Source organism: Thioclava kandeliae (assembly GCF_040297545.1).
Classification (GTDB): Bacteria; Pseudomonadota; Alphaproteobacteria; order Rhodobacterales; family Rhodobacteraceae; genus Thioclava; species Thioclava kandeliae.
Genome location: NZ_JAYWLC010000009.1, coordinates 1 through 57,369, shown reverse-complemented (window position 1 = coordinate 57,369; position 57,369 = coordinate 1). Strand labels below are relative to the sequence as shown.

51 protein-coding genes, 3 tRNA genes, 2 pseudogenes and 1 other annotated feature (1 of these 57 only partly in view) are annotated in these 57,369 nt (G+C 62.3%); of the genes and pseudogenes, 35 read left to right on the top strand and 21 right to left on the bottom strand.

Features of this window, described 5'->3' with window-relative positions; genetic code table 11:
- The 5 genes from xylB to rocF form a co-directional block, all read left to right on the top strand.
- Positions 1–877, top strand: the 3' portion of a protein-coding gene (gene xylB / locus VSX56_RS12300) for a xylulokinase (protein ID WP_350937453.1). Its footprint begins 581 nt before the window's first position; only the last 877 of its 1,458 coding nucleotides appear in the window; its start codon lies beyond the left edge, outside the window; it ends in the stop codon at positions 875–877.
- 10 nt (positions 878–887) lie between these two features.
- On the top strand, positions 888–1,817 hold the full coding sequence (locus tag VSX56_RS12295; RefSeq protein ID WP_339113010.1) for a carbohydrate kinase family protein: 930 nt from the start codon (positions 888–890) through the stop codon (positions 1,815–1,817).
- Positions 1,818–1,982: 165 nt separating this feature from the next.
- A complete protein-coding gene (locus VSX56_RS12290; protein ID WP_350937451.1) occupies positions 1,983–5,189 on the top strand; it encodes a chemotaxis protein CheB in 3,207 nt (1,068 codons plus the stop codon).
- A gap of 245 nt (positions 5,190–5,434) precedes the next feature.
- Positions 5,435–6,013 (top strand): hypothetical protein, encoded by a 579-nt coding sequence (locus VSX56_RS12285; protein WP_350937448.1) that lies wholly within the window; start codon positions 5,435–5,437, stop codon positions 6,011–6,013.
- 214 nt (positions 6,014–6,227) lie between these two features.
- Positions 6,228–7,166, top strand: a complete 939-nt coding sequence (gene rocF, locus VSX56_RS12280) for an arginase (RefSeq protein ID WP_350937446.1) — start codon at positions 6,228–6,230, stop codon at positions 7,164–7,166.
- 54 nt (positions 7,167–7,220) lie between these two features.
- Here rocF and VSX56_RS12275 read toward each other — a convergent pair whose 3' ends face one another.
- A complete protein-coding gene (locus VSX56_RS12275; protein ID WP_350937444.1) occupies positions 7,221–8,183 on the bottom strand; it encodes a bile acid:sodium symporter family protein in 963 nt (320 codons plus the stop codon).
- 164 nt (positions 8,184–8,347) lie between these two features.
- On the opposite strand from VSX56_RS12275, the gene VSX56_RS12270 reads away from it, so the two are divergent.
- Positions 8,348–9,337, top strand: a complete 990-nt coding sequence (locus tag VSX56_RS12270) for a class 1 fructose-bisphosphatase (protein ID WP_350937442.1) — start codon at positions 8,348–8,350, stop codon at positions 9,335–9,337.
- Positions 9,338–9,412: 75 nt separating this feature from the next.
- Complete coding sequence (locus VSX56_RS12265) at positions 9,413–10,306, top strand: LysR family transcriptional regulator (RefSeq protein ID WP_350937440.1); 894 nt, start codon at positions 9,413–9,415, stop codon at positions 10,304–10,306.
- Positions 10,307–10,337: 31 nt separating this feature from the next.
- Here the strand turns inward: VSX56_RS12265 and VSX56_RS12260 are convergent, their stop codons facing one another.
- Together VSX56_RS12260 and VSX56_RS12255 are read right to left on the bottom strand one after the other, a co-directional pair.
- Positions 10,338–11,306, bottom strand: a complete 969-nt coding sequence (locus VSX56_RS12260) for an aldo/keto reductase (RefSeq protein WP_350937438.1) — start codon at positions 11,304–11,306, stop codon at positions 10,338–10,340.
- 134 nt (positions 11,307–11,440) lie between these two features.
- Complete coding sequence (locus tag VSX56_RS12255; protein ID WP_350937435.1) at positions 11,441–12,343, bottom strand: LysR family transcriptional regulator; 903 nt, start codon at positions 12,341–12,343, stop codon at positions 11,441–11,443.
- 108 nt (positions 12,344–12,451) lie between these two features.
- Here VSX56_RS12255 and VSX56_RS12250 point away from each other — a divergent pair, with 108 nt between their 5' ends.
- From VSX56_RS12250 to VSX56_RS12240, 3 genes are read left to right on the top strand one after another with little or no spacing between them, the layout of a single operon-like run.
- Positions 12,452–13,435, top strand: coding sequence for an aldo/keto reductase (locus VSX56_RS12250; protein WP_350937433.1), 984 nt, complete (start codon positions 12,452–12,454; stop codon positions 13,433–13,435).
- A gap of 39 nt (positions 13,436–13,474) precedes the next feature.
- Positions 13,475–14,128, top strand: coding sequence for a response regulator transcription factor (locus VSX56_RS12245; protein WP_339113020.1), 654 nt, complete (start codon positions 13,475–13,477; stop codon positions 14,126–14,128).
- Positions 14,125–15,405 carry a sensor histidine kinase gene (locus VSX56_RS12240; protein ID WP_350937431.1) on the top strand — a complete coding sequence of 427 codons (1,281 nt, stop codon included), beginning with the start codon at positions 14,125–14,127 and terminating at the stop codon, positions 15,403–15,405. The genes VSX56_RS12245 and VSX56_RS12240 overlap by 4 nt, the downstream gene beginning before the upstream one ends.
- Positions 15,406–15,601: 196 nt before the next feature.
- Here the strand turns inward: VSX56_RS12240 and VSX56_RS12235 are convergent, their stop codons facing one another.
- From VSX56_RS12235 to pdxH, 6 genes are all read right to left on the bottom strand, one after another.
- Entirely contained in the window at positions 15,602–15,853 is a 252-nt protein-coding gene (locus VSX56_RS12235; RefSeq protein WP_339113022.1) for a hypothetical protein, read from the bottom strand.
- Between the two features lie 61 nt (positions 15,854–15,914).
- Positions 15,915–19,547, bottom strand: coding sequence for a vitamin B12-dependent ribonucleotide reductase (locus tag VSX56_RS12230; protein WP_350937429.1), 3,633 nt, complete (start codon positions 19,545–19,547; stop codon positions 15,915–15,917).
- 531 nt (positions 19,548–20,078) lie between these two features.
- Positions 20,079–20,155 (bottom strand) — tRNA-Pro (locus VSX56_RS12225).
- Between the two features lie 84 nt (positions 20,156–20,239).
- Entirely contained in the window at positions 20,240–20,644 is a 405-nt protein-coding gene (locus VSX56_RS12220; protein WP_350937426.1) for a DUF192 domain-containing protein, read from the bottom strand.
- A gap of 89 nt (positions 20,645–20,733) precedes the next feature.
- A complete protein-coding gene (locus VSX56_RS12215) occupies positions 20,734–21,270 on the bottom strand; it encodes a cold-shock protein (protein ID WP_339113025.1) in 537 nt (178 codons plus the stop codon).
- A 141-nt stretch (positions 21,271–21,411) separates the two neighbouring features.
- Complete coding sequence (gene pdxH / locus VSX56_RS12210) at positions 21,412–22,035, bottom strand: pyridoxamine 5'-phosphate oxidase (protein ID WP_339113026.1); 624 nt, start codon at positions 22,033–22,035, stop codon at positions 21,412–21,414.
- Between the two features lie 176 nt (positions 22,036–22,211).
- Between pdxH and fabI the strand changes: the two genes are divergently transcribed.
- Genes fabI through gpt form a run of 3 tightly spaced genes read left to right on the top strand, consistent with a single transcriptional unit; the run spans position 22,212 to position 24,168 of the window.
- Entirely contained in the window at positions 22,212–23,033 is an 822-nt protein-coding gene (gene fabI, locus VSX56_RS12205; protein WP_339113027.1) for an enoyl-ACP reductase FabI, read from the top strand.
- Positions 23,034–23,037: 4 nt separating this feature from the next.
- Complete coding sequence (locus VSX56_RS12200) at positions 23,038–23,649, top strand: LysE family translocator (protein WP_350937423.1); 612 nt, start codon at positions 23,038–23,040, stop codon at positions 23,647–23,649.
- A 12-nt stretch (positions 23,650–23,661) separates the two neighbouring features.
- Positions 23,662–24,168, top strand: a complete 507-nt coding sequence (gene gpt, locus VSX56_RS12195; RefSeq protein ID WP_339113029.1) for a xanthine phosphoribosyltransferase — start codon at positions 23,662–23,664, stop codon at positions 24,166–24,168.
- 40 nt (positions 24,169–24,208) lie between these two features.
- On the opposite strand, the gene VSX56_RS12190 is transcribed toward gpt, so the two are convergent.
- On the bottom strand, positions 24,209–24,670 hold the full coding sequence (locus VSX56_RS12190; protein ID WP_350937420.1) for a DUF4174 domain-containing protein: 462 nt from the start codon (positions 24,668–24,670) through the stop codon (positions 24,209–24,211).
- A gap of 265 nt (positions 24,671–24,935) precedes the next feature.
- Between VSX56_RS12190 and VSX56_RS12185 the strand changes: the two genes are divergently transcribed.
- The 3 genes from VSX56_RS12185 to trpE all read left to right on the top strand — a co-directional run bounded on the left by VSX56_RS12185 (position 24,936) and on the right by trpE (position 29,638).
- Positions 24,936–26,117: an aminotransferase gene (locus VSX56_RS12185; protein WP_350937417.1), complete on the top strand. Its 1,182-nt coding sequence runs from the start codon at positions 24,936–24,938 to the stop codon at positions 26,115–26,117.
- A gap of 123 nt (positions 26,118–26,240) precedes the next feature.
- Positions 26,241–28,097, top strand: a complete 1,857-nt coding sequence (locus VSX56_RS12180; protein WP_350937415.1) for a SurA N-terminal domain-containing protein — start codon at positions 26,241–26,243, stop codon at positions 28,095–28,097.
- A gap of 35 nt (positions 28,098–28,132) precedes the next feature.
- Entirely contained in the window at positions 28,133–29,638 is a 1,506-nt protein-coding gene (gene trpE, locus VSX56_RS12175; RefSeq protein ID WP_350937413.1) for an anthranilate synthase component I, read from the top strand.
- A 43-nt stretch (positions 29,639–29,681) separates the two neighbouring features.
- Here the strand turns inward: trpE and VSX56_RS12170 are convergent, their stop codons facing one another.
- Positions 29,682–31,301: a divergent polysaccharide deacetylase family protein gene (locus tag VSX56_RS12170; protein ID WP_350937411.1), complete on the bottom strand. Its 1,620-nt coding sequence runs from the start codon at positions 31,299–31,301 to the stop codon at positions 29,682–29,684.
- Positions 31,302–31,402: 101 nt separating this feature from the next.
- Here VSX56_RS12170 and VSX56_RS12165 point away from each other — a divergent pair, with 101 nt between their 5' ends.
- The 6 genes from VSX56_RS12165 to lexA all read left to right on the top strand — a co-directional run bounded on the left by VSX56_RS12165 (position 31,403) and on the right by lexA (position 36,273).
- Positions 31,403–32,002: an anthranilate synthase component II gene (locus VSX56_RS12165; RefSeq protein ID WP_339113035.1), complete on the top strand. Its 600-nt coding sequence runs from the start codon at positions 31,403–31,405 to the stop codon at positions 32,000–32,002.
- Between the two features lie 3 nt (positions 32,003–32,005).
- Positions 32,006–33,028: an anthranilate phosphoribosyltransferase gene (gene trpD / locus VSX56_RS12160; protein WP_339113036.1), complete on the top strand. Its 1,023-nt coding sequence runs from the start codon at positions 32,006–32,008 to the stop codon at positions 33,026–33,028.
- Positions 33,025–33,819 (top strand): indole-3-glycerol phosphate synthase TrpC, encoded by a 795-nt coding sequence (gene trpC / locus VSX56_RS12155; protein ID WP_350937407.1) that lies wholly within the window; start codon positions 33,025–33,027, stop codon positions 33,817–33,819. The genes trpD and trpC overlap by 4 nt, the downstream gene beginning before the upstream one ends.
- Positions 33,816–34,292, top strand: coding sequence for a cyclic pyranopterin monophosphate synthase MoaC (gene moaC, locus VSX56_RS12150; protein WP_350937405.1), 477 nt, complete (start codon positions 33,816–33,818; stop codon positions 34,290–34,292). The genes trpC and moaC overlap by 4 nt, the downstream gene beginning before the upstream one ends.
- Positions 34,293–34,294: 2 nt before the next feature.
- A complete protein-coding gene (locus tag VSX56_RS12145; RefSeq protein ID WP_350937655.1) occupies positions 34,295–35,479 on the top strand; it encodes a molybdopterin molybdotransferase MoeA in 1,185 nt (394 codons plus the stop codon).
- A gap of 98 nt (positions 35,480–35,577) precedes the next feature.
- The gene (gene lexA / locus VSX56_RS12140) at positions 35,578–36,273 is read left to right on the top strand and encodes a transcriptional repressor LexA (protein WP_339113039.1); all 696 of its coding nucleotides are present in this window, start codon (positions 35,578–35,580) and stop codon (positions 36,271–36,273) included.
- Here lexA and VSX56_RS12135 read toward each other — a convergent pair.
- On the bottom strand, positions 36,267–38,369 hold the full coding sequence (locus VSX56_RS12135) for a ComEC/Rec2 family competence protein (RefSeq protein ID WP_350937402.1): 2,103 nt from the start codon (positions 38,367–38,369) through the stop codon (positions 36,267–36,269). The genes lexA and VSX56_RS12135 overlap by 7 nt on opposite strands.
- A gap of 198 nt (positions 38,370–38,567) precedes the next feature.
- Between VSX56_RS12135 and gltX the strand changes: the two genes are divergently transcribed.
- The 6 genes from gltX (at position 38,568) to VSX56_RS12105 (ending at position 45,112) form a co-directional block, all read left to right on the top strand.
- A complete protein-coding gene (gene gltX / locus VSX56_RS12130; RefSeq protein WP_350937399.1) occupies positions 38,568–39,968 on the top strand; it encodes a glutamate--tRNA ligase in 1,401 nt (466 codons plus the stop codon).
- Between the two features lie 75 nt (positions 39,969–40,043).
- Positions 40,044–41,333, top strand: coding sequence for a citrate synthase (locus tag VSX56_RS12125; protein ID WP_339113042.1), 1,290 nt, complete (start codon positions 40,044–40,046; stop codon positions 41,331–41,333).
- A gap of 172 nt (positions 41,334–41,505) precedes the next feature.
- Entirely contained in the window at positions 41,506–42,168 is a 663-nt protein-coding gene (locus VSX56_RS12120; protein ID WP_350937396.1) for an SDR family NAD(P)-dependent oxidoreductase, read from the top strand.
- A 222-nt stretch (positions 42,169–42,390) separates the two neighbouring features.
- Positions 42,391–43,176 carry a 5'/3'-nucleotidase SurE gene (gene surE / locus VSX56_RS12115; RefSeq protein ID WP_350937394.1) on the top strand — a complete coding sequence of 262 codons (786 nt, stop codon included), beginning with the start codon at positions 42,391–42,393 and terminating at the stop codon, positions 43,174–43,176.
- A complete protein-coding gene (locus VSX56_RS12110; RefSeq protein ID WP_339113045.1) occupies positions 43,173–43,823 on the top strand; it encodes a protein-L-isoaspartate(D-aspartate) O-methyltransferase in 651 nt (216 codons plus the stop codon). Before surE ends, VSX56_RS12110 begins: the two co-directional genes overlap by 4 nt.
- 89 nt (positions 43,824–43,912) lie before the next feature.
- A complete protein-coding gene (locus tag VSX56_RS12105; RefSeq protein ID WP_434096030.1) occupies positions 43,913–45,112 on the top strand; it encodes a peptidoglycan DD-metalloendopeptidase family protein in 1,200 nt (399 codons plus the stop codon).
- Between the two features lie 38 nt (positions 45,113–45,150).
- On the opposite strand, the gene VSX56_RS12100 is transcribed toward VSX56_RS12105, so the two are convergent.
- A complete protein-coding gene (locus VSX56_RS12100; protein WP_350937391.1) occupies positions 45,151–45,990 on the bottom strand; it encodes an AAA family ATPase in 840 nt (279 codons plus the stop codon).
- A gap of 230 nt (positions 45,991–46,220) precedes the next feature.
- Between VSX56_RS12100 and dksA the strand changes: the two genes are divergently transcribed.
- The 3 genes from dksA to rnd all read left to right on the top strand — a co-directional run bounded on the left by dksA (position 46,221) and on the right by rnd (position 49,267).
- Positions 46,221–46,643, top strand: coding sequence for an RNA polymerase-binding protein DksA (gene dksA, locus VSX56_RS12095; RefSeq protein ID WP_339113047.1), 423 nt, complete (start codon positions 46,221–46,223; stop codon positions 46,641–46,643).
- A 158-nt stretch (positions 46,644–46,801) separates the two neighbouring features.
- Positions 46,802–47,980: an FAD-dependent monooxygenase gene (locus VSX56_RS12090; protein WP_350937389.1), complete on the top strand. Its 1,179-nt coding sequence runs from the start codon at positions 46,802–46,804 to the stop codon at positions 47,978–47,980.
- A gap of 123 nt (positions 47,981–48,103) precedes the next feature.
- Positions 48,104–49,267, top strand: a complete 1,164-nt coding sequence (rnd, locus tag VSX56_RS12085; protein ID WP_350937387.1) for a ribonuclease D — start codon at positions 48,104–48,106, stop codon at positions 49,265–49,267.
- Between the two features lie 56 nt (positions 49,268–49,323).
- Here the strand turns inward: rnd and VSX56_RS12080 are convergent, their stop codons facing one another.
- Both VSX56_RS12080 and VSX56_RS12075 read right to left on the bottom strand, forming a co-directional pair.
- The gene (locus VSX56_RS12080; RefSeq protein ID WP_339113050.1) at positions 49,324–49,929 is read right to left on the bottom strand and encodes a LysE family translocator; all 606 of its coding nucleotides are present in this window, start codon (positions 49,927–49,929) and stop codon (positions 49,324–49,326) included.
- 57 nt (positions 49,930–49,986) lie between these two features.
- Positions 49,987–50,481: a hypothetical protein gene (locus VSX56_RS12075; protein WP_339113051.1), complete on the bottom strand. Its 495-nt coding sequence runs from the start codon at positions 50,479–50,481 to the stop codon at positions 49,987–49,989.
- Positions 50,482–50,604: 123 nt separating this feature from the next.
- On the opposite strand from VSX56_RS12075, the gene VSX56_RS12070 reads away from it, so the two are divergent.
- Positions 50,605–51,033: a SufE family protein gene (locus VSX56_RS12070; protein WP_339113052.1), complete on the top strand. Its 429-nt coding sequence runs from the start codon at positions 50,605–50,607 to the stop codon at positions 51,031–51,033.
- Positions 51,034–51,055: 22 nt separating this feature from the next.
- Here the strand turns inward: VSX56_RS12070 and VSX56_RS12065 are convergent, their stop codons facing one another.
- From VSX56_RS12065 to purM, 6 genes are all read right to left on the bottom strand, one after another.
- On the bottom strand, positions 51,056–51,403 hold the full coding sequence (locus tag VSX56_RS12065; protein ID WP_339113053.1) for a RidA family protein: 348 nt from the start codon (positions 51,401–51,403) through the stop codon (positions 51,056–51,058).
- An 82-nt stretch (positions 51,404–51,485) separates the two neighbouring features.
- Positions 51,486–52,202 carry an O-methyltransferase gene (locus VSX56_RS12060; RefSeq protein WP_339113054.1) on the bottom strand — a complete coding sequence of 239 codons (717 nt, stop codon included), beginning with the start codon at positions 52,200–52,202 and terminating at the stop codon, positions 51,486–51,488.
- 207 nt (positions 52,203–52,409) lie between these two features.
- Positions 52,410–52,483: transfer RNA gene (locus VSX56_RS12055), tRNA-Gly, on the bottom strand.
- A 75-nt stretch (positions 52,484–52,558) separates the two neighbouring features.
- Complete coding sequence (locus VSX56_RS12050) at positions 52,559–53,668, bottom strand: NADH:flavin oxidoreductase (protein ID WP_350937383.1); 1,110 nt, start codon at positions 53,666–53,668, stop codon at positions 52,559–52,561.
- A 197-nt stretch (positions 53,669–53,865) separates the two neighbouring features.
- Entirely contained in the window at positions 53,866–54,453 is a 588-nt protein-coding gene (purN, locus tag VSX56_RS12045) for a phosphoribosylglycinamide formyltransferase (protein ID WP_350937380.1), read from the bottom strand.
- Complete coding sequence (purM, locus tag VSX56_RS12040) at positions 54,450–55,508, bottom strand: phosphoribosylformylglycinamidine cyclo-ligase (RefSeq protein WP_350937378.1); 1,059 nt, start codon at positions 55,506–55,508, stop codon at positions 54,450–54,452. Before purM ends, purN begins: the two co-directional genes overlap by 4 nt.
- 137 nt (positions 55,509–55,645) lie before the next feature.
- On the opposite strand from purM, the gene VSX56_RS12035 reads away from it, so the two are divergent.
- The 3 genes and pseudogenes from VSX56_RS12035 to VSX56_RS20830 form a co-directional block, all read left to right on the top strand.
- Positions 55,646–55,721: transfer RNA gene (locus VSX56_RS12035), tRNA-Ile, on the top strand.
- 78 nt (positions 55,722–55,799) lie between these two features.
- Positions 55,800–56,735: pseudogene (locus VSX56_RS12030) on the top strand (IS3 family transposase); the annotation flags it as partial.
- Positions 56,108–56,224, top strand: a sequence feature (AL1L pseudoknot). Its footprint overlaps the pseudogene before it by 117 nt.
- Positions 56,736–57,236: pseudogene (locus tag VSX56_RS20830) on the top strand (tetraacyldisaccharide 4'-kinase); the annotation flags it as partial.
- Positions 57,237–57,369: the final 133 nt, after the last annotated feature.

Below are 57,369 nucleotides of genomic sequence, written 5' to 3'. Positions count from 1 at the left end.
GCGGGCCGGTCAGATGCCGCGGCTCGTCGAAGGCTCGGCCCCCGCAGGGCATTTGCGCGCCGATCTCGCGCAGGCTTGGGGTGTGGGCGATGTCACCGTGGCAGGTGGCGCGGGCGACAATGCCGCAAGCGCTTGTGGCATCGGCGCACTTTCCGAGGGTCAGGGCTTTGTCTCGCTCGGCACATCGGGCGTGCTTCTGGCGGCGCGGGACGGGTTTGCCCCCGCCCCCGAGACCGCATTGCATACTTTCTGTCATGCCGTGCCAGACCGCTGGTACCAGATGGGCGTGATGCTCTCGGCGACCGACAGCCTCAACTGGCTCTCGACCATCACGGGCAAATCCCCGCGCGCGCTGGTCGAGCCGCTCGAGGCGACTTGGCACGAAACCCTGCCGCCGCCCGGACGGGTGCGCTTCCTGCCCTATCTCTCGGGCGAGCGCACGCCGCATAATGATGCTGCTATCCGTGGCAGTTTTACCGGGCTTGGCACCGACACCACCGTCGATGACATGGTGCTGGCAGTGCTGACCGGCGTGGCCTTCGGGCTGCGTGACAGCGCCGAGGCCCTGCGGGCCACCGGCGCCGAGCTGGGCCAGTTGTTTGCTATCGGTGGCGGATCGGCCTCGACCCTCTGGCTGAAACTGATCGCGACCGTGCTGGGGGTGCCGCTGGCGAAGCCGCAGGGCGGCGAGTTCGGCGCGGCTCTGGGCGCAGCCCGTCTGGGGCTCTGTGCGGCCACGGGCGCGGACCCCGCGCAAGTTATGACGCCCCCCGCGATCGGCGCGCTGATCGCGCCCGACCCAGCGCTTGCGGGCGCCTACGAGAGCGCCTATCAGGCGTTCCGTGCGGCCTATCCCGCGATCCGATCCATTCAATGAGGACCACGCCATGATCCTATGTGCCGGTGAAGCCCTGATCGATATGATCCCCAAGCCCACCACCCAAGGGCCCGACGGATTTGTGCCCCATAATGGTGGAGCGGTGTTCAACACGGCCATCGCGCTGGGGCGGCTCGGGCAGCCGACCGCGATGCTGACAGGGCTGTCGACTGACCTTTTCGGCACGCAGCTGGAAGCCGGACTGGCCGAGAGCCATGTCGACACCGCGCTCTGCATCCGCAGCCCGCGCCCGACCACGATGGCCTTCGTGAAACTGACCGATGGCCATGCAAGCTATGTCTTCTATGACGAGAACTCCGCCGGACGGATGCTGACCGAGGCCGATCTGCCGCCCCTGCCCGACACGGTGCGCGCGCTCTATTTCGGGGGCATTTCTCTGGCCTGCGAGCCGGGCGCCGAGGCCTATGCCGCCCTTCTGGCACGCGACCATGCGGATCGGGCGGTGATGATCGACCCCAATATCCGCCCCGGATTCATCCGCGACGAGGCGCGCTACCGTGCGCGTCTGGGGGCGATGATTGCCCGCGCCGATATCGTGAAAGTCTCCGACGAGGATCTGCACTGGCTCATTCCCGAGGGCTCCGATCTGGCCCAAAAGGCCCATGCACTACAGGCGCAGGGGCCGTCCATCGTCATCGTGACGCGCGGCGCCGCAGGGGCCACCGCCTGGTTTACAGAAGGTCAGGAGGTGTCCGTGCCCGCCCAGCGAGCGGAGGTGGTCGATACAGTCGGCGCGGGAGACTGCTTCAACGCGGGTGTGCTGTCCCGGCTTGCGGAGTTGGGGCTTCTCGACAAGGCCAGCCTGCGCGCCATCACGCCCGAGGCGCTTGGCGAGGCGCTCGGTTTCGGGGCGAAAGTAGCGGCGATCGTCGTCGGGCGTGCGGGGGCAAATCCGCCTTGGGCCGCTGAGATAAGTTAAAGTCCTGACAACCGCAGAAAACGGGCGCGTATTCCTTTCCGGATACGCGCCCATTCCATTTGGACAGATCGAATTTTTCCGACTATAACCTTAGGATAAAGAATTAATCCGAAAGCCATTTTGCCTCGGGACCGATTGGCGCAGTCCGCGCAAGGAGAGACACACGTGACAAGCGATGCGAAAACCCCGTCTTTCATCGTCGGGATCGCAGCCTCCGCAGGCGGTCTGGAGGCCACATCCCTGCTGGCGCAGAACCTCCCCCGCACGCTTGATTTGGCCTATGTGCTGGCCCAGCATATGTCGCCCAGCCATAAATCCATGTTGGTTCAATTGCTTGGCCGTGAAACCACGCTGGCCGTAGTAGAAATCGAGGAACGGGCCGTGCCTGCGGCGAACACGATCCATATCCCGCCGCCCGGCCATGATGTGGTGCTGGAGAATGGCGAATTTGTGCTGCGCAGCCCCGAAGGCCATCCTGCAGCCCCCAAACCCTCTGCCGACCGTCTGTTCAAGTCGATTGCCTCGGAAGTGGGCGAGCGTTCCGTCGGGATCGTTCTCTCGGGCACGGGGTCCGATGGCAGCTACGGGGTGCAGGCCATCCGCGAGGCCGGCGGTATCACCCTCGCGCAGGAGCCCTCCAGCTCGAAATATGATTCCATGCCGGTCTCGGCGATCCGCACCGGCTGTGTCGACCTCACTCTGACGCCGCAGCAGATGGGCCAGCATCTGGCCATGATCCTTGCCCAGCCGCGCGATCTGCAGAGCCTCAAGGACATCAACGAGCATACCGGCAAGAATGCCGATCTGTTCCAGATCCTGCTGGGCCATACGCTGGTCGATTTCCGCCAGTATAAGGAAAACACGATCAACCGACGCATCCAGCGCCGGATGATTGCCAAGGGGATCGAGAATTATAACGACTATGTCGAGCTGTGCCGCCGCTCGGTCGACGAGGTGGAGGCGCTCTATCGCGACCTGCTGATCTCGGTCACCAATTTCTTCCGCGACCCCGAGCAGTTCATCGCGCTGCGGGATGCGCTCAACAAGAAGATCAATGACGGGGTCGAAGAGCCCCTGCGCGTCTGGATCGCAGGTTGTGCCACGGGCGAGGAAGCCTATTCCATCGCGATCCTGATTGTCGAGGCCATGGGCGGGCTCAGCAAGGTCGAGAAGGATCGGCTACAGATCTTTGCCACCGATATCGACGACCGCGCGCTGGCGATCGGGCGGCGCGGACAATATCCGGCCTCTGCCGTCACCGATATCCCGCAGGAATATCTCGCGCGCTATTTCGAGCTGGCCGAGGACCATGTGGTGGTAAAATCGAAGCTGCGCAGCTTCGTCATGTTCTCGCGGCATAATGTCTTCCAGGACGCGCCCTTCATGTCGATCGATCTCGTGTCGATCCGCAATGTGCTGATCTATTTCGAACCCAAACTGCAGGAACGGGTCCTGACCCGCATCCAATATGCGCTCAAACAGAATGGCTATCTGTTCCTTGGCACCTCCGAGACGACAGGGGCGCTCGAGAGCTTCTTCGTGCCGCTGAGCCAGCATGGCAAGATCCTGCGCAAACGCTCGACACGGCTCAATTCGGCAAGCACCGCGCTCAATGGCTCGCTGCCGCCCACCAATCGCTTGCGCGCCACCTCTCCGGGTGGCTATCGCAGTGCCCCGCCCCCGCCCAATGACTGGTGGCGCTTTGATGCGCTGGCCAAGTCTGTGGTCAAGAACGGTTTCCTGACCAATCGCGACCGTTCGGTGGTGAAGATCTATGGCGACATCGCTCCCTTCGTGGAGATGCGCACGCCGATCCATGGCGGCATGACGCTGGATGTGCTGCAAAAAGCGCTGGCCTATGAGGCCAATTCAATGGTGCTGGTGGCGCTCAAGCAGCGCGAGGCGCGCTCGGGGCAATGGCATCAGCTCGAAGGCCGTGATTTCAACACCGTGCGGATGACCGCATGGCCGATCATCGATGACAAGGTCGACGAACCGGTGGTCCTGATCGGGTTCGAGACCGAAATGCGCTCGGCCCCCGATCCGGAAAATGTCGAACGCACCGACTATCTGGATTATCTCGAAACCGAGCTGTCGCGCACCCGTGACACGCTACAGATCACCATAGAGCAGCTGCAGACCTCCAATGAGGAACTCCAATCGCTCAACGAGGAGCTGCAATCCTCGAACGAGGAGTTGCAATCCACCAATGAGGAACTCGAGACCTCCAACGAAGAGCTGCAATCGACCAATGAGGAGCTGATCACCGTCAATGAGGAGCTTCTGGTCAATACCGGGCAGCTGGAACGCACCTCGGCCGAGTTGAACGGACTGATCAAGGGCCTGCCTACGGTGATGATGATGCTCGATCAGGGGCTCCTGATCCGTCATGCCAGCCAGTCGGCCGTCCGCACCTTCGAGGTGCGCGAGCGTGGCCATTCTCTGGGGCATCTTTCGCAATGCTATATGCCGATGGGGTATCCGCCGCTTGTGGATATCTGCTCGCAGGCGCTTCTGGACCGGCGTCCGCATTACCGGCAGTTCGAGATCGACGATCATTGCCATTCGATGACCGTATCGCCTCTGGTCACCGATAACGAGGGGCTGATCGGGTTGATCGTGCTGATCACATCGGTCGATATGACAGTGGATTCCCTTCTCAACCAGACGCTGCGCAAATTCTCCAATATCGGGACATGGCGCGTCAATCTGGCGACCGAGGAGGTGAGCTGGTCGAGCGAGACCTTCGCCATCCACGGCCTCCCCCCCGACAAGACCAAACGCAAGATGTCGGAGGCGGTGAACTTCTACCATCCGGACGATCGCGACATTGTCAAATCGGCGATCGAGACCGCACTGACCCGCAACGAGCCCTTCCATTTCTTCGCCCGCCTCAGGCGCGGCGATGGCACGACAGTGGTCGTGGAAAGCTCCGGCTCGACCGTGCGCAACGAGCTGGGCGAACCCATCGCCCTGATCGGCGTCTGCCGCGATTTCTCGCGCATCCAGAACGAGAACTTGTTGGTGCGCCATTACGACGAGATCACCACCGAACAGCATGTGGGCTTCTTCTCCATCGATATCATCAACAACCTGCATTACTGGAACCCGGTTCTGACAGAGATGCTGAACGGGAAAGATGCGGGAGCGCCCTCGCTCGACGGGCTGATCTCGCATCTGCCCACCGAGCGGCAGACGAGCCTGCGCAAGACCTTGCAGGATGCGATCCAGCAGAAAAAACCGTTCACCATCGAGGAGGTTCTGAATTTGCGTCACGGCGCCCCGCACAGATGCCAGATCCGCGGCAACATCGATTGCAACCAAAGTGGCCAGGTGACCCATGTTTACGGCTCGATACGGGCTATCGATTAGGCGTTTCTTCGACGGATCGGCTAATTTCAGCCATTTGAAAGCGGCGTGATCAAAAGCCCGCTCAGAATTAATCTCTTATTAACAATTACAACCAGATGATGAGTGAAAGAAACAAAATCCATTAGACCGAAAGGATACCCGAGATGGGTGCTGACGGGCAGAAAAGCCATCATGAGTTTGGGGTAGTTACTTTACACCTTCTACGCGACGATGTGACAGGCGCATGGTTTGCAGAACGGGTGGAAATGAACTTGGAGAACATGCGCAACCAGATCACGTTCCGGCAGCCGGAGCCTCTGGAAAGTGCTTTTATCGCCAGTTTCGCGCAGGCACTTGCCACACATCTCCCCACGGGTGGCGAGTTCTCGGTTTCGACCAATTCGCATAACGTGATCGAAGTGCCCGGCGCGATGCTGGGTGGGATGCGGATCATTGCCCAGCGCAGCGTGAACGGCATGCAGCGGGTTGCCGTGCGCTTCCGCAACATGGTGGGACAACTGCAGGCGATCCTGTCGATCCGCCACCGCAGCGAGGGCCAGACGCTGACCACTCTCGAAAAGGGCGCAACGGATGCGCTTTTGTCGCTTCTGATGCCCTGCCTCGATCTGGCCCATGTGGAGATCGACACCTTCTCCGATAGCGACCTTCCCTTCAAGGTCGCGCTCCGGCTTCAGGCGCTGACCCAGAAGAAAGAGGATCTCGCCTTCTTCGCCCATATGCTGCGCCGCTATGTCGAGAACACACCACAGATGATGGCGGTCGAACAGACCCAACCGGTGCTCGCGCAAGAGACCCAGACCATCCGGCTCGTCGCCAATAACTGACCTCCCCCCACATTCCCGATCCGGGCCTGTTGTCCAGTTTTTTGTTTCCCAGTATCCGGCCCGTGATCGTTGATCACAGGGCTTTTTTGTTTTCTCACTGCGAGAGCGACCTAGATTTCCCCCCATAAATCGCATGTCCGCGGGGTTTCCTTTCCGACCTCAAGGCGTGAGACTTGGTCAAAGACGAGTTGGTTGACTACGGGCGGAGGAAGCAATGTCTGATACCAATACCATCCTGATCGGTGCGCCGGTCGATTGCGGCAAGCGCGGCAAGGGCTGCCTGATGGGTCCGGATGCCTATCGTGTCGCCGGTCTCCGCGAGATCCTGACCGAACTGGGGCGCGATGTCCGGGATCTCGGCAATCTCGGCCCCGGCCCTCTGCCCGAAGTCACCCCCGACAACGACCGTATCTACAAGATGGCCGAAACGGTCGCGTGGACGCGGACCCTGATGGAGACCGGACGCGAGGCGGCCAAGCTGGGCTTTCCCATCTTCATGGGCGGGGACCACGCACTGGCGATGGGCTCGGTTGCAGGAATGATCCAGCATGCCGCGGATCTGGGGCGGCCCTTCTATCTCCTGTGGCTCGATGCGCATTCCGATTTCCACAGCCCGCAAAGCTCGGGCTCGGGCAACCTGCATGGCACCCCAGTAGCCTATCTGACGGGGCGCGAGGGCTTCGAGGGGTTCCCCGTGCTCGAGCACCATCTCGAGCCCTCGCATACCTGTATGATCGGGCTGCGCTCGGTGGACCCCGCCGAGAAACACGCGCTGAAAAAGAGCCCGATCCGCCGCTATGATATGCGCGCCATCGACGAGACCGGCATCGCGAAGCCTCTGGGTGACTTTCTGGCCGAGGTCGAGGCCGCGAACGGCATGCTGCATGTCTCGCTCGATGTGGATTTCCTCGACCCTTCGATCGCACCCGCCGTGGGCACCACCGTTCCGGGGGGCGCGACCTTCCGCGAGGCGCATCTGGTGATGGAGATGCTCCATGATAGCGGGTTGGTGACTTCGCTCGATCTGGTCGAGCTGAACCCGTTCATGGACGAGCGCGGCAAGACGGCGCAGCTGATGGTGGATCTGACCGCCTCGCTTTTCGGCCGCTCGGTCTTCGACCGCCCCACCCTCAACCATTCCCGCCGCTACTGACGCAAAACGCCCCGACCGTGCAGTCGGGGCGTTTTCCGGTTCTACCAAAAGGGCTTAACGCAGTGCGGCTTCCGGCTCCGCCTCGGCGCGATCATCTGTCATCCGCGACATGATATTGGCGACCAGCGCGCCCGAGATATTGTGCCAGACCGAGAACATGGCCGACGGCACTGCCGCCAAGGGGGAGAAATAGGCGGTCGCAAGTGCCGCCCCCAGACCCGAATTCTGCATCCCCACCTCGATGGCGATCGCTTTGCGGCGTGCAAGGCTCATGCCGGTCATACGCCCTGCCAGATAGCCGATCAGATATCCCAGCAGGTTATGCAGCACAACGACGCCAAAGATCATCACCCCCGATTGGACGATGGCGCCTTTGGAGGCGGCAACGACAGCCGCCACGATCAGCACGATCCCCGTGACCGAGACCAGCGGCAGTGCGGGCACAGCCGCGGTTACCAGCTTGGGCAGGAATCTCTGCGCAAGGATGCCCAGCACGAGCGGGAAAATCACCATTTTCAGGATCGACAGGAACATTGCCATCCCGTCTACCGGCAGGTGGGTCGAGGCGAAGGTGAAGACGAGGAAGGGCGTGACCACCGGTGCCAGAATCGTGGTCACGGAGGTGCAAGCCACCGACAGCGCCAGATCACCCTTGGCAAGATAGGTCATCACGTTCGACGAGGTCCCCCCCGGGCAGCAACCGACAAGGATCACACCGGCCGCCACTTCCGGCGACATCGGCACCACCAGCGTCAGCACCACTGCAATAAGCGGCATGATGACGAATTGCGACACCACACCGACCGCCACCTGCACCGGACGTTTGGCCACTTCCGCAAAATCCTGTGCCGAGATGGTCAGCCCCATGCCGAACATGATGATCCCCAGAAGCGGCACAATAAGCCCTTTGAGCTGCACGAAAACCTCGGGGAAGGCAAAGCCCAGAACGGCAAAGAGCACAGTCCAGAACGCGAAGGTTCGCCCCACGAACTGCGAGAAGGCGGCGATTGATTTCATTTTCTTCCTCGGAATCGTAACAAGATTTCTCATTTCTGATCCTGCGGATAATCACCTTGCTTTTGAAATTCAACCCGTCGTGGGAAAAAATGACAATTTGCCAATCATGCTTGGGAAATCCTCGGTGACATCGCCTGCGATCAGGGGCAGAAAGGGGCAACACGATGAAGGAGATTGCCATGCTCGTCCTCCCCGATGATGCGCAACATGATTACCCCCTGCTGGAGGCTCTGGTCGAAGACGATGATCTGGGCCAGATCGTCCTGACCCTTGCGCGTGCGATGGTGCCGCTTTCGGCACGGCTGGCGGCCGGAAAACTCCCCGGTGACCTGGCGGCTCTTGTGGGCGAGAATGACAGCGGGGATGCGCAGAAAGCGCTGGATGTAGGCGCGCATGACCATGTGATGGCGGCGCTCAAGGGCGCCAATATCCGCCATGTGCTGTCCGAGGAAGCCGCCCTGCCCAGCTGTCTCGATCCGGAAGGCGATTGGGATCTGGTCATCGATCCGATCGACGGTTCGGGCTCCATCGGGATCGGTGCGCCTTTGGGGATGCTGTTTGCGATCTATCCGGCGGGCTCGGGGGATTTCCTGCGTGCGGGCCGCGAGGCGGTGGCGGCGGGCTATGCCTCTTTCGGCCATTCGCTCGATTTCGGCTATAGTCTTGGCGATGGCGTGCATATCGCCACCTATGACGCGCAAAGCAATGCGTTCCATGTGACGCTGGCCAAGGTCATGCTGCCCGATCAGGCCAAGGTGATCGCCTATAACGCCTCGAACGAGCGCCACTGGCCTGCGGGCCTTCAGGCCTATGTCAATGACCTGCGACTGGGCAAGACCGGCCCGCGCGGGCGCGATTTCAATATGCGCTGGCTGGCGGCCGCCGTGGGCGAACTTCACCGTATCATCCTGAAAGGCGGAGCATTTCTCTATCCGCAGGATGCGCGCAAGGGCTACGAGAATGGCCGTCTGCGCCTGACCTATGAGGCGGTGCCGATTGCCTTCCTGATGGAGCAGGCCGGTGGACGGGCGAGCAATGGCGCGAGAGATATCCTCGATCTGGTGCCGAAAGAGGTGCATGAATTTGTGCCGCTGATCTTCGGTGCCTCCGAGGAGGTCGCGCTGATCGAGGACTATCTCGCGAAAAATAACTGACTAAAGTCAGGCACATCTCAGCTTGCGAGTTATGGATAATCACCCCATGATCTCCCATGAAATATGGGGGATCATATGGATCTGGTCGATGAATTACGCGCTTTTGTCGCCACCGCGCAGACCCGTTCATTCACAGCCGCAGCCGATCAGTTGGGTCTGTCGAACCGGCTGACCTCGAAATATGTGGCCGCGCTCGAAACACGTCTGGGCACGCGGCTTTTCCAGCGCACTACCCGCAAGGTGGGGCTGACACCCGCGGGCGAGGATCTGATGGCGCGCGCGCCCGCCCTTCTCGACGATCTGGATCTGATGATCAGCGACATCGCCGACGGCGCGCGTGGGCTGTCGGGGCTGATCCGCATTTCGGCCCCCGTGACCTTTGGCGAGGCCTATCTGGCCGAGATGCTGGCGCGGTTCGGCGAGGCGCATCCGGATCTGAGCATCGATCTGCGGCTGAGCGACCAATTCGCGGATCTGGCGGGGGACGGGATCGACCTTGCCTTCCGGATCGGCCAGTTGGACGCGATGGCGCTGAAATCGCGCAAGATCGGTGTGTTCGGGGTCAAGCTCGCGGCAAGCCCCGCCTATCTGGCCCGCAATGGGCCCCCCGCGCGCCTTGCCGATCTGGAGAACCACAACTGCATTATCGACAATAACCGCCGCACCCCGCGCCGCTGGAGGTTTGCGAACGGGACGATCGTCACGGTGAACGGGCGGTTTCAGGTAAACTCGGCGCGCGTGTCCTGCCGCTATGCGGAGATGGGCCTCGGCATCACCTATTGTCCGGATTTCGCGCTGCGTGACGCGCTGGATGCGGGCAGTCTGGTGGAGATTCTTCCCGAAGAGACCGGCGAGAGTTTTCCGGTCAATATCGTCTATCTCGAGGGCCAGCGCCTGCCGACCAAACTGCGCGCGCTGGTCGATTTCGCCCGCGAAGATATGAAACGCTCGGGTCTTCTGACGGTATGAAACGGGGCCGCAACCGGCCCCGTTCCCGCGTTTAATGGGCGGCTTCGACCGCACCGGCCTCGGTCAGCGCCGTCATCTCGTCTGCGGCCAGACGCAGTTCGGCCGCTTTCACGAAACTTGCCAGCTGGCCCTCGCTGGTGGCCGAGGCGATGGGCGCTGTCACGCCATCACGCGCGATCAGCCATGCCAGCGCCACTTCGGCGGGTTTGGCCCCGTGCGCATCGGCCACCTCGGTCAGCGCCTTCACGATCGCCATGCCACGGTCGTTCATATATTTCTCGACCATGCCACCGCGTTTGGACCCTTTAAGATCCTCGGGGCTGCGATATTTGCCGCTCAGGAAGCCCGCTGCGAGGCTGAAATAGGTTACCACACCAATATTTTCGGCAATGCAGAGATCGCGCAGCTCGCCCTCGAAACCGTCACGGTCATAGAGATTATATTCGGGCTGGAGCACCTGATAGGCCGGAAGCCCCTTCTCCTTGGCCGCTTTCTGTGCCGAAGACAGCAGCGCATAATCATAGTTCGACGCGCCGATGGCGCGGATCTTGCCCGCCTTCAGGAGATCCTGATAGGCGCCCAGCGTCTCTTCATGGGTCACGCTGTCATCGGGCCAGTGCGAGAAATAGAGATCGACATGATCGGTTTTCAACCGGCCCAGCGACAGATCGATTGCCTTGGAAATCCAGTCCTTTGACAGCCCCTTCTCGCCCGGGCCGCCCATATCGGAGCCGACCTTGGTAAAGAGCGTTACCTTCTCGCGCATCCCCGGACGGGCCGCAAACCATTTGCCGAGGATCGTCTCGGATTCGCCGCCTTTATTTCCCTCGACCCATGCGGAATACACATCGGCCGTATCGATGGTGGTGAAACCATGATCGATGAGTGCATCAAGCATGCGGAAACTTGCGGCCTCATCCAGCGTCCAGCCGAATACATTGCCGCCGAACACGATGGGAGAGATCTCGAAACCAGTGGTGCCAAGGGATTTGGTCTTCATGAAAGGCCTCCTTTTTCAAATTCTCCGGCGCATCCTGCGCGCCTTCGACCCATGACAGTAGGACGGCTGCAGTGTGGGAAAATGCCCGAAGCCCTGCAAACAGTATTCTCCCTCATGAAATAATGGTGAGGCCGTCATGCGCCCCCTGCCATAGTTCCGGCCAGATAACTGTGATTTTCCATGACCAGATCGCGCAGGAAACCGGCAACCGCCCGCACCCGCGGCGATTGCACCAGATCGGTCTGCGTCACCAGCCAGACCGGCTGATCGATCCCCAGATCGGCGCGCAGGCAGACCAGCCCGCGCGGGCGGGCCAGAAAATGTGGCAGCACGGCCAGCCCCAGCCCCGCGACACAGCCCGCCACCTGCGTGGCAAGCGAGGTGGTCGACAGGACGGGCGGGCGGCCCTGCAGCACCTGTTCCACCCAGATCGCGGCGGCCAGATGCGCGTGCCCCTCGCCCCACATGATGAAACGGTCCCGATCGAAGGCCGCTCCATCCGCCGGCGCCGCGCGCCGCGCCAGATATGTCGGCGCGCCATAAAGACCGTAGCCCAGTCGCCCCAGCCGTTGCAGCGTGACATGACCTCGCTCGGGCTTGACCATGCGCAACGCCAGATCGGCATCGCGCCGATGCAGGTTAACGGTGCGCACATCTGTCACCAGATCGAGGCATAGTTTGGGATGGCGCTCTTGTAACCGACCCAAGGCAGGCAGGATGAGATCGGTGGCGAAATTCTCGGCCGTGGCCAGCCGGACCGTGCCCGTTACCTCGCGCGAGGGCTGCACATGACCTGCAAGGCTGTTGGCGGCAGCCTCCATATCCTCGGCCCGTTCCACCAGCGCCGCGCCATCCTCGGTCACGCGATACCCCGTCTGGGTGCGCAAGAACAAAGGCGCGCCCATCGCCGCTTCCAGCCGCTCGATCCGGCGCGAGACCGTGGCAAGCCCCAGATGCAACTGGGCCGCCGCTCCCGAGAGCGTGCCCGCCCTCACCACCGCCAGAAATACTTTCAGATCATCCCAGACCACTGCCATCGCGCCACCTTTACCGATTATGGAAAACAATTCACCATATGAGTTAATACCCTCCAACTTCGGAAAATGACAAACAGGGGGCTCCAGGACAAGACGAAAGGACGGATCATGCAAAAGCGCCACCTGACAAAGGATCTCGAGGTATCGGCCCTGGGCCTTGGCTGCATGGGGATGAGCGAGTTTTATGGACCCCGCGATGACGCACAATCGCTGGAGGTGCTGCATCGCGCGGTGGAGTCGGGGCTCGATTTCCTCGACACCTCGGATATGTATGGCCCCTTCCATAACGAGGAACTGATCGGGCGCTTCCTGAAGGAGACCGTTCAGCCCGTCAAAATCGCTACCAAATTCGGTATCGTCCGGCAGCCCGGCGCCTATGAGCGCCATCTCGACAACAGCCCTGCCTATGCACGCCGCGCGGTAGAAGGCTCCCTCAAGCGCCTCGGCATCGAACGGATCGACCTCTATTATGTGCATCGCGTCAATCCCGACGAGCCGGTCGAGGAGACGATGGCGGGGCTGGCGGGGCTGGTGAAGGAGGGCAAGATCGGCCATATCGGGCTCTGCGAGGTCAGCGCCGCAACACTGCGCCGCGCCCATGCGGTCCATCCGGTGAGCGCGCTGCAGACCGAATACTCGCTCTGGACCCGTGGGGTCGAGGACGAGATCCTGCCCGCCTGCCGCGAGCTGGGCGTGGGATTTGTGCCTTATTCACCGCTGGGGCGCGGCTTCCTGACCGGCGCCTATAGCGACCCGGGCAAACTGGCCGAAGGCGATTTCCGCGCCATGCTGCCGCGGTTCCGTGACGCCGCACTGGCCAGCAATCTGCGCATCGCCGATCTGGTGCGCGAGCGCGCGGCAGCCAAGGGCTGCACCCCCGCGCAGCTCGCACTGGCATGGCTTTTGGCGCAGGGCGAGGATATTGTTCCGATCCCCGGCACGAAGCGACTGCGCTATCTGGAGGATAATCTGGGCGCGCTCGATATCGCGTTCAGCGCCTCCGAGCTGGCCGCTCTGGACTGCGATCTGGCCGCCCTGCCGGTCGCAGGCGCGCGCTACACGGCAGAAGGCATGAAAGGGGTGGAGGTCTGAGGCTTCCCCTGCCCGCGCGGGCGCGCTATTGCTGAGCCTATGAGAGTTCTGCTTGTCGAAGATACCCCCGATCTGGCCCGCAATATCGCCGCCTTCCTGCGGCTACAGGGGCATGCGGTAGATGTGGCCGGGTCGCTTGACGAGGCCGAGGCGGCATGGGCCGTCACCGATTATGCGGGGGTTGTGCTGGATCTGGGGCTGCCCGATGGCTCGGGGCTCGCGCTTTTGCGCAACCGCAGACGCGCGGGAGACCGCACACCGGTGATCATCGCCACGGCGCTCGACCAGATCTCCGACCGGATCGCAGGACTGGATGCGGGAGCCGATGACTATGTGACCAAGCCCTTCGATCTGGGCGAACTGGCGGCGCGGCTGCGCGCCCATGCCCGCCGCTCGGAGGGCCAGCCCGCCGCCGAAACCGTGCTCGGCGATCTGCGTATCGACCGTGCCGCCGCCCGCCTGTGGCGCGATGACGAGGAGCTGCACCTGACCTCGCGCGAATATTCGCTTTTTGATGCGCTTCTGGCCGCGCGCGGACGCATCCTCTCGCGTATAGCGCTGGAAGAGACCCTGTTCGCCTATGGCGATAGCGTCGAGAGCAATGCCGTCGAGGTCTACATCTCGCGGCTCAGGGCGAAGCTGGGCGCGGGCGTCATCGTGACGCGGCGGGGCTTGGGATATCTGATCCCGTGAAGGCATGGTCGCTCAAGCGGCGCCTGTTGCGCAATGTGCTGGTGGCGGTGGGCATTGGCTGGGGAGCCACGCTCTGTGTCGGGATTTTCGCGCTCAATCACGAGATGGGCGAAATCCTCGATGACGCGCTGAAGGATGATGCGACCTTGATCGCGCGGCTTCTGGCGCAGGACAAGACCCGCACCATCGCCGAATGGGCCGATGCCCATCCTGATGGCGATGACTGGCGGCTGCGCATCCTTCACGGAACCGCCGCCGCCCCCGCCGCGCCTTGGCCGGACCTCACCCGCGACGGCGTCCACACCACCGAGGGCTGGCAGGTGATACGGCGCAGCACCGATGATGGCGTAATCGAGATCGGACAGAGCCTTGCCATGCGCCGGCACGAGCTGATGGAGGCCGCCCGCGCTTTCCTTTTCCTGATCCTGCCGCTCCTGTTACTGGTGACGGCGGCGATCATGCTGACGCTCCGCCAGAGCCTGTCCTCGACAGTGCGCTTTTCCGAAGGGATGCGCCGGCGCAGCGCCGAGGATCTGTCGCCGCTGGTCTCCGAGACCCTGCCACAGGAGATGACGCGCGTGGCCGAGGCCTTCAACATCTATCTCGCCCGCATCCAGAACCTGCGGGAAGCCGAGCGCCATTTCATCGCCAATGCCGCGCATGAGCTGCGCACGCCACTGGCCGTGCTGCGAAGCCGGATCGAGGTGATGGCCGCCGCCCCCGAGCGCCTGCCCGAGGCACAGGCCGATCTGATGGGCACGATCGACCGGCTGTCGCTCAGAGTCGAGCGGCTCTTGCAGCTCGAACGGGCCGAGGCAGGCTTGGGGCTGGCACGCGAAACCATCGATGTGATCGCGCTGATCCGCCTCGTCTGTCATGACATGCGCCCCGTCAATACGGGTCAGATGCCGATCCTTTTTGACGATAGCGATATAGAGGCCCTGCAGATCGAGAGCGATCGCGACGCGCTGGCGATCATCCTGCGCAACCTGCTGGGCAATGCGCGCGAGCACGGCACGGGCGAGATCCGGCTCCGGCTGGCGCCCGATGGCACGCTGACGGTCACCAACCAGACCAGTGGTCAGGCAGGGTTCCAGTTGGACCGCGGCGACAGATCGGCCAGTTCCAAAGGCGCAGGGCTCGGGCTCGATATCACCCGCCGTCTGGCGCAGGATCTGGGGATCGCGGTCACATTTGCCATGCAAGCCGGCCCGCCGCCGCAGGCCCGTGTGACCCTGCATCTGCCGTTGGCCCCCGCCGCGCCCGTGCGGGACTGATCAGCTCCGTGCCCCATTGCCCAACGAAAAGCCCCCCGCAGCCGCAAGGCAACGGGGGGAGGTTCGTCAGTCGGGCTCGTTCTCGTTCACTGCCCTCGTAGCGTCTTTTTTGCCTGGGCCCTCTCGACGTCTAGGGCAAGCGCACCTGCCCCCGAACTCCTTAACCACCACCCTGAAACGGGTCGAATGGGAAATCTCAGTGCAGACCGTAGACGCTGCCCGCCTGCATCAGCGTCACGGTCGAGGATGCACCATGCATCTCGATCTCGGCCACACTCATGGGACGGGCCCCAAGCCCCTCGCCCCAGACCTCGACCGAGGCCTGTCCGCCGAATGTGGCATTCAGCACCGATTTGAGCGCATCGCCAGAAAGCTTGGCGACCATGCCGCCCTCGATCAGCTCCAGCTCTGCCGCGAGCACGCGCGTATTTCCGATAATCAGTTCCAACGTCTTCTCCGCGAAACAGGTGAGAGGTGGTCAGGTCCGGCAGGGTGCCGGACCGCTAGGATCAGCTGCAGCCGGAGGTCCCGCCGCAGGTATTGCATTTCATGCAGGTGCCATTGCGCACGAGCGTGTAGTTGCCGCATTCGCCGCACGCCTCGCCCTCATAGCCCTGCATCTTGGCCTTGGTGCGCGCATCCATCGACACGGTCCCCGAAGTGACTGCCGTGGAGGCTTTGGGCGTAAACCCCGCCTGCCCTTCGGCAAACCCGCGGGCGGCCTGCGGGGCCGATTGGAACATCATCAGCTCCTGCGGCAGACGTTTGCGCAGATAGCCCGAAGACGAGATCTGGCGCAGCACCTCGAGCGATTTGGACGCGCCGTCCTCCTCGAGCGGAGCCGCCTCGCCGCCGATATCGAGATCGTCGAATGTGTGCCCCTTGGGCTTCACATGCGCGAGATCCGTGCGGTCGAGATAGGAGATCGCCAGCTCGCGGAACACATAATCGAGGATCGAGGTCGCATTCTTGACCGAGTCATTGCCCTGCACCATGCCCGCGGGCTCGAATTTGGTGAAGGTAAAGGCATCGACAAACTCTTCCAGCGGCACGCCATATTGCAGGCCCACCGACACGGCGATGGCGAAGTTATTCATCATCGCACGGAAGCCCGCGCCCTCTTTGTGCATGTCGATGAAGATCTCGCCCAAGGCGCCATCATCATATTCGCCGGTGCGCAGATAGACCTTATGGCCACCGACAATCGCCTTCTGGGTATAGCCCTTGCGCCGCGAGGGCAGTTTCTCGCGATGCGAGCGCACCAGTTCCTTGACGATGACCTTCTCGACGATCTTCTCGGCCAGCACCTGCGCCTTTTCCTGCGGGGTGCCGGAGGTCAGGATCTCCTCGGCCTCCTCGTCATCCTCGATCAGGGCCGAGGCCAAGGGCTGGCTGAGCTTGGAGCCGTCACGGTAGAGCGCATTGGCCTTGATGCCCAGCGACCAAGACAGTTCATAAGCCGCCTTCACATCCTCGATCGAGGCCGAATTGGGCATATTGATCGTTTTCGAAATCGCGCCCGAGATGAAGCTCTGCGCCGCCGCCATCATGGTGATATGGCTCTCGACCGACAGATAGCGCTTGCCCTTCTTGCCGCAGGCATTGGCGCAATCGAAGACGTTCAGATGCGCAGGGTCCAGATGCGGCGCGCCCTCAAGGGTCATGGTGCCGCAGACATGGTCATTGGCGGCCTCGATCTGCGCTTTGGTAAAGCCCAGATGACGGAGCATGTCGAAGCTCGGATCATTCAGCTTGGCCGCCGGAATACCCAGCGTCTTGGTGCAGAACTCCTCGCCCAGCGTCCATTGGTTGAACACGAAACGGATATCGAACGCGGTCGGTAGTGCTGCGTTGATCTTCTTGATCTCCGCATCGCCAAAACCGTGGCCGATCAGCGAGGTCGTGTTGATGGCGGGGCAATTGCCAAGGCTGGCATGGCCCACCGCATAGGACACGATCTCTTCGGCCTGCGCGGAGCTATAGCCGAGCTTGGCGAGCGCTGCAGGCACCGAGCGGTTGATGATCTTGAAATAGCCGCCGCCTGCGAGTTTCTTGAATTTCACAAGCGCGAAATCGGGCTCGATACCGGTGGTGTCGCAATCCATCACAAGGCCGATCGTGCCCGTGGGCGCGATCACCGAGACCTGCGCATTACGGAAGCCATGCGCCTCGCCCAAGGCCAATGCCTGATCCCATGCGACCGTGGCCAGCTCGACCAGCTTGGGGTCGGGGCAATTGGCATGATCCAGCGCCACCGGCTTGACCTCGAGGCCCTCGAACGCGTCGAGCCCATGGGCGGCGGCGCGGTGGTTGCGGATGACCCGCAGCATGTGTTGGGTATTCTTCGCATAGCCCGGGAAGGCACCAAGCTCGGCGGCCATCTGCGCCGAGGTGGCATAGGAGACGCCCGTCATGATCGCGGTCAGCGCACCGGTCAGCGCACGGCCCTCGTCCGAGTCGTAGCCCAGCCCCATATTCATCAGGAGGCCGCCGATATTGGCATAGCCAAGCCCCAGCGTGCGGAAATCATAGGAGCGCTGCGCGATTTCCGCCGAGGGGAATTGCGCCATCATCACCGAAATTTCCAGCGTAACAGTCCAGATCCGGCAGGCATGGATATAGCCTTCCGCGTCGAAGCGGCCGTCCTTGTAGAAGGTCAGCAGGTTCATCGAGGCGAGGTTACAGGCCGTATCATCGAGGAACATATATTCCGAGCACGGGTTCGAGCCGCGGATCGGGCCATCCTCGGGGCAGGTATGCCACTCGTTGACCGTATCATGGAATTGGATGCCCGGATCGGCGCAGGCCCATGCGGCATGGCCCACCTGCTCCCACAGGTCACGCGCCTTGATGGTCTTTGCAACCTTGCCATCGGTGCGGCGCAGAAGTTCCCAATCGGCATCGTCCTTCACCGCCTGCAGGAAGGTATTGGTCACCCGCACCGAATTATTGGAATTCTGACCCGAAACAGAGGCATAGGCATCGCTATCCCAATCGGTGTCGTAGGTCGGGAACTCGATGCTCGAGTAGCCCTGACGCGCATATTGCAGCACGCGGTTGATATAGGTCTCGGGGATCATCACGCCCTTGGCGGATCTGATCGCCGCCTTCAGAGCGGGGTTCCTAGCCGGATCGACCGCGCCTTCATCCGAGCCGTCAAAGGCGCGGATCGCCTCGAAAATCCTGTTCAGCTCGCGCTCGTGCAGCTTGGAGCCGGCCACCAGTGAGGCAACCTTCTGCTCCTCGATGACCTTCCAGTTGATGAAATCCTCGATATCGGGATGGTCCATATCGATGATGACCATCTTGGCAGCCCGGCGCGTGGTGCCGCCCGATTTGATGGCCCCCGCCGCACGGTCCCCGATTTTCAGGAACCCCATCAGACCCGAGGATTTGCCACCGCCCGAGAGCGGCTCGTTCTCGCCGCGAAGGCTCGAGAAATTGGTGCCGGTGCCGGAACCGTATTTGAACAGACGCGCCTCACGGACCCACAGGTCCATGATCCCGCCTTCATTGACCAGATCATCCGAGACCGACTGGATGAAACAGGCATGGGGCTGCGGATGCTCGTAGGCCGAGGCCGATTTCACCAGCTTGCCCGATTTCGGGTCAACATAATGGTGCCCCTGGCTCGGCCCGTCGATGCCGTAAGCCCAATGCAGGCCCGTGTTGAACCATTGCGGGGAGTTCGGTGCACCCATCTGGCATGCCAGAGTGTAGCGCATCTCGTCATAATAGGCCCGCGCATCCTCCTCGGTGGTGAAATAGCCGCCCTTCCAGCCCCAATAGGCCCAGGCGCCGGCCAGACGGTCGAAGACCTGCTTGGCCGAGGTCTCGCCACCGAAACGCTGGTCCTCGGGAAGATCCTTCAGCGCGGCCTCATCGGGCACGGAACGCCAGAGAAACTCGGGCACGTCCTTCTCGCGCACGCGCTTGAGCGCGGCAGGCACACCCGCACGGCGGAAATATTTCTGGGCCAGCACATCCGAGGCCACTTGGCTCCAGCCTTCGGGCACCTCAACGCTATCGTTACGGAAGACGATTTTCCCGTCCGGATTACGGATCTCGGACTGCGTGGTGGTGAAGGCGATAGCTCCGTAAGCGCCGCTCTCAGAGGTCGTGAATTTCCGCTCGATCTTCATCTGCTCAATTCCCTGAACAAAGCCAACTCTTACCCACCGACATTTCCGGCATACCAGACCGGAGCCTTGCACCCCCGTACAAGACTGATTCTAAAAGGAATCTGTATATTTGCCTGCGCGGCCTCCGCACCACTACATATGGTGGCTTCACCGGAAGCTCTGCACAAGTTGGCGCAGCTCCGGTGGCGCGTCAACTTATCTTTAACCAGCAAAATCGGCATTTTAGGATTGACGGCGGGACTCCTCGAAAGGCCGACCGATTCCTCCACAGAGGCATGCGGCAGCCCCACTACCATGCGGCCGCAAGTTTTCCTTGAGTCACGAAGGCTTGGCCCGACAACAGCCCGACTGGCTGAAGCTATCCACAGCCTATCGGTGAGCGGACGCAAAATCGGGCATATCGAAAAAATAACGCCATGCCTGCTCTCCCTCCGCCCGAAAGCGCCGGAGCGCACGGACAAAGCCGATTCCTAACGCTGCGGCATGTAACGCGGCGCCAAGCGAGTGGATCTCATGGTGAAGGAGAGGAAGTGGTCGGGGCGGCGAGATTCGAACTCACGGCCTTCTGTACCCAAAACAGACGCGCTACCAGGCTGCGCTACGCCCCGACTGCTGCCCTGATAACCGCTCGGTTCGAAAAGGGGAAGAGGTAAGATGCGAATAAACATCCTCTCCCGCGCCGAACGGGGAAATTAGTCGCTACAGGGGCGCAGCGCCACCTGACGCGCAATCATCGGATGCGACAAAACGGTACCGCGCGATATCCCGTCCGCCCGCGCCCTGCCCCCATTCAGCTCCAGCACGAAACGCGCATCGGCCCCCGAGGAGATCGGAGTCAGATCTCCGGGAATAGCGTTTTCATGCACGGAGACCACCATGCCGGCGGCATCGATAAAGATCATATCCAGAGGAATCAGCGTGTTGCGCATCCAGAACGACCGCGGGCCTTCGTCAGGATAGACGAAAAGCATTCCCGCATCTTCCGGCATGGATTCGCGATACATCAGACCGCGCTCCCGCTCCTTGACCGTTGTCGCCAGCTCGATATCAAAGCTATCGAGCTGCTTACCGTTCTCGCTGAAAACGGCACGGTCCAACGCGCAGGAAATCCCAGCGGCCTCAGCCGGCCCGCTATGATAGCAGGCCAGAGCAACCAGCGCGGCGCACAGAGAACCGGGCCGGAAAATCATGCTTGTGCCCGCACACCGTTTTCCCATGCGAGAACCTGCGCCGCCATCCGGCCACGCCGCCCCTCGATCACCTTGAGGCAGACCGCCTCGCCGGGAGCCAGATCGGCAAATCCCGACCGGCGCAGAACCTCGATATGGATGAAGACATCCTCGGACCGACCGAACACATTGGCAAAGCCGAAGCCCTTGACCTTGTCGAACCATTTCACACGAACCGGTTCGAGCGGTAGATTTTCCAGATCCGCCGGCTCGGTGCCATCGAGATCCTCGATCGGCGGCACGTCATCTTCGTTTTCCGGCGGTTCGATCTGTAATACCTCGACCGCCTGACGCCCGCGCGGCGTTTTCTGCACCCTGACAGAAATCAGTGCATTATCGGCGACCGACCCCTGTCCGAAGTTCCGTAATACATTGGCATGGAGAAGGATGTCGGGCCCACCTTCCCCATCAAGAATAAACCCAAAGCCTTTGGCTGGATCGAACCACTTCACTTTACCGCGTAGCTCGCTCAAGTCATGCACACCGTCAATCATGTGTAATAGATCCGTCGAATAAACCAGACACCTCGCTGCATGGCCCAATGCAGCCTGTGCTCCCATACCCTACAGGTAACGTAACTGTTTCCGAAAAAAAACGATTATTTTACCTCATTCGCAATTCACGAAGCGCGAAATTCAAGGATTTAGACGCTGAACGCTCCAATCTGACGTTGCGTCACATCTTTCCCAGCGGAAACGGTCATGCAAACGGAATGCACCATCCGCCCAAAATTCAATCTCCAGCGGAAGGATACGGAAGCCACCCCAGAACGGCGGGCGCTTGGGGTTCGGCCCTTTCAGGGCGGTGATCTTAGCCACTTCGGCCATCAGCGTCGCGCGGCTATCAAGGGGCTGGCTCTGGCGGCTCGCCCACGCGCCCAGACGGGATTTCAGCGAACGTGAGGCGTAATATTCGTCCGCCTGCGGACCATCCTCGCGCGACACGAGCCCGCGCACCCGGATCTGGCGGCGCAGGGACTTCCAGTGCATCACGAAAGCGGCCTTACCCGCATGATCGAGCTCCTGCGCCTTGCGTGATTCGTAATTGGTGTAGAAGACGAAGGCCCCGCCAGATGCGGCATCTTGTCCTTCGATCTCCTTCAGGAGCACCATCCGCGCATTGGGCAGACCATGCGCATCGACTGTCGAAAGCGCGATCGCGTTGGGATCGTTGATCTCTGTTCCCTCGGCCTCGGCCAGCCATGTTTTTGCAATGGCAAACGGGTCATTGCCCGCAAAAATTCCCTCGCGATCCCCCATCGGGTCATCCTCCGTCCATCTTTATTACCGCTGCAGCGGGCATGAAGCCCCGAGGCGCGGATACCATGCCACAACTTGCGCGCAAGGGCGCGGAATGCAAGCGCTGCACCTTGTTCTTTTGTTGCGTTTCTCTTAATGCAATCCGACATATCAGAGGGAAGCGGGGGAAACCTGACATGACCAATAACCTTATGGCAGGCAAACGCGGCCTGATCATGGGCCTGGCGAACGATAAATCCATCGCCTATGGCATTGCCAAACAACTTCGGGATGCAGGCGCGGAACTCGCCCTCTCCTATCACGGTGAAGCGCTGAAAAAACGCGTCGATCCGCTGGCCGAACAGCTGGGCTGCGATACGGTCGTCGAGTGCGATGCCTCGAATGGCGAGTCCATCGACCAGCTCTTCGCATCGCTGAAAGAGAAATGGGGCAAGATCGATTTCCTCGTTCACGCCATCGGGTTCTCCGACAAGAACGAGCTGCGCGGCCGTTATGTCGACACCTCGCCCGAGAACTTCCGCGTCACCATGGACGTGTCGGTCTATTCCTTCACCGCTGTGTGCCGTCGTGCCGTCGAGATCATGCCCGATGGCGGCGCGCTCCTGACGCTGACCTATTACGGTGCCGAACAGGTCATGCCGCATTATAACGTGATGGGCGTCGCCAAAGCGGCTCTCGAGGCTTCGGTCAAATATATCGCGGAAGATGTGGGCAAGCTGGGCATCACCTGCAACTCCATTTCGGCCGGTCCGATCAAGACGCTGGCCTCCTCGGGGATCGGCGATTTCCGTTACATCCTGAAATGGAACGAGCTGAACTCGCCGCTGCGCCGCAACGTGACGCAGGATGAGGTCGGCAAGGCCGCACTGTTCCTGCTGTCCGAGCTGGGCACCGCCACCACCGGCGAGACGCTGCATGTAGATGCGGGTTACCATGTCGTCGGGATGAAGGCCGTGGACGCGCCCGATATCGACGTCACCACCAAGCGCAAGGACTGAGCCTGTGCTCGGGGTTCTGGGCGCGATCTATCTGGTCCATCTGGCCGCGGCGATCTCGCCCGGTCCGGCGGTCCTGCTCTGCGCCCGGACCAGCCTGCGTGAAGGCTTCCTGCGCGGCACTTGGCTGGCGGTCGGCATCGGGATCGGTGCCTGCATCTGGGCCATTGCCGCGCTCTTCGGGCTGGCGCTGCTGTTCAAGGTGGCGCCTGCCCTGCTGACCGCGCTGAAATTCGCGGGTGCGGTCTATCTGATCTATCTGGCGATCAAAATGTGGCGCCATGCGTCCGAGCCGCTGGCCGATCTCCCCGAAACCGAAGCCCCGCGCAATGCAGCAGGGCTGGTCTGGCTCGGGATCGCCACACAACTTGCCAATCCCAAACCCGCGGTGTTCTTCGGGACCATATTCCTGACCTTCGTGCCGCCGCAGGCCCCGCCTTGGGTCTATGTCGCGATCATCGGCATCGTGTTTTTCAATGATGCGGGCTGGAATGTGATCGTCTCGCGGATCTTCTCGCTCGAACGCACGCGCCGCGCCTATCTGGATCTCAAAACCACAATCGACCGCGTCTTTGGCGGTCTCCTTGGCCTGCTCGGCCTCAAACTCGCCATTAGCTGAGAGGATACCCTCATGACCCGCCTGCCCCATGAAAAAGGCTTCCATATCAGCTGGGACCAGATCCACCGCGATGCCCGCGCGCTGGCATGGCGTCTGGATGGCAAGGGCCCGATCGAGGGCAACTGGAAGGCAGTTGTAGGCATCACCCGCGGGGGGCTCGTGCCCGCGATGATCATGGCGCGCGAGCTGGACATCCGCACCGTCGATACGATCTCTGTCAAAAGCTACAACCATCAGGCCCGGACCGAACCGCATGTGATCAAGCCACCGCAGGCCGATATCATGGGCGCGGATGGTGAAGGCGTTCTGATCGTGGATGATCTCGTCGATACGGGCCGCACGCTGGAACTGGTGCGCACGCTCTATCCCAAGGCGCATTTCGCCACGATCTACGCAAAACCGATGGGTGTGCCGATGGTCGACAGCTATGTGACCGAGGTCAGCCAGGATACATGGATCTTCTTCCCGTGGGATATGGCGCTGCAATATGTCGAGCCCTATCGCGGCACGGATGCCTGAGACGCTCGACTGAGATTATTTCCTGACTGTAGTCAGGAAATCAGCCCTTCATCTCACGCTGGCGCATTGGCATGGCATCGATCGTCGAAAACAGCTCGCTGACGCCCAGCGGGCTGTTCTGATTGACCTTGATCCCGCCATCCTTACCGACCAGCACAACGCGGAATCCCTCGGGGTTGCCGAGCGCGTCCCTCAGCGCGGAGGCTGATCCATCGGCCTCGGACAGAACCACAATGTCCCGATCCTTAAGTTCTGAGGCTGCGGATTTCAGATTGGTCATCTGGATCCTGTAGGCCGGATCGGCAGGATCATCGGCCAGCACGATCACCGGACGGGCCTTCCAGCGCAACCCGTCAAGGCTGTCATTGGTGCTGGTCAGGGTTACAAAATTGCTTGCCTGCTGCGCGTCTGCCCCACCGACAGCGGACATGATCCCCCAAGTCGATGCGGCGACAGCGGCAGCATAGGCAATCGGGCGTGCGGCATTGGGTAGATGAGGCATGGGCAATCTCCGAATTGGCTCCAAATTATCTTCCGTCGGGGCTCTGACCAGCAAGCAGCGGCGACTCACATCATGGCCACTCACGTCAGGTAAGTCTGTCATCACAACGTGACAAAAGCCCGAATTGTTCATTTTCAATTTGAGTTTTCTCGGAAAAACGCGAGGGCGCTACCGACATGGGCAAAAAATGCGCAGAACGGGTGGCACTTGGCCTTGTGCTTACGGGGGCAAGCTGCTCAGGTATGCGCAAGTTTACGAGGATAAGATGACACTCACGCCCCTTGCTCCGCCCATGGCCGCCACTTTCGCTCCGCCGGTGATGGAGGCGCGGCGCTGGCTCGAGGGTGTGACCTTCCCCGCAGATCGCCCTTTGATCAATGTCTCGCAGGCAGCGCCCGTGGCCGCGCCCCCCGAAGGGCTGCGCCGCGCGATTGCCGATGCGGCGATGACGCAGACCGAAGCGCATCTCTACGGCCCCGTGCTGGGGATGCCCGAGCTGCGCACCGAGCTGGCCGCCCAATGGTCCAAAGCCTATGGCGGCACGATCAGGGACAGCAATGTCGCCATCACCCAGGGCTGCAATCAGGCCTTTGCCGCCGCGATGTCGACGCTTGCGGCACCGGGAGACGAGGTGATCCTGCCGACGCCCTGGTATTTCAATCATAAGATGTGGTGCGATATGGCCTCGGTCACGGCCGTGCCCCTGGCCACCGGTGCGGATCTGTTGCCCGACCCCGAGAAAGCCCGCGCCCTGATCACCCCGCGCACCCGTGCCATCATTCTGATCACGCCCAATAATCCGGGCGGGGTGGAATATCCGCCGGCGCTTGTGCAGGCCTTCATGGATCTGGCGCGTGACCACCGGATTGCGCTGATCCTCGACGAGACCTATCGCGATTTCGACAGCCGCGAGACCCGCCCGCATGAACTGTTCACCGATCCCGATTGGGGCGACACGCTGATCCATCTCTATTCCTTCTCCAAGGCCTATCGCCTGACCGGCCACCGCGTCGGCGCGATGGTGGCCTCCGAGGCGCGTCTGGCCGAGGTCGAGAAATTCCTCGACACCGTCGCCATCTGCGCAGGTCAGCTGGGCCAGATCGGCGCGCTCTGGGGGATGCGCAATCTGGGCGATTGGGTCGCGGGCGAACGCGCCGAGATCCTTGCCCGCCGTCAGGCGATGGTCGAGGGGTTCAAACGGCTCAACGGCTGGCGGCTGATGGGCTGTGGCGCCTATTTCGCCTATGTCGAGCATCCGTTCACGCTCGATGCGCCCGATGCGGCCCGCGAGCTGGTCAGACAGGCCGGCGTCCTCCTGCTGCCCGGAACGATGTTCATGCCCGAAACCGATGCCTCGGGCAAACGCCAGTTCCGCATCGCCTTTGCCAATGTCGATGCACAAGGTATTTCGACCCTGATGGACCGGCTGAGCACCGTCTCGCTCTAAGGAAAACTCTGAATTCCCCGCGAGCAGACGGCCTTGCAGGGCCGGAATGCTTGCGGGCTTGATGAGTTGCGCCTAAACACCACCCAACACACTGACAGGCATGCCCCCCGGGCGGAGGAACTGATGGCAAACAAGCTGCGCACCCATGGCAAGAATACCGTGGTCTGGATTCTGCTCGGACTGATCGTGATTGGCCTGATCGGCTTCTCTGCCAGCAATTTCGGCACAAGCACCGGCTCGATCGGCTCGGTGGGCGACACCAAGATCTCGACCAATGACTATGCCCGCGCGCTGCAGCGCGAACAGAACCAGATGCAGCAACAGACCGGTCAGGCGATGAGCTTCCAGCAGTTCGAGATGTATGGTCTGGACCGCCGCGTGCAGGGCCAACTCTTCGGTCAGGCCGCCTTCGAGAACGCCGCCGACAAGATCGGCATCTCGATCAGCGATGACGAGCTTGCCAAGCAGATCCAGCAAATTCAGGGTTTCCAGAATGCCGCCGGTGATTTCGACCGCAACACCTACCAGATGGCGCTGCGCAATCAGGGCATGAAGGAGCGCGAATTCGAGCAGAAGCTGCGCGCCGAGGTCTCGCGCTCGATCCTGCAAAGCGCCGTTGTGTCGGGCGTCCATGCACCGGATGCCGAGGTGAATGCCTACGCCGAATATATGGGCCAGACCCGCAGCGTGGCCTGGGCCGAGGTCACCAAATCCGACCTGACCCAGCCTGTGCCCGCCCCCACCGAGGACGCGCTGAAGACATATCACGACGATCATTCGGATGACTTCATGTCGCCCGAGACCAAGAAGATCACCTATGTCTGGATCTCGCCCGACATGCTGGCCGACAAGGTCAAACTGTCTGACGACGACCTGAAAGCCGAATACAATTCCCGCATCGAGGAATTCCAGCAGCCCGAGCGCCGTCTGCTCGACCGTCTGGTCTATCCCGATATGGATGCCGCCAAAGCCGCCCGTGCGGCCTTTGATGATGGCTCCAAGGATTTCGAGGCGCTGGCCAAGGATCGTGGCCTGACGCTGCAGGATACCGATATGGGCGATATGGCCGAGGATGATCTGGGCGATGCGGGCAAGGAGATCTTTGCCGCCGATAAGGGCGCGGTCATCGGCCCCGTCGAGACCGATCTGGGCCCTGCCCTTTACCGTGTGAACGGGGTTCTGCCCGCCAATAACCGCAGCTTCGACGAGGTGAAGAGCGAGCTGGGCGAGAGCGCCCGCGACGCCGCTGCCCGCAAGATGATCGAGGACGAGCGCAGCAAGCTCGAGGATGAGGTTGCAGGCGGTGCTACGCTCGAGGATATCGCCAAGGATACCAATATGCAGCTGGGCACCATCGAGTATAGCGAGGACAGCTCCGATGGCATCGCGGGCTATGATGCCTTCCGCACGGCCGCAGCGCAGATCAAATCCGACGATTTCGCCGAGCTGACCGAGCTGGATGATGGTGGCCTCTTCGCAATGCGCCTCGATGGCACGACGCCCGCCGCCGTGATCCCCTTCGACAAATCCCGCGATCAGGTGCAGGCGGCATGGGAAGCCGAGAAGCTTCTCGAGGCCAAACAGGCCCGTGCCGACGAGGCCGTGAAAGCCGTCACCGACCAACCCGACACCCAACTCTCGGCCACCGGGCTTCTGACCACCGAAAGCGGCAATCTGGCGCGGGGCGCCTATGTCAAGGGCCTCTCGCCTGCCGCCCTGCAACAGGCCTTCACGCTCGATCTGAACGCGGCCGCCAAGGTCACCGATGGCGAGAAGGTCTTCGTTGTGCGCCCCGTCAAGATCACCAAACCCGATCTGAAAGACGATGCGACCGCCAAGATGGTGGAGAACCTGCGCAATCAGGTCTCGCAATCGCTGGCCGGTGACATGGTCGATCTCTATGCCACCGCGATCCAGAACGAGGATGGCATGCAGATGAATTCCACCGCCATCAACGGCGTCAACGCGCAGATGCGCTGACGCCACCCATTACCCAAAGCCTGAGGAGGTTCGACATGGTTGCCCTATTCCCGTCTTTCGAGGCGTTCGACTCCGGCTGGCAAGACGGTAAGAACCAACTGGTCTATGCGCGTCTGGCGGCAGATCTCGATACGCCCGTCTCGCTGATGCTCAAACTCACCGATGCGTCGAAAAACAGCTTCATGCTGGAATCGGTCACCGGTGGCGAGGTGCGCGGGCGCTATTCCTTTGTCGGTATGAAACCCGATGTGATCTGGGAATGTCGTGGCGAGACCGCGCGGATCAACCGTTCGGCGCGTTTCGAGGAGACCTTCGAGACGCTCGACGGTCACCCGCTCGACAGCCTGCGCGCGCTGATTGCGGAAAGCCGCATCGACATGCCCAAAGACCTGCCTGCAGGGGCCGCCGGCCTTTACGGCTATCTTGGCTACGACATGATCCGTCTGGTCGAGAAACTGCCCGATGTGAACCCCGATCCGCTGGGCGTGCCGGATGCGGTGCTGATGCGCCCGTCGGTGATTGCCGTCCTTGATGGCGTGAAGGGAGAGGTCATCCTCTGTGCGCCCGCATGGACCGGCTCGGGCCTTTCGGCCAAGGCCGCCTATGCGCAGGCCGCCGAACGGGTAATGGACGCACTGCGCGATCTGGACCGCACGCCCAACCAGCCCCGTGAAATGGGCGAGAACTTTGCCGTGGGCGAGCTGCGCTCGAACTTCACCCGCGAGGGCTATATGGCCGCGGTCGAGAAGGCCAAGGACTATATCCGTGCAGGCGATATCTTCCAATGCGTCCCCGCCCAGCGGTGGTCGGCCGATTTCCCGCTGCCGCCCTTCTCGCTCTATCGCTCGCTGCGCCGCACCAACCCCTCGCCCTTCATGTTCTATCTGAATTTCGGCGGGTTCCAGATCGTGGGCGCCTCGCCCGAGATCCTCGTGCGGGTGCGCGATGGCGAGGTGACGATCCGTCCCATCGCGGGCACCCGTCCGCGGGGTGCGACGCCCGAGGCCGATCGTGCGCTGGAAGCCGATCTCTTGTCGGACAAGAAGGAACTGGCCGAGCATCTGATGCTGCTGGATCTGGGGCGCAACGATGTGGGGCGTGTGTCGAAAATCGGCACTGTCCATCCGACCGAGAAATTCATCATCGAGCGTTACAGCCATGTGATGCATATCGTCTCCAATGTGGTAGGCGAGATCTCGGACGAGCATGACGCGCTCTCGGCGCTGCTGGCAGGGCTGCCTGCGGGCACCGTGTCGGGCGCGCCCAAGGTCCGCGCGATGCAGATCATCGACGAGCTGGAACCCGAGAAGCGCGGGATTTATGGCGGCGGCGTGGGCTATTTCGCGGCCAATGGCGAGATGGATATGTGCATCGCGCTACGCACGGCGGTGGTGAAGGACCAGACGCTCTATATCCAGGCCGGGGGCGGTGTCGTCTATGACAGCGATCCGGCGGCGGAATACGAGGAAACCGTCAATAAATCCAAGGCCCTGCGCAAGGCGGCCGAGGATGCCGGTCTCTTCGCCCATCGCGGCAATTGAACAACGAAAGGCCCGCAGCGCGCGGGCCTTTTTGCTGTCTGGCTTAGTCCTGCGTATCGAATTGCGCCGAGACCGGCGCCAGTGCCACGTCATCATGCGCGCCCGAGGCCCAGTCGCGCAGGCCCGCCACCGATTCCGGCCATGCGCTTAGCATGACCACCGTCTTCCCGTCGCGCTTCGCCTCGAATTCGGCGCGGGTCAGCTCGCGGGCGATATGGCTTGCCCGCTCGCGCCCGTCATCGAGCACCCGCCAGATCTTCGCCTCGGGCCAATCGGCATTATGCGCCAGCTGGGAAGCCGAATTGCTACCGCGGTCCTGCGTGATCAGGGCCAGACCGTCGCGCTCGGCCAGCTCCAGCAGATGCTGCGAGAGTTGGCGGTCGTTCTGCACCACAGGTGCCGCAGGTTCGACCAGCGCCACCGCACCCGGCACGGCCTGCCGCCATGCCTCCATCGCGGTGTCGAGATCCTGCACCACGGGTGAGGCAGGCAGCCCCGTCATCAGGATAACGACCTCGTAGCCCGCGCTCCGATACGCCTGCGCCACCGCCCGCGCATCCGACCGCGCGGGGTCGATCGCGATGGTCAGCGGATAGCCGAGGCTGAGAAGCGTGTCCTGATCCAGACCGCCTCTGGCGATGCCCCTATCGATCAGCACCACCGAGAAGAGCGCCGCGCCCTCGGGCCGCTCGAACGCTGCCCGATTGGTTTTCCATGCGCTGGCGTCGGGGGTCGGGGCGGCAGCAGACGGCGCGGCCCCCGCACCGATCTGCGGCAGGCGGTCCGTCGCCACATCGGGATCGGCGCGGAGCCCCGCCCCCTCGCCTGCGGCAAAGACCCGCGGTTTTTCGACCCGCCCATCCGGCAGGACCTGCGAGCCATCGGGCAGCAGCACGATCTCGGAGGCGGTTCCGGACGGGAGCGCGCTGGTGCCGTCATCGCCCTCGGGGGTGATCGCCGGATCGACCGGTTTCTCGGCCATCGGCAGATCGGGGGCCACGGCCTCGCCGGGTGGCGGAACGGGGATCTGCTCGATGCTCCCGGGCATATTGGCGGCCTCATCGCCGGTCGCGGGAGTGCCAGCGGTATCGGGCGCGCTCAGGCCCGCCTCGGGACGCGCGCCCGGATCGGTGAAATCCTCCACCTCCCCCGCATCGGGACCGACGACCTGTGCCAATCGTGTGGCCTGCGGCGCGGGGCGGGGATCGGGCGCGCGCTCCGGTGCCAAGTCAGGCGCTATATCGGGGGCGGCATCCGGCAGGGCAGCGGCAAGTCCGGCGGTAAAACCGGCGGGCGCATCGGTCGAATCATCGAGCGCGGCCAGCGGCGATACGGGCGCGGTATCGGGCGCCATTTCCTCTTCAGGTGCGGCGTTCTCCTTGTCCTGCAGGGCATGGCCCTGAACGGGCGTATCCGCCACGGGTGCTTGTGCGGCCTGTCTGGCAGGGGCATCGTCGGCCTGTAGCCCGTCCAGCGGCAGAATGAGCGACACAAGGCCCAAACCCAGCACCGACACGATCGCGCCAACTGCTACACCGGACAAAAGGCCTCGCACCATAAGGCAAACTCCCTCGTTCTTGCCAATCTCGCGGGCGGGATGCAGGAAATCATGGGTCCTGCCCTTGACCATCGCGCCACGCTGCGGGCATCTATAGCGCGACATCCATCCCGGATCACCCCGGAAATCGGCTCGGACGTGCAAAGCCTGCGCGGACGTGACCCAAAAGCTTCCCCGGTTCCGGCCCGAAGGCGTTAGGCGAGCATATGCTACTTCTCATCGATAACTACGACAGCTTCACCTATAATCTGGTGCATTATTTCGGCGAGGTGGGCGCGGATGTGAAGGTCGTGCGCAATGACGCGCTGAACACGCAAGACGCGATGGGCATGGGAGCCGAGGCACTGGTGCTCTCGCCCGGTCCGGGCACGCCCGCACAATCGGGGATTTGTGTGCCTGTGACGCTGGCGGCCTATGAGGCGGACCTGCCGCTCTTTGGCGTCTGCCTCGGCCAGCAGACCATCGGCGAGGCTTTCGGCGGCGATGTCGTGCGCCATACCGAGATCGTGCATGGCAAGATGGGCACCATCCATCACAACGGCAAAGGCGTGTTCCGCGGGCTGCCCTCGCCGCTTCAGGCCACGCGCTACCATTCACTGGTGGTGGACCGTGCTACCCTGCCCGACTGTCTCGAGGTCACCGCATGGCTGGAAGATGGCACCATCATGGGGCTGCGCCATAAGGAGAAGCTGATCGAGGGGGTGCAGTTCCACCCCGAATCCATTGCCTCCGAACATGGCCACCAGATGATCCGCAACTTCCTCGAGGATGCCGGTGTCACGCTGAAAGACATGAAAGAGGCCTGAGCGATGAGCGATGCGATGAAACCGCTGATCTTTGCGGCCTCCGAGGGGCCGCTTAGCCGTGCGCAGGCCGAACATGCCTTCACGCTCCTGTTCGAGGGCAAGGCCACGCCCGCCCAGATCGCGGGGCTCCTGATGGCCATGCGCGCGCGCGGCGAGAGCGTGAGCGAATATGCCGCGGCCGCGGCCGCCATGCGCGCGGCCTGTGTGCCGATCCATGCGCCCGAGGGCGCGATGGATATCGTGGGCACCGGTGGCGATGGCAAACACACGCTCAATATCTCGACCGCGACGGCCTTTGTGGTGGCGGGAGCCGGCGTGCCGGTGGCCAAACATGGCAACCGCGCGGCCTCGTCCAAATCGGGCACGGCGGATGTGCAGGGCGAGCTGGGCATCAATGTGATGGCCGGCGTGGAGGCGGCGCAGCGCTCGCTGAATGAGGCGGGCATCGGCTTCCTGATGGCGCAGGTCCACCACCCTGCCATGCGCCATGTGGGGCCCGTCCGCTCCGAGCTGGGCTGCAAGACCATCTTCAACATCCTCGGGCCGCTGACCAATCCCGCAGGTGTCAAACGCCAGCTGACAGGTGTTTTTGCTCCCGATCTGATCTGGCCGATGGCCGAGACCCTGCAACTGCTGGGCTCCGAGAAAGCATGGCTCGTCTATGGCTCGGATGGCACCGACGAGATCACTATCACCGGTGTGACCACCGTGGCCGCGCTCGAAAACGACAAGATCCGCGAGTTCGAGATCCATCCCGAGGATGCGGGCCTGCCGGTGCACCGGTTCCGCGATATCGTGGGCGGCACGGCGGCAGAGAACGCCGCAGCCCTCCGCGCGATCTTCAATGGCGAGAAATGCGCCTATCGCGATGCGGTTGTGCTGAATGCGGCCGCAGCGCTCGTGGTGGCGGATCGCGCCACGACCCTGAAAGAGGGCGCCGAACTTGCCGCCCATTCCATCGATAGCGGGGCCGCCCTGCGCGCCCTTGATACGCTTGCCAAGATCACGCAGGAGGCCACGGCATGAGCACCATTCTGGACAAGATCAAGGCCTACAAGCTTGAAGAAATAGCCGCCGCCAAACAGGCCCGCCCGCTGGGGGGGATCGAGGCCGAGGCGCGTGCGCAATCACCCACCCGTGGCTTTGCCAAGGCGCTGGCTGCGAAATCCGAGGCAGGCTATGGCCTGATCGCCGAGATCAAGAAGGCCTCGCCCTCCAAGGGCCTCATCCGCCCCGATTTCGACCCGCCGAGCCTTGCCAAAGCCTATGAGGACGGTGGGGCTGCCTGTCTGTCGGTGCTGACCGATACGCCCTCTTTCCAGGGTGCGCCCGAGTTCCTGATGCAGGCGCGGGGGGCCTGCTCGCTGCCCGCTTTGCGCAAGGATTTCATGTATGACACCTATCAGGTGACCGAGGCCCGCGCCTGGGGGGCCGATTGCATCCTGATCATTCTGGCCTCCGTCGAGGACGGTCAGGCCGCCGAGCTGGAGGCTGCGGCGTTTGACTATGGCATGGATGTGCTCCTCGAGGTGCATAACCGCGAGGAACTGGACCGCGCATTGAAGTTGAAATCGCCCCTGATGGGGGTGAATAACCGCAACCTCAAAACCTTCGACGTCACGCTCGATGTGACCCGCGAGCTGGCGCCGGTGATCCTCGCCGAAGGCCGCGATCTGGTCTGCGAGAGCGGCATCTTCACCACCGAAGACATGGCCGATATGGCGGGTGTGGGGGCGCGCCGGTTCCTGATCGGCGAAAGCCTGATGCGTCAGGACGATGTGGCGGCTGCCACCAAAGCCCTGCTGGCCCGCGCATGAGCCTGTCGCATTTCGACGCCGCCGGTCAGGCCCATATGGTCGATGTTTCGGACAAGCCCGTCACAGCCCGCGTGGCTGTGGCGCGTGGCCATGTGGTGATGGCGCCCGAGACTCTGGCCTATGTGATCCAGGGCACAGCCAAAAAGGGGGATGTTCTGGGGATCGCGCGGATTGCGGGCATTCAGGCCACCAAACGCACCGCCGATCTGATCCCGCTGTGCCATCCGCTGCCGATCACCAAGGTCGCGGTGGATCTGGTGCCCGACGACACATTGCCCGGTGTGCGGGTGGAGGCCACCGTCAAAACCACCGGCCAGACAGGCGTGGAGATGGAGGCGCTGACCGCCGTTTCGGCAGCCTGCCTGACCGTCTATGACATGCTCAAGGCGGTCGAGAAATCCATGCGGATCGAGGGGATCGAGGTCGTGCTGAAGGATGGCGGCAAATCGGGCCGCTACGAGGTGGGCGCATGAGCCTGCTCCCCGTCGAGGAGGCGCTCGAGCGGGTGCTCGCGCTGGTCTCGCCCCTGCCCCTCGAGACCGTGCCCTTGCGCGCCGCCGCTGGCCGCGTGATGGGCGTGCCGGCCCATGCGGGCCTGACCCAACCGCCGTTCTCGGCCTCGGCGATGGACGGCTACTGGCTGGACGCCGCCGACCATCTGCCCTTGGCACAGCTTGACGTGGTAGGTGAATCCGCCGCCGGTCGCAGCTATCAGGGCGAGATCGCACAGGGTGAGGCGATCCGCATCTTTACGGGCGCGCCCGTGCCGCGCGAGGGCGGCGTGGTGGTCCTGCAGGAAAACACCACCCGTGAGGGAAGCGGGCTCACGCTTGCCGCAGAGCTGTCCACCAATGCCAATATCCGGCCCAAAGGTCAGGATTTCGCGCAGGGCACCCTCTTCCATCCCGAACGCCCGCTGACGCCCCGCGATCTGGGACTTCTGGCGGCGATGAATGTGGCCAATGTCACGGTGCATTGCAAACCGGTGGTCGCGATCATCGCGACAGGCGACGAGCTGGTGATGCCCGGCAATCCTCCGGGCCCAGACCAGATCCTCTCCTCCAATAGCTTCATCGTGGCAGCCCAGGTCGAGGCGATGGGGGGCATCGCGCGGATGCTGCCGATCGCCGCGGATGACCGCGAGAGCCTGCGCTTGGTCTTCGATCTGGCCAAGGGAGCCGATCTGATCGTCACCTCGGGCGGGGCCTCGGTGGGAGATCATGATCTGGTGGGCGAGGTGGCCGCAGAGCTGGGCCTCGAGCGTAGCTTCTGGAAAATCGCCATGCGTCCGGGCAAGCCGCTGATGGCGGGACGCATGCGTGATGCGGTCCTCCTGGGGCTGCCCGGCAATCCGGTCTCGGCCACGGTCTGCGCCGAGTTGTTCCTGAAACCGATGTTGGCCAAGATGCAGGGCCGTGCACATCGGCAAGAACCGCTGCGCGCCATTCTGGGCTGCGACCTCGGCCCGACCGGTCCGCGCACCCATTACATGCGCGCGACGCTGGAGGAAGCGGACGGCTTGCCCCGCATCACCCCCTTCACCAATCAGGACAGCGCGATGCTGTCCCTTCTGGCGCAGGCAGACGCCTTACTTATTTGTGAACGTGGTGAAGGGCCTTTCAAACAAGGCGATGAAGTCTCCTATCTCCCTTTGATCTAAGCAAAATCCCGTTCCGGAATTGACACGGAACAGGAACACAGGTAGAACTTTAAACGAACATGACTTGACACGCGCTTAGATTTTCGTCGGAGACCCAGATGCTGACTCGCAAACAACTGGAATTGCTCAATTTCATTAATCTGCGTCTGCAGCAGGACGGCGTTCCGCCCTCTTTCGACGAGATGAAAGACGCGCTGGAACTGCGCTCGAAATCGGGGATCCACCGGCTGATCACAGCGCTGGAAGAACGTGGTTTCATCCGCCGTCTGCCGCACCGGGCGCGGGCCATCGAAGTGCTCAAGATGCCGGAGACGCAAGAAAAACAGCGTGATAGCGGCTTTACGCCCGCGGTGATAGACGGTGGCCGCCCCGAACGTCCCGCCAAGGCGATGGATCTCGAGGCGGTGCATGCGCTGGAGCTGCCGGTGATGGGCAGGATAGCGGCGGGTGTGCCGATCGAGGCGATCTCCGAGGTCTCGCATAATGTCGCGGTGCCGGGAAGCATGCTGGCCGGAGCGGGTCGTCATTACGCGCTGGAGGTGCGGGGTGATTCCATGATCGAGGCTGGGATCAATGATGGCGATATCGTCGTGATCCGCGAGCAATCCACCGCCGAGAATGGCGAGATCGTTGTCGCGCTGGTAGATGAGGCGGAGGCAACGCTCAAGCGCTTCTATCGCCGCAGTGGCATGATCGCACTGGAGGCGGCCAATCCCGCCTATGAGACCCGGATGTTGCGTGGTGATCAGGTGCGTGTGCAGGGGCGGCTTGTCGGGCTGATCCGCAACTACTGATAAAGCTCGGGCGTGGTCCAGAGCCTGCGCCCGACCCTTTCGCGGACCGAGGTCAGCGACCCATCCTCGCCCCATGACACCGCCCCCGTTTGCGCCAGCCGCGCCCTGTCCCAGATCCGGCATTGCACGGTATCGCGCGGCAGATCAGGTGGCAGCTCCGCCGCAATAATCACCAGTGCTCCGTCCCGGCAATACTCGGATAGGTGATCGGGCGCGGCCTTACCGGTCAGGTGGACCAGATCCACACTACGCCAATGGCTGTGCCGGATGCCTTTGTCTCCCGCCCAAGCCGGACGGGACGCCGCCTCCGAGATCCCCGCCATATCCCCATCGGCCTCGAGCCATATCCCTGCCACGAACCCCGCCCCGTCGCGTGAGAGCGCCCGCCCCGCAGGGGTCATCAATCCGACCTGCTCGGCTTCGGGCGCAACGATCAGGGCCGGACGCGGGACCTGCCACCATATAAGCGCCGCAAGACACAGAGCGAGCGCCCCGCCCCCCCGCCCGATCCCGCGCGAGAGGATAAAGACCACCGCCCCCGCTCCAAGGAGCGCCACAACCAGTTCGGGCGGCGCCTTGACGGCGGTGACAGAGCCGGGCCACCCCGCCACCATCCGCGCCACGCCCAGCAGCCAGCCGGTTCCGAGCCCCAGCAGCCAGAAGGCTGGTCCGCCCAGACCCAGTGGCGCCAGCGCCAGCGCCAGAAGCCCCGCCGGCATGATCACCATCCCCATCGCAGGCACCGCCAGAAGATTGGCGACGAGCCCGTAATCGGCCATGCGATGGAAGGTGGCTGCCGTCAGTGGCGCTGTTGCCAGCCCTGCGATCAGCGAGCTGGAGGCGAACCCGATCGGCACGCGCAGGACATGCGGCAGGCGCGGTGCGAGCCTTGCCCAGAGCGCAAGGCCCGAAATCAACGCGACGGTCGCCGCAAAGGACAACTGGAACCCCGGATTGAGGAGTGCCTCAGGCGTGGCCATCAGGATGACGATCGCCGCCAGAGCCACATTGCGCAGGCTGAGCGCGCGCCGGTCGAAGATCACAGCGCCCAGCATCACCGCCGCCATCACCCATGCCCTCTGGGTGGAAACCTGCCCGCCCGACAGCCAGAGATAGGCGCTGGCCGCAAGGATCGCGACAACGGCGGCGATCTTGCGGCTCGGCCATAGCAGCGCGGGTCGCCCGAGCCCCGCAAGGCAAAGCCGCACAAAGGCAAAGACGAGCCCCGTCAACAAGCCGACATGCAGACCCGAGATGGCCACGACGTGATAGATATTGGCCGCGCGCATCACCTCGTTCGTGCTCTCCGATAACGCGGACCGGTCACCGGTGAGGATGGCGCTGGCGATGGCCCCGTTCTGTCCCGGCAGATGGGCGAGGATCAGACGTGACAGCCGCTCGCGGAGACGGTTGGCCAGCAATGCGGCCCCTTGCGGCGGATCGATCAGCATCACCGGGGTGCGGGAATAACCCACCGCGCCGATCTGCTGGAAAAAGGCGATCCGGCGGAAGTCGAAGGCATCGGGGGCAGCAGGGGGCGGCGGCGGCATCAGGTAGCCTGTCAGCATCACCCGCTGGCCGGGGCGCAGCGCCAGATGGTCCTGTGTTCCGTGCAGCGAGACCCGCACCTTCGCAGGAAGGCGCTCCGGCGCGACCCTGTCGAGGCGCAGCCGGTCCAGCAGCAGGCGCGGCCTGTCCGAGGCGCTGCGATCCAGCGAGAGCACCCGACCCTCGATCGTGCCGTAATAGCGGAAGTCCAGCACGGGGGCGGCCACCAGATGCGCCCTGAGCCCCGCAAAACAGAAACCGAGCGCCATCACCCCGATCATCGCACAGGGAAACCATAGTGCTACTGGCAATCGCCCGCGCCCGAGCAGTGCAAGCGCGACGATGCCCCCTGCCATGAGATAAACCGGCGCGTCCGGCTCGGTTTTCAGCCCGAACCAGAGCCCGATTCCTGTCCCCAACCCCAGCGGCAGCCAGAGCATGAGTTGCAGATAGGCCTGCATCGAGGCATGCCCGAGGACCGTCAGTGCCCTCGCATACCAGCGGCTCTCCCGTTCAGCCATATGATCTTGCGAGAAAACCTCGCTCATCACGCCTCCATGCCCCGTAGAAAACCCCGAAAGATTTGGCCGGGCTGCCCCTGCGTGATGGCTCGAACCCTTGTCCTTCCGGGCTGTGCCTCTTATTCATCGACGCAAAGAAACCGGAACCCTACGCCGACCACGGTCAGGCAACATGGTTTCCAAATGCTTAATGCGCGCTAAATGGCGCCTCGAAAGGCCCTCACGATGTCCGACCAGATCGTCACCCGCTTTGCCCCCTCGCCGACCGGCTACCTGCATATCGGGGGCGCGCGCACCGCACTCTTCAACTGGCTCTATGCCCGCCATATGGGCGGCAAGGTTCTGCTGCGGATCGAGGATACCGACCGCGAGCGCTCGACCGATGCGGCCACGGCGGCGATCATGAAAGGGCTCGACTGGCTGGGCCTCGATTTCGACAGCGACCCGATCAGCCAGTTCGAGCGCGCGCCCCGCCATGCCGAAGTGGCCAACGAAATGCTGGCGCGTGGCGAGGCCTATAAGTGCTTCTCGACCCAGGACGAGATCCAAGCCTTCCGCGACACCGCCAAGGCCGAGGGTAAATCCACCCTCTTCCGCAGCCCGTGGCGCGATGCGGACCCCTCGACCCATCCCGACGCGCCTTTCGTGATCCGTGTGAAAGCGCCGCTCGAGGGCAAGACGGTGATCAAGGATGCCGTGCAAGGCGATGTAACCATCCGCAATGACCAGATCGACGACATGATCTGTTTACGTTCTGATGGTACGCCTACCTATATGCTTGCTGTGGTTGTGGATGATCATGATATGGGCGTCACGCATGTGATCCGTGGCGATGACCACCTGACGAATACCGCCCGTCAGATGCTGGTCTATAATGCGATGGGCTGGGATGTGCCCACCTTCGCGCATATTCCGCTGATCCATGGCCCCGATGGCAAAAAGCTTTCCAAACGCCACGGCGCGGTCGGCCTCGAGGAATATCAGGCCATGGGCTATCCGGCGGCCGGCATGCGCAACTATCTGACGCGCCTCGGCTGGAGCCATGGCGATGATGAATTTTTCAGCGACGAGCAGGCCCGCGAATGGTTCGATCTGGGCGGAATCGGCAAATCTCCCGCGCGGCTCGATTTCAAGAAACTCACCAATATCTGCGGTCAGCATATCGCCGTGATGAATGACGCCGATATTGTTGCTCAAATTGACGGCTATCTTGCAGCTGCCGAACAGCCCCTGCTTTCTGACGCACAAAAAGCCGACCTGGAGCGGGCAATGTATTGCCTGAAAGACCGCGCGAAGACTTTCCCAGAACTCCTTGAAAAGGCGGCATTTGTCCTCAACCAGCGTCCGCTGGAACTAGACGAGAAATCGGAAAAGGCTTTGGATGCGGTATACCGTGGTATCCTGAAAGAATTGACGCCGCAGTTGCAAAATGCTAGCTGGACGCGAGAGGAATTGGAGGCAATTGTACAAACTGTCGCAGAGGCGCATGGACTGGGGCTTGGCAAGCTTGCTGCCCCCTTGCGCTCGGCTCTGGCAGGGCGTTCAGTAAGCCCTAGTGTTTTCGATATGATGCTGATCCTCGGTCGCGACGAGACCGTGGCGAGGCTGAATGATCAGGTGGCCTGAGGCCGGGCCACCTTCCGGCTCGACCGGATAATTACAGACCGGCGCGGCCCAGCCGGCATTACGAAAGGGAACCCAATGGCTGATAGAACGGCGACGCTCACCCTGGACGGGAAGTCCTACGATCTCCCCGTGCTTTCTCCGGCTGCAGGCCCGGATGTCATCGACATCCGCAAGCTCTATGCACAGGCTGACGTCTTTACCTATGATCCGGGCTTTACCTCGACCGCGTCTTGTGAATCCGCAATTACCTTCATCGATGGGGAAAAGGGCGAGCTTCTGCACCGCGGCTACCCCATCGACCAGCTCGCGCAGAACTCGCATTTCCTCGAGACCTGCTATCTGCTTCTCTACGGGGAACTGCCGGACAAGGCGCAAATGGAAGATTTCGAATATCGTGTGACCCGTCACACGATGCTGCACGAGCAAATCAACAACTTCTTCCGTGGTTTCCGTCGCGATGCACACCCGATGGCGACCATGGTCGGTGTCGTGGGTGGCCTGTCTGCCTTCTATCACGACAGCCTCGACATCAACGATCCGTGGCAGCGTGAGGTCGCCGCGATCCGCATGATCGCGAAGCTGCCGACCATCGCCGCGATGGCGTATAAGTATTCGGTCGGCCAGCCGATCGTCTATCCGCGCAACGATCTCGATTACGCGTCGAACTTCCTGCATATGTGCTTCGCGGTTCCGGCGGAGCCCTATCATGTGGAGCCCGCGCTTGCCAAAGCCATGGACCGCATCATGATGCTCCATGCCGATCACGAGCAGAACGCTTCGACCTCTACCGTGCGCCTCGCGGGCTCCTCGGGCGCCAACCCGTTCGCCTGTATCGCTGCCGGCATCGCCTGCCTCTGGGGTCCGGCACATGGTGGCGCCAACCAAGCCTGCCTCGAGATGCTGCGTGAAATCGGCACCGTCGACCGCATTCCGGAATATGTCGCGAAGGCGAAAGACAAGAACGATCCCTTCCGCCTCATGGGCTTCGGTCACCGCGTCTACAAGAACTTCGACCCGCGGGCGAAGGTCATGAAAGAATCGGCGGACGAGGTGCTGGCGTTGCTGGGTATCGAGGATAACCCGCTCCTGCAGGTGGCCAAGGAACTCGAGAAAATCGCCCTCGAGGACCCCTATTTCGTCGAGAAGAAACTCTACCCCAACGTGGACTTCTACTCGGGCATCATCCTCGAAGCGATGGGCTTCCCCACCTCGATGTTCACCCCGATCTTCGCGCTGTCGCGCACCATCGGCTGGATCTCGCAGTGGAAAGAGATGATCGAGGATCCGACCGGCAAGATCGGCCGTCCGCGCCAGCTCTATACCGGCGCGACCGCACGCGATTATGTGCCCGTCGAAGACCGCTGATCAAAGCTGCATTTGATACAGATCATGGAAAGGCCGGGAGATTCCCGGCCTTTTCTCGTAGCTGACAGATGGATGACGCCGGAGGGGCCAGCGGCCCCGACCGGTTTCGCGAGGGCCTCGATGGCCCGAGAGAAACCGGCTCCGGCGCGGAGCACAACATAAGGACGACCCGATGCCGCATGACAGACTCGCCCTCATCACCGGTGCCTCCCGCGGCTTGGGCGCAGGTCTTGCCGAAGCGCTGGCCGCGCGTGGCTATCACATCATGGCCGTCGCCCGCACCGTGGGCGCGCTGGAGGAACTCGATGACCGCATCCAGGCCAAGGGGGGCCGTGCGACGCTCGCGCCGCTTGACCTCAAAGATCCCGCGCAGGTCCAGCATATGGGGCAGGCCATCGCCACCCGCTGGGGCGGTGTAGATCTGTGGTGCCATACGGCGATCCACGGCACCCCGCTCTCGCCCGCAGCGCATATCGCCCAGAAAGATATGGAGGCGGCCATCGCCATCAATCTGACACTGCCGGCCATGCTGATCCCGATGATGGAGCCCCTTCTGCGCGCCCGCACCGGACAGGCCGTCTTTTTCGACGACACCCATGGCGGGGAGAAATTCTTCGGGAGTTACGGCGCCACCAAGGCCGCCCAGATCGCCCTCGCCCGCTCTTGGGCGGCCGAAACCGCCACGATCGGCCCGAAGGTCAGCATCCTCTCGCCGCGCCCCATGCCGACGGGTCTGCGGGCGCGCTTCTTCCCCGGCGAGGACCGCGCCCCCCTCACCCGACCGCGTGACGAGGCACAGCGTCTGATCGACTGCCTGCTGCCCCAGCCTGCCTGATCCAGCAGCGTTCCGGCCCTTGAATGCCCAAGCCTGAGGCAGTCTGCCGCAATGCGGCGCGAAGGACACGCCCTGTGACCTTTGTGCAGCGTCCTGCCGCAGCGCGGGGGCTTCGGCGCTTTACCGCTCGCGGAGGCCGCGTTATCACCTAGCTCAAGCACAAAGGGGCGCGTGCGTAGCCGCATCGCCCCATCATCTTCAGCTAAGAGGTTCGGGGCAGATATGCGCATTCTCATCACCAATGACGACGGGATCAATGCACCGGGCCTGAGCGTCCTTGAAGAGATCGCCAAAAGTCTTGCCGGACCCGCAGGTGAGGTCTGGACCGTCGCCCCCGCCTTCGAGCAATCGGGCGCGGGCCATTGCATCAGCTATTCGCGTCCGATGCTGACCGCCGAGCTGGGACCGCGCCGGTTTGCCGTCGAGGGCAGCCCTGCCGATTGCGTGCTGGCCGGCATCTACGACATCCTGTCGGACGCCCGCCCCGATCTGATCCTCTCGGGCGTCAATCGCGGCAATAATTCCGCCGAGAACGCACTTTATTCCGGCACGTTGGGCGGCGCTATGGAAGGCGCCTTGCAGGGCATCCCCGCCATCGGTTTGAGCCAGTTCATGGGCCCGCGCACCTCTGTGCTTGATGACCCCTTTGAAGCCGCGCGCCAGCATGGCCCGGCACTTGTCCGCAAGCTTTGGGAAAACGGCATCTGGGATGATGGCCCCTATCGCGTCTTCTACAGCATCAATTTCCCGCCTGTCTCGGGCGCCGATGTCAAAGGCAGCAAGGCCGCACCTCTGGGCTACCGCACCGATAGTTTCTTCACCACCGAGGCCACCTTCTCGCCCTCGGGCAAGAAATTCCTCTGGGTAAAGGGCGGCCCGCAACACACAGCCACAGCGCCAGGCACCGATGCCGCTCTCAATCTCGATGGCTATATCTCGGTCACGCCGATGCGCGCCGATCTGACCGCCCATGATGTGCTGGGCAAACTGGAAACGGTCCTTGAATGAGCACGCCCGACGACGATGCCGAGCGCAAGATGCGCTTCCTGTTCCAGATCCGCTCGCGCGGTGTGACCGATGCTGCCGTGCTCAAGGTGATGGAACGGATCGACCGCGGGAAGTTCGTGCGCGGCATCTTTGCGGGACGCGCCTATGAGGACATGCCGCTGCCGATCAGCTGCGGCCAGACCATCAGCCAGCCCTCCATCGTCGGGTTGATGACGCAGGCGCTCGAGATCGGGCCGCGCGACACGGTGCTGGAGGTCGGCACAGGCTCGGGCTATCAGGCCGCGATCCTCTCGGGCCTGGCGCGCCGCGTCTATACGGTCGACCGCTACAAACAGCTGATCCGCGATGCCGAGGATGTGTTCCGCGCGCTCGATCTGTCCAATATCGTGGCCTTGGCGGGTGATGGCAGCTTCGGTCTGCCCGATCAGGCCCCGTTCGACCGCATCATCGTGACGGCCGCCGCCGAAGACCCACCGGGTCCGCTCTTGTCGCAGCTGAAACCGGGCGGTATCATGGTGTTACCCGTGGGCCAGTCCGACACCGTGCAGAGCCTGATCCGTGTGCGCCGCCTCGAAACCGGCTTCGATTACGAGGAGCTACGCTCGGTCCGCTTCGTGCCGCTGGTCGAAGGGCTGGCAAACGAGTGATGCCGGAACGGGTTGCGGTTCCCGCCCCAGTGTCTACAACAGCTAAAAAGGGCCCGACAGGGGCAGGAACCAAAGAGGAAAGAGCGCCGATGACTTCTTACAGACGCCCCCGTCTTGCAACCTTCCTGATGATGGGCTGTGCTGCGGCCGCGCTGTCTGCCTGTATGCCATCGGGCTTCGATCCCGACCTGCGGAAATATTCCCAGATCGGCTTCGATACCACCGATGCGGCGCAACGGGCCACCGCCCCGCGCCCGCAATCCGACAATCGTGGCATCATCTCCTATCCCACCTATCAGGTGGCGGTCGCCAGTCGCGGCGATACCGTGGCAAGCGTGGCCGCGCGCGTGGGTGTGAACGCCAATGATCTGGCGCGCTACAATGCCATTGGCACCTCCACCACGCTCAATCAGGGCGCGGTTCTTGTGCTACCGAGCCGCGTGCAGGAACCGGTCGGGACCGGCTCCTATACCGGTGCCACCACCGCAAGCGGTGCCGAGAATATCGACATCACCTCTCTTGCCTCCAATGCCATCGACCGCTCGCAAGCGTCTGGCGCGACCACTCCGGCGGCCGCCCCCGCAGCCAGCAAACCGGTTGCAGGCAAACCCGCAGGCCCCGAACCCGTCCGTCACCGCGTGGCCCGTGGCGAGACCGCCTATTCCATCGCGCGCTATTACGACATCCCTGTCAAATCATTGGCCGACTGGAACGGGTTGCCCTCGGATATGAGCGTCCATGAGGGCCAGTATCTGCTGATCCCCACTGCCCTTCCTGCCACGGGCAAGGTCACTACCAGCCAACCCGGTCAGGGCAGCGCCACGCCCACGCCGCCTTCGGCGGCAGAGCCGCTGCCGCAGCAGAGCACAAAACCGGCATCGGCGCCGGTAGATACCTCCTCCGTGCCCAATCTGGGCAAGCAGGTCAGCGCCTCCAATTCGGCGAAACTGCTGATGCCGGTCAGCGGCTCGATCATCCGCCCCTATGTGAAGAAGAAGAACGACGGGATCGATATCTCGGCGGCAGCCGGCACCCCCGTGAAAGCCGCAGCCGATGGCACGGTGGCCGCAATCACCAAGGATACCGATCAGGTGCCGATCCTTGTGCTGCGCCATGCGGACGGCCTGCTGACCGTCTATGCCAATATCGACAATATCTCCGTCCAGAAAGATGGCACCGTCAAGCGCGGCCAGACCATCGCAAAAGTCCGCAACAGCAATCCGGGCTTTGTGCATTTCGAGGTCAGGCAAGGCTATGAGAGCGTCGATCCGATGCCGTATCTGCAATAAGAAAAGGGGCCTATTGGCCCCTTTTCCATATTCACCCGCTACCGCCTACCCCTTGCGGCAAAGGCCAGCCGCTCGAAGAGATGCACATCCTGTTCGTTCTTCAGAAGCGCCCCATGCAGTTTGGGCAGCAGGTTTACCCCGTCCGATTTCAGATCCTCCGGCGCAAGATCCTCGATCAGCAGGAGCTTGATCCAGTCGAGCACCTCCGAGGTGGAGGGCTTCTTCTTCAGACCGGGCGTCTCGCGGATCTCGTAGAACCGCGTCAGCGCCTCGGCCAGAAGCTTGGGCTTGATCTGCGGGAAATGCACCTCGACGATTCTGGCCAGCACTTCGGGCTCGGGAAAGCGGATATAGTGGAAGAAACAGCGCCTCAGGAAAGCGTCGGGCAGCTCCTTCTCGTTATTGGAGGTGATGATGACCACGGGGCGGTGGGTCGCGCGAATGGTCTCGCCCGTCTCGTAGACATGGAACTCCATCCGGTCGAGCTCCTGCAGGAGGTCGTTCGGGAACTCGATATCAGCCTTGTCGATCTCGTCGATCAGCAGCACACAGCGCTCGGACGCGGTGAAAGCCTGCCAGATCTTGCCGCGGCGGATGTAATGGCCGATCTCGCTGACCTTGGGATCGCCCAGCTGGCTATCACGCAACCGCGAGACCGCATCGTATTCATAAAGCCCCTGCTGCGCCCGGGTCGTGGATTTGATCCCCCACTCGATCATCTCCATCCCCAGCGCCTGCGCCACCTGTCGCGCCAGTTCGGTCTTGCCGGTGCCCGGCTCGCCCTTGACCAGCAATGGCCGCTCCAGCGCCACCGCCGCATTGACCGCCACCGTCAGGTCGGTCGGCGCGATATAGCTGTCGGTCGATTGGAATTGCATGACAAATCTCCCTTTGCCTGCGCCCATTAAGCCTCAAACGGCTACCTTTACGCCATAGCGAAAAGAGCCGTTGCATAAAAATCAGGCACCGCCCCTAAACTAAGCATCGAACCCCGCTAGAACGTGACAAACTGTCTCGGGTCGGGTATTCGGGCGGCGTGGAATCGTGCATCCAGCAGGGCACGAACACACAACTACCCAAAGGGTCAGGCACCATAGAAAGGCCAGTCATGAAACCCGAAATCTTTCTTCCGGATGATTACCGCCCGGCTGAAGACGAGCCGTTCATGAACGATCGTCAACTGGAATATTTCCGTCGCAAACTCAACGATTGGAAGCACGAGCTTTTGGCGCAATCCGCCGAAACGCTTGAAGGTCTCTCGGAATCCGCAAGATCCGTTCCCGATGTCGCGGACCGCGCCTCGGAAGAAACCGACCGCGCCCTTGAGCTGCGCACCCGTGACCGTCAGCGCAAGCTGGTGGTGAAGATCGACGCGGCGCTGCGCCGTATCGATGAAGGTGAATTCGGCTATTGCGAGAAAACCGGCGAGCCGATCTCGCTGCGTCGTCTGGATGCGCGACCGATCGCCACCATGACGCTGGAAGCGCAGGAGCGCCACGAGCGCCGTGAGCGGGTTCATCGCGACGACTGATTGACGTAGGCTCTGCCTGCGTTTTTTTGTGTTTTTCCTTCGCATGCCACTGGCTGTGGTTTTTGGCATTGCGGGTCTTTGGTTAATGTTGTCTGAGTATATGCACCCCGGCATGGATCCTCCATGCCGGTGGTCGCATTTTTACGGGCGAGGTTTCCATGCTGGTCGGCAGAGAGTTCACCATTCTCGGGGCGGGTATCTCCGGCTTGGCGCTTGCACGCGCGCTTGCCATGCATGGTGCGCGGGTCACCGTGCTCGAACAATCGCCCGAGCTGGGTGAGGTCGGTGCGGGCATCCAGATCTCTCCCAACGGAATGAAGGTGCTGGACGCGCTGGGGCTCGGAACGGAGCTGGCGGCCACGAGCCCCCGTCTGAAGGCGGTCGAGCTGCTGAATGGTGAAACCGGCGAGCCGGTGACGCGGCTCGATATGGCCATGCGCCGCCCCAATGCGCCCTATTATTTCGTCCGTCGTCCCGAGCTGATTGCGCTTTTGGCCGGAGGCGCGCGCGATGCAGGGGTCGAGATCCGGCTGGACCAGAGGATCGCGGCCGTCGAGATCACCGATGACGGTCCGGTCCTGACCTTTGAAGGTGGCGCCACCTCCCGCCCCGGCACGGTGCTGGGCGCGGATGGGCTGCATTCCAAGCTGCGCGGGGCGCTCAATGGCGAGGCCAAACCCTTCTTCACCAATCAGGTCGCATGGCGCGCCATGGTCCCGATGCCCCGTGCCGAGCCACCCGTGGCCCGCGTGTTCATGGGGGCCAAAAAACATATCGTCAGCTACCCACTCTCGAATGGCATGCGCAATATCGTGGCTGTCGAGGAGCGCAGTCGCTGGGCCGAGGAAGGCTGGCATATCCGCGATGATGCGATGACGCTGCGTGTTGCTTTCGAGGAGTTCTGCCCCGAGGTGCGCGGCTGGCTCGAACAGGTCGAGGAGCCCTATCTCTGGGGACTGTTCCGCCATCCCGTGGCCCGCCGCTGGTTCGGCCCGAATTGCGCGATCCTTGGCGATGCCGCCCATCCGACCCTGCCCTTCCTGGCGCAGGGCGCGAATATGGCGCTGGAGGATGCGTGGATCCTGGCACAGGCGCTGGCGCTGCATGGCGAGGACGAGGTGGGCTTTGCCGCCTACCAGACCGCCCGCCGCGAGCGCAGCAGCGAGATCGTGGAGGCCGCCAACAAGAACGCGCGCAACTACCATCTCTCGGGCCTGCCGCGTGTGGTGGGCCATCTGGGGATGCGCGCGCTCTCGAAATTCGCGCCCGATCTGCTGATCGGAAAATATGACTGGATCTACAATTACGATGCCCGCACCATCCTGCAGACCGATTGAAAAGCGCGGCGTTGCAGGCCCGCTTTGGCGGCCATGCACCCGCGCGCTCTTTCCAAAGCTGATCTGCGGAGCTAAAGACAAAGTGACAGCGGGATGACCCCGCGCAACTTGACAAGGCCTGCTATGGATATGATTACGACCACCGAAGCGCTTGCGGTCATCTGCGAGAAGGCGAAGGCGGAACCCTATGTGACGCTGGATACCGAATTTCTGCGCGAGCGCACCTATTGGTCGAAGCTCTGCCTTGTCCAGATGGCGCTGCCAAGTCATGACGGTGTCGAGGGCGAGGCGGTCCTGATCGATCCATTGGCCAAGGGCATCTCGCTCGAGCCGCTCTATGACCTCTTCCGCCACAAGGAAACCGTGAAGGTCTTCCATGCTGCGCGTCAGGATCTGGAGATCTTCTTCACCGATGCGCAGGTCTTCCCCGATCCGCTCTTCGATACGCAGGTTGCGGCAATGGTCTGCGGCTTTGGCGAACAGGTGGGTTACGAGACGCTGGTGCGCAAGATCGCCAAGCAATCGCTCGACAAGACCTCGCGCTTCACCGACTGGTCGCGCCGCCCGCTCACTCCCGCACAGCAGAAATACGCGATTGCCGATGTTACCCATCTGCGCGTGATCTACGAATATCTGGCCAAGCAGCTGAAGAAATCGGGACGCGCCCCTTGGGTCGAGGAAGAGGTGGGCATTCTCCTTAACCCCGAGACCTATATCACCCGCCCCGAGGAAGCCTGGCTGCGCGTGAAGACCCGCACCCATTCTGGTAAATTCCTCTCGGTCGTACGCGAGCTGGCACGTTTCCGGGAAGGGTTCGCGCAGAACCGCAATATTCCGCGCTCGCGTATCTTCAAGGACGACGCCTTGCTGGAGCTGGCCTCCACCAAGCCCGTGAGCCTCGACGATCTGGGCAAATCGCGGCTCCTGCTGCGCGAGGCCCGCAAGGGCGAGATCGCCGAGGGGATCATCACCGCCGTGAAGGAAGGGCTGGCCGTGCCCGCCGACAAAATGCCCAAGGTACAGAGCGACAGCGACCACCTGCAGGTCGACTCGGCGCTGGCCGATCTGTTGCGCGTGCTTTTGAAGGCGAAATCCAATCAGACGGGCGTCGCGCCCAAGCTGATCGCCTCCTCGCATGATCTGGATGCGATCGCCGCCGGCAAGCGTGATGTGCCCGCCCTCTCGGGCTGGCGTCGCGAGGTCTTTGGCGAGGACGCGATCCGTTTGTCCGAGGGCAAGATCGCGCTCTCGGCAGAGAATGGCGATATCAAGCTGATCACGCTGTAACGCGTCACATTGTGATACAGACGGGCGCAGCCACTGGCTGCGCCTTTTTCACGCGGTTAGCCGCGCGAGAGGATCAGATGCAGGCCGGCGGCAGCGAATACGGCCGCGAGGCTACGCTCGATCCAGCGCCGCGCGCGCAGATAGGTCCGCGCGACGGCCCCCTGCGAGAAGCCCCAAGCATAGCCGAAATTCACGCAGATACCGATGGCCGCGCAGCCTGCAAACAGCGCGGCCATCTCGGCCCCGCCTGCCCCTTCGGGCAGCCCGAGGGCAAAAGTCGCGGCCCAGCCGAGGATCGCTTTGGGATTGGTGAGATGCAGCAACAGCCCGCGCCGATAGGCGGCCGCGGGGGACTGTCCGCGACCCGCTGCTGGCGGCGGACACGAGGCCGAGCGCAGAGATTTCCATGCCAGATACATCAGATAGAGCCCGCCTGCGAGTTTGAGCAGCCAGATGAGCTGGACGAGAGACAAAAGCAGCGCCCCCATCCCGAGCGCGGTCAGCCCCGCCCAGATCAGGCTGCCACTGACCACCCCTGACGCCAGGGCCAGCGCGGGTCTGCGCCCCGAAGCCATTGCGGTGCCCAAGATGGCAAGCGTGCTGGGACCGGGGCTGGCGACGGCCAGAAAATAGGCGAGATAGGCGATCAAGAGATGCGACATGAAAAAGCCTCCTGCGGATGACAGGAGGCTAATCGCAACCGTTGCGTCTGGCAAAGATTATCGGCTGGCGCTGCGGCTATTGGTGGCGGCCACCACGGTCACCTTGCGCACATCGGCCAGTTTGAAATTGTCGATATAGGCGGCGGCGGTCACCTGACGCGAGCTGACCGTGCCTGCGCGGGTCGCCTCGGGGCTGCCAGCGGCCGGCGGGAAGCCCACCAGCGTATAACGCACCTCTCCGTTTACAGGGCGTCCGTCATTCTCGGCGATCAGACCGATATTCCACCAGCCTTGGGTCGGCGGCAGGGCCGTTACTTCAACAATGGCTCCACCGGAGGTTTTCCGGATGGACAATGCGGTGACTTCCGCAATCACACTACGATTATCCGCAAGAGCGGCCTCATAGCCCCCCTTGGGCGCGAGCGTAGGCGTGGTTTTCTCTTCGGTCGAAGACCCGAACCAGTTCCACGGATTCATGCGGCTTTCGCGGAGGCTGCCACAGGCAGAAAGCGCCAGCACAATGGCAAGCGAAGCAAGGAACGGTTTTCTCATGGTCTCTCCGGCACTTGATCTTCTTTTCCCTAGCCTATTGCACCGGCTTTGAAAAGGCGGCTCTGGACCCTTGGCAGGCTTGGGTCTAGGTATTGGCCAAGAAACAAGCCGCGGAGTGGAAAAATGGCCAGCGAAGCATTCGAGGAAATCGCCGATACATTCGAATTTCTGGACGATTGGGAAGATCGCTACCGCCATGTGATCGAATTGGGTAAGGAATTGCCGCCACTTGACGATGCCGTGAAGGTGCCTGCCACCAAGGTCGAGGGCTGTGCCAGCCAGGTGTGGCTCCTGCCGCGGATCGAGGGGACCGGCCCGCAGGCGCGCTTTGCTTTTGATGGCGAGTCGGATGCGATGATCGTGCAGGGCCTGATCGCAATCCTGCATGCGCTCTATTCCGGTCTGACCGTGACCGAAGTCACGGCAACCGATGCCGAGGCCGAACTGGCGCGGCTGGGCCTGAACGACCACCTCTCGGCGCAACGCTCGAACGGACTGCGGGCGATGGTCGAACGTATCCGCCTGCTGGCGGCAGAAGCGGCGGCCGCATAAGGCCGCCGCAAGGCACAGGCGGTTACTTGACCGCCGCCACCACGATCACCTCGACCAGATATTCCGGCGCGGCCAGTTTCGATTCGCCGGTTGCACGCGCGGGTGTATGGCCCTGGGCAACCCAGGCATCCCAAACGCTATTCATCTCGGCGAAATCGGCCATATCGGCCAGCCAGATCTGCGTCGAGAGGATATGTTCCTTATCCGAGCCCGCTTCGGCCAGAAGGCGGTCCACCTCGGCCAGCGCATCGCGCGTCTGGTCTGCGACGGATTTGCCCGGCGTGCCGACCTGCCCCGCCAGATAGACGGTGCCGTTATGAACCACGGCTTCGCTCATACGCGCGCCGGTGCCGATACGTTTGATAGTCATGGGGAAGCCTCTTCCACTGTTGTCACGAGGCAGGGTGCGGCCCTGCCCTCGCACGCTCTATGAGTGGGATTGGCGCGCCCGTCTAGCGTTTATGGATCACCGCCACCTGATCGGCACGTTTTTTGTGATAGCGTGCGGTAAACATGAAGCAGCCGGAAATCTGCGGTGCGAGACGGGTGAATTCTGCCTCGATCTGCGGATCGTTATGCTCGAATTTGCGGCCCTCGGAGAAGCCACGGAACAGAGCCGCCGTCTTGGTGATCCCGTCCTTTTCATAGGGTGGCGGCTGCCAGCGTAGATCCTCGATGATATAGAGCCCACCGGAGGCCAATTTGGGAAAGAGCTCCAGAAAGGCGTTCTGCTGGTGATGGGACGCGTGGCTCGCATCGTCGATGATGATATCGAGTTCCGGCAAGAGATCTCCAGCCCTACGGATGTTCTCGCGCAAATCCATATCACAGCGATGGAAATGGAAGCGCGGATCCTCGAACCAGCCGAAATCCGACACATCCAGCCCGTGGATCTGCGCCATCGAGAAGAACTCGAGCCACATCCGGATCGACGGGAGATCGGTGGTCGTCCGGTCCGCGCTCTTGCCATGTTCCGGCCCACCGATCTGCAAGCCCATCTCGAGGAAATTGATCGGCCGGTCGCGATAGGGGTGGAAGAGCATGTGGTAGAGTTCGCTATAGCGATGCTTTATCGTGCCCTTATCCGACCCGAACCTGTCTGCAAGATCGGTTAGGTTTGCGGGATTGAGCGTCACCGCCCCGATCCGCGAAATAAATCCCATTTCCATTCGGCTCTCCCCGCTTGGCGCAAATGCGTTCCGCATCTGCAGCGAAGCTAGCAGCCATGGGGTGTAATTATCGTAAACGATCTTCTTTTTCGCCGGAAAGACATAAAGGGCTTGTCTACCATGGCTTCGCGGGCCTGTTCTGCAGGCATAGGGCGCAAGCCGGACCGCAAGCGGCACTTGGCGTATATCGATAGGGATGGGGGGTAATGGAGCGGGTGAAGGGAATCGAACCCTCGTATGCAGCTTGGGAAGCTGCCGTTCTACCATTGAACTACACCCGCGAAGGTGTGGGCGGAGAAATAGCCACTCCGCCCGAGCACGTCAAGCGCCCAAAGCACCTGACGCGCTGCATTTTATCACGAGAGCGTCGCAAGATCCTTGGCGTCGAAACCGGTCAGCTCGTCGCTGCGGCCCTCTTTGACCTTGGTCACCCATTGCGCATCCGACAGAAGCGCACGACCCACAGCGATCAGGTCGAACTCGTCTTTCGACATACGCTCGACGAGATTATCGAGAGGAGTCACTTTCGACCCTTCGCCACCAAAGGCCGCCAGAAACTCTCCCGAAAGCCCGACCGAGCCCACCGAAATCGTTGGCGCACCGGTGATTTTCTTGGCCCAGCCTGCGAAGTTGAGGCCGCCCTCGCCATCGATTTCGGGAAATTCCGGCTCCCAGAAACGACGCTGCGAGCAGTGGAAGATATCGACCCCCGCCTCCTTGAGCGGCATCAGCCATGCCTCCATCTCGGCAGGGGTCTTTGCCAGTTTGGCGGTGTAATCCTGCTGCTTCCACTGGCTCAGGCGCATGATCACCGGAAAATCGGGGCCAACCGCCGCGCGCACGGCCTTCACCACCTCGACGGCAAAGCGGGACCGCTCGGGCAGGGTCGCACCTCCCCAACCATCGGTGCGTTTATTGGTGCCCTCCCAGAAGAACTGGTCAATCAGATAGCCATGTGCACCATGGATCTCGACCGTGTCGAACCCGTTCGCCTTGGCATCGGCCGCGGCCTGACCGAAGGCCTTGATGGTCGCCTCGATATCAGCCTCGGACATTTCCACACCGCGCGGGTCATCGGGGCCAACGAGCGCCGAGGGGCTCTCGACGGGCGTCTCCGGTTCCCAGTCGCCACCACGGGTCGAGCCGGTATGCCAGATCTGGGGCGCGATCTTGCCTCCCTGCTCGTGCACGGCCTCGGCCACGGCCTTCCAGCCTGCCAATGCCTCTTTGCCATGGAAGAAGGGGATATTGGGCAGGTTACGCGAGGCGGGACGGTCGATGACCGTGCCTTCGGTCAGAATCAGCCCTACATCCTGTGCCGCGCGGCGGGCATAATAGGCCGCGTTGTCGCCATTGGGCACACCCGCGGGGGCCATATTGCGCGTCATCGGTGCCATCACGATACGGTTCTTGAGCGTCAGGCCCTTATAGGAGAACGGACGGAAAAGGGTTTCGGTGCTCGTCATGATGTCTTTCCTGTTTGAGGTTGGAAGGGCCTTCACAGACCCGACCTTCGCCAGAGCAGATATGCAGGAACGTCGCCCAGACAACCCCTGCCCGCTTGCACAATCGCGCATCCGCCTGCGCGGGCCTGCACGGCGGGCCGGCACAGCCATGCAATACCGTCCGGAACGCAAAAACCCGACCAGAGGCCGGGTTTTTCTCAAAGCTGGAGGAAGCTGCGATCCTCTGCGACATAGCGTTCGAGCACTGCCGGATAGAGCTTGTGTTCCTGCACCAGAACCCGCGCCGCAAGCGTATCGGCCGTATCCCCCGCGAGCACAGGGACACTGGCCTGACCGAGGATAGGGCCATCATCGAGAACGGGCGTCACCTCATGCACGGTGCAGCCGGCTTCCGTATCGCCCGCATCCAGCGCGCGCTGATGCGTGTGCAATCCCGGATAGTTCGGCAGGAGCGAGGGATGGATATTCAGCATCCGTCCTGCGAAACGCTCGACAAATTCCGGCGTCAGCACGCGCATGAAGCCCGCAAGACAGAGGATATCGGGCTTGGACGCCAGGATCGGCTTGAGAAGCTCCGCCTCGAAGGCCGCACGGTCACGGCCGAACGGACGGTGGTCTATCGCGGCCGTGGGCACGCCCATCGCCGCAGCCTTCAGCAGCCCCCCCGCCTGCGCGTCATTCGACGCGACCAGAACGGGTTCGGCAAAGCCTCTGGCCTGCATGGCCTCGACGAGGCGGACCATATTGGATCCGCCCCCCGAAATCAGGATTGCAACACGTTTCACAGGAGCTTGCCCTTATAGGCAACCCCCTCGCCTGCGGTGATCGTGCCGATCTGCGTCACGGTTTCGCCCTCGGCGCGCAGAAGCTCGGTCAGGGCTTCGGCACGGTCTTTGGCCACCACGACGATCATGCCGATACCGGAGTTGAAGGTCTTCAGGAGTTCCGGCTCTTCCATCTTGGCGGTCTCTGCCAGCCAGCGGAACACACCCGGCAACTCCCAGGTGTCGAGATCGATCTCGGCCCCCAGCCCCTCGGGCAGGACGCGCGGCAGATTCTCGGTCAGGCCACCACCGGTGATATGGGCCAGTGCATGAACGCCGCCTGCACGGAAGGCCTTGAGACATTGCGTGACATAGAGGCGAGTCGGCGCAAGCAGCGCCTCGCCGAGCGAGCCCTCGCCCCAAGGGCAACCAGCATCCCAGCCAAGACCCGACATCTCGACAACCTTACGCACGAAGGAATAGCCGTTGGAATGCACGCCATTGGAGCCGAGGCCCAGAAGCACATCCCCCTCTTCAACACCCTCGGGCAGAAGCGTGCCACGCTCCATCGCGCCCACGGCAAAGCCCGCAAGGTCGAAATCACCCTTGTGATACATGCCCGGCATCTCGGCGGTCTCGCCCCCGATCAGCGCACAGCCCGACTGCGAACAGCCCTCGGCAATGCCGTTGATGATGCGGGTCGCAGAGTCCAGCTCGAGTTTGCCCGTCGCGAAATAATCAAGGAAGAACAGCGGCTCGGCGCCTTGGCACACGAGGTCATTCACGCACATCGCGACGAGGTCGATGCCGATCGTATCGACATTTCCGGTGTCGATCGCAATGCGCAGCTTCGTGCCCACACCATCGGTCGCGGCCACCAGCACCGGATCATTATATCCCGCGGCCTTCAGATCGAACAGCGCGCCGAACCCACCAAGCCCCGATACGGTGCCCGAACGCGCGGTCCGCTTGGCCGCAGGTTTGATGCGTTCGACCAGCTCATTGCCGGCATCGATATCGACGCCTGCATCGGCATAGGTCAGACCATTCGTTTTGTCGCTCGTCTTTTCGCTCATGGGCCCACGCGCTCCTTGGGAAATAAAGTTGTGTTGCCATTAGCGCATGCGGGGCGTACGGGCAATCGGCGGCTGAGGATTTGCCCCAAGATTTCTTGACCCCGCCCTTATTTATGCTAATGACCATTCTCAATGGTGGGCCTGTAGCTCAACGGTTAGAGCAGGGCGCTCATAACGCCTTGGTTGGGGGTTCAAATCCCTCCGGGCCTACCAGTTTGATGTTAGGACGCGGAAGACCTGAACCGCGCCGGGTTTACCGGGGGCTCCAACTCTTGAGTGGGATGGCGCACTATGAGCAAAACAACGAACAAATATTCTCCTGAAGTCCGCGAACGAGCGGTTCGGATGGTTCTCGACAATGCGGGTCAGCATGGATCTCGCTGGCAGTCCGTTGTCTCGATTGCCGCGGAGATCGGCTGATCGACAAATACGTTGCACGAGTGAGTTAAGAAGGCCGAGCTTGATAGCGGCAAGCGTGCAGGCGTCCCCAGCGAGATGACCGAGCGCATGAAGGCGCCGGAGCGGGAGAACCGCGAACTGCGCCAGGCCAATGAGATCTCGCGCAAGGGTGAGCCAATGGTCCGCGAGACATTGGCGAACGCATATTTTGCGATGGCGGAGCTCGACCGCCGGTCGAAGTTATGGCGGATTTGATCGAGGCGCATCGTGATGCGCATGAGGTCGAGCCAATCTGCACGGTGCTGCCGATTGCCCCTTCCACATTCCAAGATCATCTTGCCAAGCGGGCCCATCCAGCCCGGTTGTGGGACCGTGCCCGTCGTGATGCCGCCCTGCGGCCCGATCGAACGCGTCTGGGAGGAGAATTACAAGGTCTACGGCGTCCGTAAGGTCTGGCGGCAGCTTTTCCGGGAAGGCTTCGCTGTCGCGCGTTGCACGGTAGCACGGCTCATGCGGGACATGGACATCCAGGGTATCATCCGCGGCAAACCGCATCGGACAACGATCCCGGACAAAAAGGCCACATACCCGTTGGACAAGGTAAAACGCGAGTTTCGGGTTCCGGCGCCCAACATGCTCTGGGTGAGCGATTTTACTTACGTCCCGACTTGGAAAGGGTTCGTCTATGTGGCCTTCGTCATCGAAGCCTATGCGCGCAAGATCGTCGGCTGGCGCGCCAGCACCTCGGCGTAGACTGGTTTTGTCCTAGATGCACTGGAGCAGGCCGTCCATGATCGAAGGCCGACAAAGGCCATGGGGCCGGTCCATCGAGGTTTTGGGAACGGGCTTTGCCTTCCAGCGGGTCCTTTGCGGGAGCCTGTATCTGCGGGTCTATCGCGGGCTGATCTTGTTGTTTCGATCGGAGAGGCTGCGGCGCAAGAGCGTTTTGCGTCGCGCTGGGGCGCTTATCTTCCCTGCCCTCATTTTACTGGCCACCTGGCCCCGTTGCCGACTGGTATGGACTGGCGTGGATTGCGGTGTTTGGCGTTTGCGGGGATTGGTTATCCAGAGAAGTTTTTCGATACGCTACGAGGCTTGGGTGCGTCGGTTGTTCGGACGGAGTCACTTGGTGACCACCAGCCTTTCACGGCTGCGCTGTTGTCGCGTCTTTTGCATGATGCGCAGGCGGATGGTTTACAGCTTGTGACGACGGAGAAGGACGCTGCGCGTTTGCCTTCATCCTTGCGTGGTGAGGTGCTGACATTGCCTGTGCGTCTGGAGATTTTGCAGGCGGAGGCTCTTGATGCCCGTCTTCATTCGCTCTTCTGAGCGGATTTTCCGGTCTATTTTTGCTGTGTCAAGAATGCGCGAAGCCGCCTCTGATGAGACGGCTTTTTATTTGGTTGCGGGAGTAGGATTTGAACCTACGACCTTCAGGTTATGAGCCTGACGAGCTACCGGG

Excerpts from the sequence above, each read along its gene's own strand:
- VSX56_RS12110 (WP_339113045.1), top strand. The coding sequence starts at position 43,173 with ATGAGCACGCCCGACGACGATGCCGAGCGCAAGATGCGCTTCCTGTTC.
- VSX56_RS12070 (WP_339113052.1), top strand. The coding sequence starts at position 50,605 with ATGGCCAGCGAAGCATTCGAGGAAATCGCCGATACATTCGAATTTCTG.
- gltX (WP_350937399.1), top strand. The coding sequence starts at position 38,568 with ATGTCCGACCAGATCGTCACCCGCTTTGCCCCCTCGCCGACCGGCTAC.
- VSX56_RS12100 (WP_350937391.1), bottom strand. The coding sequence starts at position 45,990 with ATGCAATTCCAATCGACCGACAGCTATATCGCGCCGACCGACCTGACG.
- VSX56_RS12255 (WP_350937435.1), bottom strand. The coding sequence starts at position 12,343 with ATGGCAGTGGTCTGGGATGATCTGAAAGTATTTCTGGCGGTGGTGAGG.
- surE (WP_350937394.1), top strand. The coding sequence starts at position 42,391 with ATGCGCATTCTCATCACCAATGACGACGGGATCAATGCACCGGGCCTG.
- VSX56_RS12125 (WP_339113042.1), top strand. The coding sequence starts at position 40,044 with ATGGCTGATAGAACGGCGACGCTCACCCTGGACGGGAAGTCCTACGAT.
- trpD (WP_339113036.1), top strand. The coding sequence starts at position 32,006 with ATGAGCGATGCGATGAAACCGCTGATCTTTGCGGCCTCCGAGGGGCCG.
- VSX56_RS12080 (WP_339113050.1), bottom strand. The coding sequence starts at position 49,929 with ATGTCGCATCTCTTGATCGCCTATCTCGCCTATTTTCTGGCCGTCGCC.
- pdxH (WP_339113026.1), bottom strand. The coding sequence starts at position 22,035 with ATGGGGGATCGCGAGGGAATTTTTGCGGGCAATGACCCGTTTGCCATT.
- VSX56_RS12180 (WP_350937415.1), top strand. The coding sequence starts at position 26,241 with ATGGCAAACAAGCTGCGCACCCATGGCAAGAATACCGTGGTCTGGATT.
- VSX56_RS12250 (WP_350937433.1), top strand. The coding sequence starts at position 12,452 with ATGCAAAAGCGCCACCTGACAAAGGATCTCGAGGTATCGGCCCTGGGC.
- purM (WP_350937378.1), bottom strand. The coding sequence starts at position 55,508 with ATGAGCGAAAAGACGAGCGACAAAACGAATGGTCTGACCTATGCCGAT.
- VSX56_RS12050 (WP_350937383.1), bottom strand. The coding sequence starts at position 53,668 with ATGACGAGCACCGAAACCCTTTTCCGTCCGTTCTCCTATAAGGGCCTG.
- VSX56_RS12135 (WP_350937402.1), bottom strand. The coding sequence starts at position 38,369 with ATGAGCGAGGTTTTCTCGCAAGATCATATGGCTGAACGGGAGAGCCGC.
- VSX56_RS12270 (WP_350937442.1), top strand. The coding sequence starts at position 8,348 with ATGAAGGAGATTGCCATGCTCGTCCTCCCCGATGATGCGCAACATGAT.
- VSX56_RS12190 (WP_350937420.1), bottom strand. The coding sequence starts at position 24,670 with ATGCCTCATCTACCCAATGCCGCACGCCCGATTGCCTATGCTGCCGCT.
- lexA (WP_339113039.1), top strand. The coding sequence starts at position 35,578 with ATGCTGACTCGCAAACAACTGGAATTGCTCAATTTCATTAATCTGCGT.
- VSX56_RS12170 (WP_350937411.1), bottom strand. The coding sequence starts at position 31,301 with ATGTCGCGCTATAGATGCCCGCAGCGTGGCGCGATGGTCAAGGGCAGG.
- VSX56_RS12285 (WP_350937448.1), top strand. The coding sequence starts at position 5,435 with ATGAACTTGGAGAACATGCGCAACCAGATCACGTTCCGGCAGCCGGAG.
- moaC (WP_350937405.1), top strand. The coding sequence starts at position 33,816 with ATGAGCCTGTCGCATTTCGACGCCGCCGGTCAGGCCCATATGGTCGAT.
- VSX56_RS12165 (WP_339113035.1), top strand. The coding sequence starts at position 31,403 with ATGCTACTTCTCATCGATAACTACGACAGCTTCACCTATAATCTGGTG.
- fabI (WP_339113027.1), top strand. The coding sequence starts at position 22,212 with ATGACCAATAACCTTATGGCAGGCAAACGCGGCCTGATCATGGGCCTG.
- trpE (WP_350937413.1), top strand. The coding sequence starts at position 28,133 with ATGGTTGCCCTATTCCCGTCTTTCGAGGCGTTCGACTCCGGCTGGCAA.
- gpt (WP_339113029.1), top strand. The coding sequence starts at position 23,662 with ATGACCCGCCTGCCCCATGAAAAAGGCTTCCATATCAGCTGGGACCAG.
- VSX56_RS12120 (WP_350937396.1), top strand. The coding sequence starts at position 41,506 with ATGCCGCATGACAGACTCGCCCTCATCACCGGTGCCTCCCGCGGCTTG.
- VSX56_RS12245 (WP_339113020.1), top strand. The coding sequence starts at position 13,475 with ATGAGAGTTCTGCTTGTCGAAGATACCCCCGATCTGGCCCGCAATATC.
- VSX56_RS12265 (WP_350937440.1), top strand. The coding sequence starts at position 9,413 with ATGGATCTGGTCGATGAATTACGCGCTTTTGTCGCCACCGCGCAGACC.
- VSX56_RS12185 (WP_350937417.1), top strand. The coding sequence starts at position 24,936 with ATGACACTCACGCCCCTTGCTCCGCCCATGGCCGCCACTTTCGCTCCG.
- VSX56_RS12065 (WP_339113053.1), bottom strand. The coding sequence starts at position 51,403 with ATGACTATCAAACGTATCGGCACCGGCGCGCGTATGAGCGAAGCCGTG.
- VSX56_RS12090 (WP_350937389.1), top strand. The coding sequence starts at position 46,802 with ATGCTGGTCGGCAGAGAGTTCACCATTCTCGGGGCGGGTATCTCCGGC.
- dksA (WP_339113047.1), top strand. The coding sequence starts at position 46,221 with ATGAAACCCGAAATCTTTCTTCCGGATGATTACCGCCCGGCTGAAGAC.
- trpC (WP_350937407.1), top strand. The coding sequence starts at position 33,025 with ATGAGCACCATTCTGGACAAGATCAAGGCCTACAAGCTTGAAGAAATA.
- rocF (WP_350937446.1), top strand. The coding sequence starts at position 6,228 with ATGTCTGATACCAATACCATCCTGATCGGTGCGCCGGTCGATTGCGGC.
- VSX56_RS12295 (WP_339113010.1), top strand. The coding sequence starts at position 888 with ATGATCCTATGTGCCGGTGAAGCCCTGATCGATATGATCCCCAAGCCC.
- VSX56_RS12105 (WP_434096030.1), top strand. The coding sequence starts at position 43,913 with ATGACTTCTTACAGACGCCCCCGTCTTGCAACCTTCCTGATGATGGGC.
- VSX56_RS12275 (WP_350937444.1), bottom strand. The coding sequence starts at position 8,183 with ATGAAATCAATCGCCGCCTTCTCGCAGTTCGTGGGGCGAACCTTCGCG.
- VSX56_RS12075 (WP_339113051.1), bottom strand. The coding sequence starts at position 50,481 with ATGAGAAAACCGTTCCTTGCTTCGCTTGCCATTGTGCTGGCGCTTTCT.
- VSX56_RS12215 (WP_339113025.1), bottom strand. The coding sequence starts at position 21,270 with ATGATTGACGGTGTGCATGACTTGAGCGAGCTACGCGGTAAAGTGAAG.
- VSX56_RS12060 (WP_339113054.1), bottom strand. The coding sequence starts at position 52,202 with ATGGAAATGGGATTTATTTCGCGGATCGGGGCGGTGACGCTCAATCCC.
- VSX56_RS12230 (WP_350937429.1), bottom strand. The coding sequence starts at position 19,547 with ATGAAGATCGAGCGGAAATTCACGACCTCTGAGAGCGGCGCTTACGGA.
- rnd (WP_350937387.1), top strand. The coding sequence starts at position 48,104 with ATGGATATGATTACGACCACCGAAGCGCTTGCGGTCATCTGCGAGAAG.
- VSX56_RS12260 (WP_350937438.1), bottom strand. The coding sequence starts at position 11,306 with ATGAAGACCAAATCCCTTGGCACCACTGGTTTCGAGATCTCTCCCATC.